Genomic DNA, 57,053 nt, shown 5'->3' with positions numbered 1-57,053 from the left:
GGACCGTCGTAGCCATGACGGTGCGGAAAGCTGTGACAACGCGGGCGGTGACCGAGGTCGACGAGTTCGACATCGACACCGATGTGCTGGTGGTCGGATACGGTGCCGCCGGTGCCGCGGCGGCGTTCGAGGCGGCACGGGCCGGGGCGCGTGTGCTGGTGGTGGACCGGGCGGGCGGAGCGGGTGGCGCGTCCGCGCTGTCGGGCGGCGAGATCTACCTCGGCGGCGGCACCCCCGTACAGCGGGCGTGCGGATTCGACGACACCCCGGAGGAGATGGCGGCGTTCCTGACCGTGGCACTGGGGCCGAGCGCGGACCCGGCCAAGATCGCCGAGTACTGCGCGGGCAGCGTCGAGCACTTCCACTGGCTGGTCGACCGCGGCGTCCCGTTCACCCCGAGTCTGTGGGACGCCCCGACCTGGGTGCCGCCGACCGACGACGGGCTGATGTGGCTGGGCGAGAACAGTTGGCCGTTCACGGAATCGGCGCGGCCGGCACCGCGCGGACACCGGCCCGCCGCGCACGACTTCGGCGGCAGGCTGCTCATGGAATGCCTCACCGAGGCCGCCGAAACAGCCGGGGCCGGAACTCTTTTCGATACCTACGTCACCAATCTCGTTATCGCCGAGGATCGGACGGTGATCGGGGTGGTCGCCCGGCGATACGGCAGGGAGATCGCCATCCGCGCCCGACGCGGCGTCATCCTCACCACCGGCGGATTCGTCGACAACGACGCCATGCTGGCCGCGCACGCGCCACATCTGCTGGGCCACACCAAGGTCAGCGCCGGAACCGATGACGGCAGCGGCATTCTCATGGCGCAGGCGCTCGGGGCGGGCGTGCGGCACATGGGTGCGGGGCAGGTCGGCATATCGCTGATACCGGGACTCGCGGCGCGTGGCATGGTGGTCAACGCCCGTGGGCAGCGGTTTGTGAACGAGGACACCTATCCCGGGCGCATCGGGCAGGCGGCGCTGTTCCGGCAGAACATGGGCGGCGCCTGGGCCGGTGGTGACACGGCCGTCTGGGTGATCGTGGACGAGGAAGGATTCGAGGCGGTGCCCGAACCGCAGCGGTGGGGGGTGCGGCCGACCCACGTCGGCGAGACACCCGAGGAACTGGAGCGGCTGACCGGGCTCCCGGACGGCGCGCTGGTCGACACGGTGCGCCGGTACAACGAATTCGCCGCGCGGGGAGCGGATCTCGATTTCCACAAGGCATCCCGCTGGCTGCGCCCGCTCACTCCGCCCCTGGCCGCCATCGACGTGCAGGCCGGGGTGCGCCCACCCGCCGAATCCGGCGACCGGCGCGGCACCGGAGCCTCCGTCTTCACTCTGGGCGGGCTGCACACCGACCTCGACGGGCACGTCCTGGATCTGGGCGGCACGCGGCTCGGCGGACTCTTCGCCGCCGGGCGGGTAGCCAACGGGCTGCACGGCTTCGGCTACATCAGCGGCACCTCCCTGGGCGACGGCACCTTCTTCGGCCGCCGCGCGGGCACCGCCGCCGCCCGCAACGAATAGCCCCGGGACCGCCGCCCGGCCGAGGGCCGCCGCGTCGGCTGAGCGGGCCGGGGGTTCCGATCACCGGGACTTTTCCCGATCGCCGCGTGACGGCGGCCATAGCGTCGACAATCGGAATCACTGGACCAGGAGGGAACAGCTCAATGACGAACAAGGTGCTCGATCGGGTCCGGGATCTGCTGCCCGCGATCCGGGAACGAGCCGTGCAGGCCGAGGAGCAGCGGCGGATTCCCGACGCCACCATCGCCGAGCTGACCGCGGCCGGGGTGTTCCGCATGTTGCAGCCCGCGCGGTTCGGGGGCGCCGAGGCGTCGCCGGTGGCCTTCTACGAGGTGATCCGCGCCATCGCCACCGCCTGCCCGTCGAGTGCCTGGGTGGCATCGGTGCTGGGCGCGCATCCCTGGCAGCTGGCCCTGTTCGACGATCGCGCCCAACAGGAGGTGTGGGCCGAGAACCCCGATACCCTGGTCTCCTCCTCGTACGCGCCGACCGGCAAGCTGACCGCGGTCGAGGGCGGCTACGAGATCTCCGGCCGCTGGAGCTTCTCCTCCGGCTGCGACCACGCGCAGTGGGTGTTCCTGGGCGCGCTGGTGCCCTCGGACCAGGGCATGGACTACTTCACCGTGCTGGTGCCGCGCAGCGACTACGTCATCGAGGACGTCTGGGACGTGTCGGGGCTGGCGGGCACCGGCTCCAACGACATCGTCATCGACAAGGCGTTCGTACCCGCCTACCGGGCCTACAGCGCCGAAGACCAGGCGAATCTGGTCGGCCCCGGACAAGAGCTGAATACCGCCGCGCTGTACAAGATCTCGTTCGGCAGCGTGTTCTCCAACACCATCACCGCGCCCATCATCGGCGCCGCGCAGGGCGCGTACGAGGCGCATATCGCGCGGCAGCGCGAGCGGGTGCGGCTGTCCTACGGCGGCCAGAAGGTGGCCGAGGATCCGTTCGCGCACGTGCGCATCGCGCGCGCCGCGTCGGAGATCGACGCCGCGATCCTGCAGATGGAGCGCAATATCGGCGAGCAGCTGCGCTATGCCGAAGCGGGCGAGGAGATTCCGTTCGAATCGCGGTTGCGGGCGCGGCGCGACCAGGTGCGCGGCACCGAACGGGCGCTGGAGGCAATCGATCTGCTGTTCAAGAACTCCGGGGGCCACTCCATCCGCCGCCCCAACCCCATCGAACGGCATTGGCGCGACGCACACGCCGGGAGCGTGCACGCCATCAACGACGTGGAGCGTGCCCTGGCCATGTTCGGCAAGGGCGCCATGGGGCTCGAGGTCACGGATCGGATGCTGTAGATGACGTGCACCGCCGAGAACACCTCGCGCCGGTTCAGCGTGGACGGTGTCGAACTCCGGTACCACGAGGCGGGATCCGGTGCGCCGCTGGTACTGCTGCACGGCTCCGGGCCGGGAGTGTCGGGGTGGGCCAACTTCGGGGCCAACCTCGAGGTGCTGTCCCGGCACTTCCGCTGTCTGGTCCTGGATCAGCCGGGCTTCGGGGCGAGCGGGCGGCCGGAGGTGTATGAGCGCAACTATCTGCGCATCGCCTCGGACGCCGTCATCGCCCTGCTGGACGAGTTGGGCATCGAGAAGGCGAGCCTGCTGGGCAACTCCATGGGCGGCGGGGTCGCGACGCTGACCGCGCTGGAACATCCGGGGCGAGTGGACAAGCTGGTGTTGCTGGCCCCCGGCGGCGTGGGCGTGAACATCCTCGGACCGGAGCCGTCGGAGGGCATCAACCGGCTGCTGGCCTTCAACGCCGATCCGACGGCCGAACGCGCCATCGACTGGTTGCGGACCATGGTGTTCGATCCGGCGGTGCTGACCGAGGACTTGATCGCCACCCGCACGGCGGCGGCCACCGATCCCGCGCAGACCAAGGCGCTGGCCGATGCCTACGCCACCTTCTACAACCCGAGAATGGCCGAAACGCTGCCGCTGTGGGCGCGTCTGAAAGGCGTTCAGCACCAGGTCCTCATGCTGTGGGGACGTGACGACCGTGTCACGCCGGTCGAGGGCGCGCTGTTCCCGGCCCGCCAGCTCCCCAATGCCGACCTGCGGATCTTCTCGCGCTGCGGGCACTGGGTGCAGGTCGAGCGCAAGGACGCCTTCGAACGCGCGGTGATCGACTTCCTCACCCGGGGAATGTGATCACGTCGGGGCGGTGGTCGCATTAGATTGCGAGAATGACATGGACCGCACCGGAAGTCGATCGCCGATCGTTCGCACTCGTTGGTGACGAACGCACCATGCTCCAGTCCTTCCTGGACCGCTCCCGCGACACGCTGCTGTGGAAATGCCAGGGGCTCAGCGCAGTTCAGCTCACCTCCCGCAGCGTGGAACCCTCCTCGATGTCGCTGCTCGGCCTCGTGCGGCATATGACCGAGGTCGAGCGGGGGTGGTTCCGGCAGACCGCAGCGGGGGAGCGGGTGGATTACATCTATTGCGACGAAACCAACCGCGACGGCGACTTCGACGACATCTCGGCATCGGACGCGGAGGCGGACATCGCGCGCTATCGCGAGGAAATCGCGTTGTGCGACAAGGCGGTTGCGGGGCTGCCGGTGGAGTACACCGTGAAGCATCCTCGAAGTGGCCGCGATCTTTCGCTGCGGTGGATTTATCTGCACATGATTGAGGAATACTCGCGGCATTTGGGGCATGCTGACTTGTTGCGGGAGCGGTTGGACCGGGTCGTGGGGTATTGAGTGGGTGAGGGTTTCGGCCTTGTCCATGTGTTGTTGTCGTGCGGTCGCTCTTGGGCGGGGGTGTTGCCGCAGAGACGAAGAGAAATAGTGTGGTGGCGTTGGGTGCCTTTCCTGGCTTTCGCTGACGCCGGGTGGGGTGCCGTGGGCTGCGATTCCGGCGGGCGGACTGGCTGTGGGGGCGTTCTAGAGAATTTGTTGAGCCTGAGGGGTTTTGGGGAATGGGGGGTGCGTGGCTGGTCGGGGTGCCCGGGGTAGATGGTGCAGTCGTGGGGTGCCGCGTGGAGATAGCTGGGTGAGTTCGAGGGGCGGGCTGGCAGAGCTGATCGCGGGCCCGAACGTAAGGGCAGGCACGGGTGAGCACGCATCAGAGGATCGGGACGAGTTCGAGGGTGCACTGGGTGGTTCGGGGGCGAGTTCGAACATGTACGGGGGTGGTCGAACGAAATCGAGCGCCCTGGGGCGGCACAGGGTGTGGCTGTGCGCCCGAGGGGTGCTCGGATGTTCTCGATACTCGCCGGTGACTGTGGGCGTGCGGGTGTTAATTGCGGAGGCGGGTGAGTTTGGCGCGGTAGCGTTTCAGGCTTTCGGCCAGGATGTATTCGGGGTGGTGGAGGTGGTTGACCTGCGGAGTGCGGTGTGGGTCGATCTCGACTGGTGGCCGCCATTGGGTGCGTCCGGCCAACGCGGATCCGGCCGGGACTGTTTCGGTGGCCCACCCGTGGGGATTGTCGGGGTCGGCGGTGATTTGGGCGTGGCAGCTGTCGCAGACCAGGGTCAGATTGTCGATGTCGGTGGGGCCGCCTGTGGCCCAGGGGATGATGTGGTGCATGGCGCACATGGTGGCGGGGGCGGTGCAGCCGGGGCGGGTGCAGCCGCGTTCGATGGCGGTTTTGGCGCGGCGCTGCCAATTGTTGGCGAGGCGGGGGCCCTCGCCGAGGTAGAGCGGTTTGCCGTGGTGTTTGTCGAAGATCATCAGCAGCGGGATGGCGCCTTCGGCCATGCGCCAGGCGTCGCGGATCGGGATGGTGGTGCCGGTCGCGGTTACCGCGTGGCCGGTGCCGTGCAGCAGGTCGGTGACGTCCATGGTCAGGGTGACCGCGACCGGCAGTCCGCGGTGGGTACCGAGGTCGGTGCGGCCGGGGCCGCCGCCGGAGGACAGGAAGGCTTTGAGTGCGTCGTGGTTGCGTTGGGTGGTGGTGCGGGTGTCGCGGGCGATGGCCGCGTGCAGGCGGGCGGGATCGAACCCGGCGGCACCGACACCAGCGGCACCGACACCGGCGACAGTGACACCGCCAGCACCGACACTGTCAGCGGCCGTGGCACCGGCAGCACGGACACCGGTGGGGATGACTCCGGAGACAGCGACACTGTCGGCGCGGATATCGCCAGCAGCGACACCGTCCACACAGACGACACCGGCATCGACGCCGCCACCGGCAGTCGCGCTGTCAGCACCGACACCGCCGATACCGACCCCGTCGGCGCGGACGGTGTCGACACTCATGCCGTGGGCGTTGACTCCGTCGGAGTCCTCGGGGTCGTGGGTGCCGGGGCGGGGGCTGTCGGGGTCGTCGGGCATGCACATGCCCGGTCGCGCCCATTTCGCCAGGACGGTGTCGAGCAACGCCCGTAACTCGGGGTCGATGCATCCGGTGAGGTCGGACATGCCGTCGAGGCGTTGCGGGGAGAGGGTGAGTCCGCGCTGGCGGGCGCGGTCATGGTCGGTGGTGAGGGTTCCGTCGGGGTCGAGGAATCCGAGCAGGCGGTCTCCGACGTGGGTGAGTTGTTCGGGGGCGAGGGTGCGGGCGGCGTCGGCGAGGTGTTCTTCGGCGAGGGTGCGGGTGGCGGTGTCGATGGCGTCGGGTAACCGGTGCATCACGCGCATGACCGCGCGGGCGTGGGTGGGCGAGATCGCGCCCTCGGCTTGCGCGGCCGCGGTGGCGGGCAGCGACGGTTCGCGCACCGCGCCGCTGGGTTCGCGGAACGCTCCCAGGGCGTGGGCGGCGTCGATGCGGGAGGCGGCTTCGAAGCGGGACAGGCGCAGGGTTTCCACCAGGTAGCGGTGCAGGCCGCGGCGGCCGATCATGCGGGGCAGGTGCCGGTCGCTGGTTTCGATGAGCAGGCGATGCGAGACCGACTCCGCGATCCGACGGCAGGTCTCGAAAGCAGCGAGCAGGCCCTCGAATTCGTCATCGGTGAGGGCGGCCAGGTCCACGGTCTGCAACGCGGTCAAGCCCGCGCGCACAGCGGCGATACCGCCGTCGCTGTCGTGGATTCCCTCCCCCGGATTCATACGTTCATTCTATCGCGAAATGCATTGCGGTAGAACGGAAAACAGTATCTGAACTGCGGATATTCAGATACGAAATGTCCGTTCTGAACCTATTTCACAGCCCATGCTCGTGAACCCACGCCGCAACCTGTGTTCGCGATGTGAATCCGAGCTTGGTGAGAATGTGCTCCACATGCGTTTCCGCCGTGCGAGTGGAAATCACCAATTCGGTGGCAATGCGCTTATTGCTGTACCCAGCGGCTATCAGGCGCGCGACGTCCTTTTCTCGTCGGGTGAGGACATCGGTTTCGGCGGTGGTCGTGGCGGAGACGCGTGGCGGACGGCGGGGGGCCGAGGGTTCGGGGTCCGTGATCGGGGCGGGGGTGCGGCCCAGGGCGTAGTCGATGGCGTCTTCCAGCGGGACGTTGGCTCCGGCGTTGAACTGATCGCGGAATATCTTGTCCCCCAGTGCCTGACGAACGCGGTGGCGTTCCTCGTCGGCGATGACGCTGGTGATGTGGTGGGCCAGGCGGACCGTGCTGCGTTGCAGGGTTTCGGCCGCGCCCATCAGACGGGCGGCACGGTGCGGTTCGCCGCGTGCGGCCTCGGTCCAGGCCAGGCCCTCGAAGGCCGAGGCCAGCCAGACGCAGCGTTCGAACAGGGCCAGTTGTTCGATGGAGCGGACGTGGTAGTGGGCGGCGGTGTCGTAGTCGCCGCGTCGCCAGTGCACGATGCCGACGGTCCACAGGGCCAGGCCGCCGAGCAGGTGGGAGCCGGAATCCTCGGTGAGCTTCAGGAAGCGTTCGGCCAGTTCCGCGCCGCCGGTGGCGTGCGTGACCTCCGCGCACATGAAGGCGAAGGCGTGGCTGTCCATTTCGATGGCGGGTTGGCCGGTGTCCACGGCCAGGTCGATGGCGGTGCGGGCCAGTTCCAGGGCTCGGCTGCCGTCGCCCTCGGTGAAGGCCAGCAGGGAGCGGTCCAGGTTGATTTCGGGTAGCAGGTCGGTATTGCCGAGATGCGTTGCCAGCACCAGGCATTCGTGGACCAGCCGGGCCGCGGACGCCCGATCGGACAGTAGCGCCGCCAGGGAGGCCGCGGAGGACAGGGCGCGGGCGCGAGCCCGGGTGGGTTCGGGGTTGAGTTCCAGGGCTTCGGTGAGCCAGCGGTAGCCCTCGGAGAGGAAGCGGTGGTGCTCCCAGAACGGGCGCAGCACGCTCACCGTCTCCATGGTGGCCAGCGGCTCGTCCTGGAGTCCGGAGCGCAGTGCCGCACGGAGATTCGCGTGTTCCCGGGTCAGGTCGCGGAACCAGGCCACGTCCTCGCCCGTCCAATAGGCGGTCTGGCCGCGCAGGGCCAGCTGCCGGTAGTGCTCACGATGGCGGGTGCGCACGGCCTGCACATCGCCGCGCGCGGCCAGTCGGTCGGCGGCGAACTGGCGGATGGGCTCCAGCATCGAATATCGGCCCACCGTGCCGTCATAGCGTGGCGTCAGCACCGATTTGTCCACCAGGCCGGTGAGCGCCTCCATGAGCGACGCGCCGCCCAGATCGCACACCGCCTCGGCGGCATCGATGTCGAAGCCGCCGGCGAAGACCGAAAGCTGTTCCCACAGCAGCTGTTCCGCGGGTGTGCACAGGTCGTAGCTCCAGCGGATCGCGCCCTCGATGGTCTGTTGGCGCTGCGGGGCCGTGCGCGGGCCGGCGCTGAGCAGATCCATGGTGTCGTCGAGGCGGGCCAGGATCTGTTCGGGGGTGAACATGCGCAGGCGCAGGGCCGCCAGTTCCAGGGCCAGCGGCATACCCTCCAGGCGGCTGACGATCTCGGCGAGGACGGGACGGTTCGCCGCCGTCACCCTGAAACCGGGGTTCGCCGCGCTGGCTCGTTCGACGAACAGGCGCATGGCGTCGCCGTCTTCGCCCGACCCGTCCTCCCGCACCGGCAGCGGCGGGACCGGCATCACCTGCTCGCCGGGAATCCCCAGCACCTCGCGGCTGGTCGCCAGCACCCGCACATCCGGCGTGGTGGCGATGATCCGCCCCACCAGTGCGGCGCACGCGTCGATCAGATGCTCACAGTTGTCGAGAATCAGCAGCAGGCGTTTGTCGGCCAGGAATTCGGTGAGCCGCGGCAGCGGGGCCGTGGTCTCGTCGCGCAGCTCCAGTGTCTCGGCCACGCTGAGCGTCACCAGATTCGGGTCCTGCACGTCGGCCAGCTCCACCAGCCAGACGCCGTCCGGGAACGCTCGGGCCACCAGCTTCCCGACCTGTCTGGACAGCCGCGTCTTACCCATTCCGCCCGGTCCCAGCAGGGTCAGCACCCGGGTGGAGGGCAGCAAGCGCTTCGCGGTAGCCAGCTCGTCGCGGCGGCCGACGAAACTTGTGACCTCTTCAGCGAGGTTTCCGATGACACGCCGCGCCATGGGATCAACCTAAGGTATCGCGCACTGTCTCGGCCAGCACACGCGAATAAAAGCCGGAATAATCGGACAGGGCCGCGTGGCGGAATCGTGCCGGGACGTCGGGGTCAGTGCGCGGCGGCTCCTGTCAGGAAGGATGTCATGGCGGCGGCCACCGCGTCGGGGCGGTCGAGCATGGACAGCACGTAGGCGTCCTCGATCTCGACCAGCTGTCCGTGGGGTAGCAACTCGGCCAGGCGGCGGCCGTGCTCGCGCGGCATCACCCTGCCCGCCGCGGACCACAGCACCAGGGCGTCGCCCGAGAAGTTCCGCAGCGCTTCGGTATCGGCGATCAGGTCTGCTGTGCGGAAACCGGATCGAGTGTAGGACAGCAGATCCCGGCGAATGCGCCGGTCTCGCAGTCCCGGTTCGGTCCAGCCGCGAACCATATCGTCCGGCAGCGGCTCGCGCGCCATCCAGCCGAACATGAGCGGGGAGCGGCGCAGCCACGGTATCCGCATCTCGCGCAGCGCCAGCCACACTCCGCCCGGTGTGTAGGAGGCCAGCATGGACGTCTTGCCCGGCAGTCCGGGCGGGAAGTTGTCGAATGCCTCGCACGGCGTGATGATCAGCCGCCCGACCCGCTCATCCAGTCCGTACGCGGTGAGGAAGAGCCCACCGCCCCAATCGTTGTGCACGAGGGTCACCTCGCGCAGGTCGAGAGCGGCGAGGAAGTCGGCGATAATCCGGTTCTGGCCGCGCAGGCTCAGGTCCGTGCCCGGCCGCATCGGCTCCGGATGCGCGCCCAGCGGCAGATCCGGCAGCACGTACCGGAACCCCGCGGGCAGCCGGTCGAGCACTCGGTCCCAGATGGTGTGGTTCATGAGCAGGCCGTGTAGCAGTACCACGGGCGGCCCCTCGCCGCGCTCGACATAGTGGATCCGACCTGCGGCGATATCGACAGTGGGCATCTCTCACCTCCGGTAGAGCAGACGCTCTAGTGTGTTTGCTCTAGTCTGGTGGGGTGAGCGAGAAGATGTCAACCGGTACCAGGGACCGCCTCGTCACGGCGGTCGCCGAGCTCATGCGGGTGCACGGCTACAGCGCGGTCACGGTCAAACAGATCACCGTCGCTTCCGGTGCGCCCATGGGCTCGCTCTACCACCACTTCCCGGGCGGCAAGCCGCAGCTCGCGGCGGAGGCGCTGCGCACCTCCGGTGCGGCCTACATCCAACTGCTGCCCCTGCTCATGGACCCGCACGACGACCTGCGCGCGGCCGTCCCCGCCGCCTTCGCCGCGGCCGCCGACGCCATCGAGCAGAGCGGCTGGATGAACATGTGCCCGGTCGGCACGGTCGCGGGCGAGATCGCGGACAGCGAACCCGATCTGCGCGCGGTCGCCGCCGAGGTCGTCACCGACTGGATCGACCGGGGCACAAGCTATTTCGTGCGTCGTGGCCTCACTCCGACCGACGCCCGCGAGATCATCCTCGCCATCCTGTCCGCGCTCGAGGGCGCGTTCATCCTGAGCCGAACCCTCCGCTCGGCCGAACCCCTGCACGCCGCCGGCGCGGCCATGGCGGCGCGTCTGGAAAACCTGCTGAGAGCACCGAAAGCGGCTGCGGCACCACAGGGCGCGAACCGCGATCTCGATGCCACCCGGGCGGCCGCGGATCAGGGGTAGCCGACGGCCGGGTCCACGTCGGTGAGTTGATGTCGCATGCGGTCGCGCTTGGTCCGTAGGTAGCGCACGTTGTGTTCGGTCGGGCGGGTTTGCAGGGGGATGCGGTCGGTGACCGCGATGCCGTGCGCCTCGAGCCCGGACTGTTTGGCGGGGTTGTTGCTGAGCAGCCGTGCGGAACGCACGTCGAGGTCGGCGAGGATGCGGGCGGCGGCAGCGTAATCGCGGGCGTCGACGGGTAGGCCGAGGGCGAGATTGGCGTCCACGGTGTCGGCGCCGTCGTCCTGTAATTCATAGGCGCGCAGCTTGTTCAGCAGGCCGATTCCCCGGCCCTCCTGGCCGCGCAGGTACACCACCACCCCGCGGCCCGCGTGGGCGACGGACCGCAGGGCGGCGTCGAGCTGTGCGCCGCAATCGCAGCGCAGGGAACCGAGGGCGTCGCCGGTGAGGCATTCCGAATGCACGCGGACGAGGGTGTCCGTGCCCGCCGGATCCCCGTACACCAGTGCCAGATGCTCGGCATCGGAACACTCGTCGGCGTAGCCGATGACCCGGAACTCACCCGCCGGAGTGGGCAGGCGTGTCTCGGCCACCCGAGATACACCGGGCTCCCGCCGCTTTCGGTAGGCGATGAGGTCGGCGATGGAGATGACGGGCAGGTCGTGGGCGCGCGCCAGGGCGAGCAGCTCGGGCAGCCGCGCCACGGAACCGTCGTCGGTGACCACCTCCGCGATCACCCCGGCGGGCCGCATTCCGGCCAGTCGCAGCAGGTCGACGGCGGCTTCGGCATGGCCCGGACGGCCCAGTACGCCACGGGGATTCGCGCGCAGCGGCAGCACGTGCCCGGGGCGCGTCAACTGCTCCGGGGTTGTGCGCGGATCGGCCAGCAGGCGCATGGTGTGCGCCCGGTCGGCGGCGGAGATCCCGGTGCTCACCCCCGACGCGGCATCCACCGCCACCGCGTAGGCGGTTCCCCTGGGGTCCTGGTTCACCGCGGTCATGGGCGGCAGCCGGAGTCGGTCGAGATCGGCTCCCGGCATGGGGACGCACAGCAGACCGCTGGTGTGCCGCACCAGGAACGCGATGCGTTCGGCCGTCGCGTGCTCGGCGGCGAGCACGAGAGCACCCTCGCTCTCGCGGTTCTCGTCGTCCGCCACGAGCACCATCTCGCCGCGTGCGAGCGCCGCCACCGCGTTCGCGATCGGGTCGAGTTGACCGGTCATCGTCGACCACCTCCTCCGGTATGTCACATCGAAATATGCCGGGCCGAGAACAGCGAGGTAGCGTCCCGCTGACCGGATCCGGCCCGGAGGCACAACGCCTCCGGGCCGCAGGTCGGTCGGGTTCGGTCCACTCAGTAGGCGGTGCCGCCGGTGGCCGGGGTGCGGCCGTGTTTCATCCAGATCGCGCCCAGCAGCGCGATCAGCGAGGTCGCCGCGATCACCCAGAAGGTGATTTCGTATCCGCGGTCGGAGAACAGCAGCGGAATCTCGTTGGTGACCGTCGGCTGCCCGGTCACCGTCACATCCGCGGCGACCGGATTGGCGTGCAGGAAGGCGGTCGCCACCGCGAGTCCGATGGCCACGCCCATGGCCTGCATGACGCCGAGCATGCCCGCGCTGACGCCCTGCTGCTGGGCGGGCACCGCCTCCACGATGAGATTGGGCGTGGCCGCGTAGTAGATGCCGAACGCGATGCCGAAGACCGCGCTGATCAGGGCGAGGGTCACCCAGCCGTGCCCGAGTGCGGCATAGGCGACGGCCGCGCCGACGAAGATGCACAGCGCCACGATCAGCGGAATGCGCGCACCCGACCGGCGAATCCACAGCCCGGCCACGAAACCGAAGATCATGGAGATCACCGCCTGCGCCAACGCGAGGTGGGTGGCGAACTCCAGCAGACTGAAGCCCTCGCCGTAGGAATACCCCGGATTCATCTCCACCCGCACCATATCCGGCGGCAGCTGCGCGAGCACCGCCTCCTCGGGCACCTGAACCGCGCCCGGCGGCAGCTCCACCCCGGGCGGCAGCTGTGCGCGGGCCTGCTCCTCGGCGGCGGCCTGCGCCTGCTGCATCGCACCGGCTTTCACCTGTTCCCAGGTGGCGGCGGTGACCTCGCCGGCCACCGCGGACTCGGGCGGCGACTGGGTCATGTAGCCGATGGCGTAGGACTGATATCCGATCATGAACGAGGCCAGCAGGGCGATGAACAGCACCACGCTCACCCGCGGCGTGAACAGCAGCTTCATATCCATGATCGGCTGTTTCACCCGCAGCTCCACCACCGGGAACAGCGCCAGCAGCACCAGGCCGCCGATCAGGTAGGCCAGCGAGGTGGGTTCGGTCCATCCCCACGCCTGGCCGTTGTCCAGGTAGATCAGGGTGAGCACCGCGCCCGCGCCCAGCAGGGCCGCGCCGACGACGTCGAGCCGCTGCGGCACTCGCAGTTTCGATTCCGGCACCACCAGGATCACCAGCGGGATCATGACGGCGGTGAAGATGAACAGGAACCAGAAGATGGCTCGCCAGCTGTTGTGCTCCACGATCCAGCCGCCGATGAGCGGACCGGCCAGCGCCGAGACGCCCAGGCCGGTGGCGGCGATGCCGATGCCCACCGGAACCAGCCTGCGCGGCATGAGATCTCGAATGAGTCCGTAGGAGATCACCGCGGTGGCGATGGCCGTCGCCTGCAGGCCCCGGCCGAACAGGAACAGCAGCCAGTTGCTGGTGACCGCGCAGATGACACAGCCGATCATGAACAGCACGCCGCAGGTGAGGAACATCTTCTTCTTGCCCCAGATATCGCTCAGCTTGCCGATGAGCGGTGAGGTGGCGGCGCCGATGACGCCGAAGATGATGATGGCCCAGTTCAGATTGGCGCCCACGGTCGGGAAGCTGGGCGCGATCTGGCGCAGTGCCGCCGACACCATGACGTATTGCATGGGTGCGACCTCGGTGAACAGCACGATCACCGCGAGGACGCCGAAGATCCTCAGCTTCGACGCGCCGTCGAGACGGCCGGTGTCCTCATCGCCGACGCCCGGCGGCGTCGTGGTTTCGACGGAGGTGTACATATTCGTCCTCCAGGTGGGTAGGTAACACGATGGCGTGAACCGTGTCACACCCGGAGATCGCCGAGTACAACCGAGTTCGGTCAGTGGGAATTATCGGAGTTCCGGTTCCCGGCGGCCTTGCGCCGGTTACGCTTCCTCGCCAGTTTGTCGAGGTCGTCCAGGAGATCCCGGGCGAATTCCCGCTCCGCCTCGTAATGGCGTACGCACCAGCGCAATACCGCGCTCGGATAGGCCCATTCCGGATTGGCGTCCGCCCCGTCGGCGTCGGCCTGGGCGCGCCGTCGCATGGTTTCGGCGTAGTCGATGTGCTGGCTCAGTATTTCGCGCATCCGCTCCGGTTCGGCCAGGTGGCCGAGCCAGGCCCGCAGCATCACGCTGTGTTTCAGCACCGGGGCCTCGACGGGGGAGTGGTTCACCCAGTGCGCGGCGGCCTCGCGACCCGATTCGGTAATGGCGTACATGCGTTTTCCGCGCATGCCGTCCTCGGACACCACGGTGCGCGAGGTCGCGTAACCGTGTTTCTCCAACCGTTTGAGTTCGGCGTAGATCTGACTGAACGACGGACTCCAATAGAAGAACTGGAGACTCCAGTCGGCCCATTTCTTCAGGTCGTAGCCGGACAGTTCGTCGGCGTGCGAGAGCATTCCGAGTACGGCCCATGCGGTCGTCGGAAGGTCCGGGCGCTGCCCGTCGGAATGCCCGGACCGCGCTGCTGCGCCTTCGGTCATCACTGCAATCTACCCCCGGCCGTCCGGGCTCAGCGCCAGTGGGCACGACGCGGGAACAGGGTGCGGCCGGCCTCGTGCGCCACCTCGAGCACCACCCGGGCCAGCCGGTCGAAGCTCATGGCGTCGGCGCGCCCCGACAGCGAGATGGCCGCGGGCGCGGTGCCGCGTCCCCGCAGCGGCGCTGCCACGCAGGCGATTCCGACCACCGCCTCCTCGCGGTCGATGGCGACGCCCTGACGCAGGCGGATCTGCTGGAGTTCGCGGCCGAGCGCGTCGGCGTCGCAGATGGTGCGCGGCGTCAGCCGGGGCAGCCGGGCGCGCACCGCGGCCTCGGCGATATTCGGTTCCAGGCAGGCCAGCATGGCCTTGCCGAGACCCGTTGCGTGCGCGGGCATCCGGCCGCCGAGCCGGGTGGGCAGGCTGGCGGCGAAACGACCACCGGCCTTGTCCAGGTACACCACGTCGCGCCCGTCGAGCACCGCGAGATGGCCGACCATGCCGGTGCGCTGGGACAGTTCGTGCAGCAGCGGGCTGACGGCGTCGCGGATCTCGTTGTGGTCGGCGGTGAGTCCGCCCAGTTCGAGGGCGCGCATACCCAGCCGATATCCGCCGGATGTGTGTGCCAGCCAGCGAAGTTTGATCATTTGGTCCAGAATGCGATGGACCGTCGAACGCGGCAGTCCGGTGCGCTCGACCAGGCCGAGCAGGGTGAGCGTCGGAGTGGAGGCATCGAACGCGTCCAGGATGAGCGTCATGCGCTCGATCATCGACACCGGGACCTCCGCGGCGGTGTTGCGAGCGTCTTTGGCGTGAGAGTCTCTGCCGCGCATGGGGGTTCGGTTCTCCGCCGAAGAGAGCAGGGCGACGGACATGAGTACCTCCGTTGGTTCGTGTCCAGTCTAGGACTATGCCGATTAGGCATGTACCTGTTTCGGACGTTGTGCTACCCATCACAGTGCCCTGCGGCGCATACGGAGGAATCGGGAGAACTACGTATGTTCCACGGATCCGTGTCCCGGTGACCGAACCCCGATATTGACGCTTCCTCGGCCCGACCTGCTGTTATGACTGCCAGCGATATTTCGGATCGAAATAAGGAGTTGCCGTGGAACCGGCTCTCGACGAGGTTCCGGCGATCGACGCGGCGGCGTTCAAGGCCGTGCTGGGGCGGTTCTGCTCCGGCGTCACCGTGATCACCGCGCTGGACGACGGGCATCCCGTCGGCTTCGCCTGCCAGTCCTTCGCCGCCCTGTCCCTGGACCCGCCGCTGGTGAGCTTCTTTCCGGCGCGCACCTCCACCACGTGGCCGCGCATCCGGCGGGTGGGCCGCTGCTGTGTGAACATCCTGGCCGACCATCAGGACGAGCTCTGCCGACGGCTGGGCCGCCGGGGACCGGACAAGTTCGCGGGCGTGGACTGGACGCCCTCGGCCAATGGCGCACCCCGGCTGGGCGGTGCGCTGGCCAGCATCGACTGCGAAGTCCACGACGAGGTCGACGGCGGTGACCACACCGTTGTCATCGCCCGCGTCACCGGCCTGACCGAACATTCCGACGCGTCGCCGCTGCTGTTCTACCGGGCGGCCTTCGAGCGTCTCGCCCAGCGGTAGTCCGGCGTCTCGATTACCGGTAGCCACCTCCCGGCCAGTGGGACTTCGCCTGCGACGCCCAGCACCGCGGCCGCAACCTCGAACCAACGGATTCTCGAAAGGACCTCACATGACCACCACGGACAGTGACGTGCGCGTGATCGACGCGGGCGCACCGCCCACGCGGTTCGCCCGCGGCTGGCACTGCCTGGGTCTGGCGGACTCCTTCCGCGACGGAAAGCCGCACCCCATCACGGCTTTCGGCACCGAACTGGTGGTGTTCGCCAGCGCCGACGGTGCGCTCAACGTGCTCAACGCCTACTGCCCGCACATGGGCGGCAACCTGGCCGACGGCACCGTCAAGGGCGATTCCCTGGCCTGCCCCTTCCACGACTGGCGCTGGAACGGCAAGGGCAAATGCACCGGCATCCCCTATGCGCGCCGGGTGCCGCCGCTGGCCCGCACCAGGGCCTGGCCAACCATGGAGCAGAACAAACAGCTCTTCGTGTGGAACGACCCGGAGCACCGGCAGCCGCCCGCCGAACTGGCCATTCCGCGGATCGACGGCGCGTTCGACGACGGCTGGACCGACTGGACCTGGAACAGCATGGTCGTCGACGCCAACGCCCGCGAGGTCATCGACAACGTGGTCGACATGGCGCACTTCTTCTACGTGCACTACGGCTTCCCGACCTTCTTCAAGAACGTCTTCGAGGGCCACGTCGCCAGCCAGTACATGACCTCCATCTCGCGCGAGGACATGATGGGCGAGACCGCGAAAGCCCTGGGCGGCAAGAACGTCCTGCATTCCGAGGCGTCCTACTACGGCCCCTCCTACATGATCGACTACCTGCGCAGCGAGAGCGCCGGGCTGACCGTCGAGGGTTACCTGATCAACTGCCACTACCCGGTCTCGGAGAACCGGTTCGTGCTCCAGTACGGGGCCATCGTCAAGAAGCCCGAGGGTATGGACGAGGAGCGGGCCCTCGAGATCGCGAACAAGTTCGCGGCCGGACTGGGCAAGGGGTTCGAACAGGACGCCGCCATCTGGAAGCGCAAGAGCCGCATCAACAATCCGCTGCTGTGCGAGGAGGACGGCCCGGTGTACCAGCTGCGCCGCTGGTACGAGCAGTTCTACACCGACGTCGCGGATGTCACCGAGGAGATGACCACCCGCTTCGAATTCGAGGTGGACACCACCCGCGCGGTCACCGCGTGGGAGGCGGAGGTCGCCGCGAACCTGGCCAAGGGCGCGACCGCGCCGTTCTGAGAGCCACTGTCATGGAACAGGTTTCGTGCCGGTCCTGCGGGACGTGCGTCGCGGTGGAGAAGTTCAGCCCGCAGCACACCAGCGTGCAGTGGAATAGCGCGGCCGTGGCCGCGTGTACCGGTCTGGCCCGCGACGGACTGCGCTCGCACACCTGCCCGGCGTTGCGGGCCAGCATCGAGAACGCGGTGGCGGCCGGGGAATTGGGTGTGAGCACGCGCGACGCGGACGTGCGCACCCGCGGCCGGACGCTGCGCTGAGCGTCGCGCCCGCCACCCGCCGGGCCGATGACATGCGGCCGCCGCGGGAACGAGTACTGGAGGAATGGATGACGGTGACAGAGCTGGAACCGGAAACGGCCCGGCGCGGCGGTGATATCGCCAGCGTGCGGGTGGTGCGGGTGGTGCGCGAAACCCCTGACGCGGTGTCGCTGGAACTCGTGCCCGAACCGGCGCACGCCGCACGCTTCGGCTACCGGCCCGGCCAGTTCCTGACGCTACGCGTCCCCAGTGCGCTGACCGGTTCGGTGAGCCGCTGCTACTCGCTGTCGAGCGCACCGCACGAGGGCGGCCCGCTCAAGGTCACCGTGAAACGCACCCCCGGCGGCTACGGCTCGAACTGGTTGTGCGACAACGCCGTCGCGGGCACCACCCTGGCGGCGCTGCCGCCGGCGGGCCTGTTCACCCCCGCTTCGCTGGACACCGACCTGCTGCTGTTCGGCGCGGGCAGCGGTATCACCCCGGTCCTGTCGATACTCAAGGCCGCACTCGCCGAGGGCACCGGCCACATCACGCTGTTCTACGCCAATCGCGACGCCGAATCGGTGATCTTCGCGGGCGAACTCGCCGCACTCGCCGCGGCGCATCCGGAACGGCTGCTGGTCTGGCAGTGGCTGGAGAGCGTGCAGGGCCTGCCGACCGTGGCGCAGCTGGCGGCGGCGGCGCGACCCTGGGCGGGGCGGGAGGTTTTCGTCTGCGGCCCCGGCCCGTTCATGGACGCTGTCACGTCGGCCTTGGCCCAACTCGGCGCGGACCGCGAACGGGTGCACCTGGAGAAGTTCGTCTCGCTCACCGGAAACCCCTTCGAGGACAACGGCACCGACACCGCACTCGACGACGGACCCGACTCCGGCGCACCGGCGACGGCGCACGTGCGGCTCGACGGCGAGCAGCACGAGGTGGACTGGCCGCGCCGCCGGACCCTGCTGGACGCCCTGCTGGCGCAGGGCATCGAAGCGCCCTATTCCTGCCGGGAGGGGGCGTGCAGCGCCTGTGTGTGCCGGGTGGTCTCGGGTGCGGTCGCCATGCGCCGCAACGAGGTGCTCACGGACGAGGACCTGGCCGAGGGCTATGTGCTCGCCTGTCAGGCCGTCCCGGAGACCGACGACGTCTCGGTCACCTATTCCTGATTCCCCGAGCTGATTTCCCCCGAGCTGATTTCCCCCGAACTGATTCCCCGAACCGATTCTCTCCGAACCCAGAGGAGTTCCCATGGCTGCCCTCAGCTCCCTCGGCTATGTGCGGGCGCGTATCGCCGACGTGCGGGCCTGGCGTGAATTCGCCTTCGACACCATCGGTTTCGCGGAGGGGTCGGGGCCGAATCCGGAATCGGTCTACCTGCGCACCGATGAGCACACCTACCGCTTCGAACTGGTGCCCGGCGACCGCGACGAGGTGATCGCCGTGGGCTGGCAGGTGGCCGACGGCCGGTCGCTGACCCTGGTGCGGGAAACCCTGGAGCAGGTGGGCGTCGCGGTCACCGCGCTGTCACCGGCCGAGGCCGCGGCCCGGCACGTGGAGGAGGCCATCGCGTTCACCGATCCGTCGGGCTTCACCATCGAGGTGTTCCACGGCCCGCTGCTCGACCACGGCCCGGTGCTCACCCGGCACGGCGCCCGCTTCGTCACCGGCGAACTGGGCCTCGGGCACGTGGTGCTGCCGGTGCGCGATATCGAGGCCGCGCGCAGGTTCTACACGGAGGTACTGGATTTCACCGCGCGCGGCTCCTTCCGGGTGGGTCCGCCGCAGCAGCCGATCTGGATCCGGTTCCTGGGCGTCAACGCCCGCCACCACAGCCTGGCGCTCATTCCGGGCAGCCGACCCGACGGTCCGGGCATCGTGCACGTGATGGTGGAGGTCGACACGCTCGACGACGTCGGCCGCGCCCTGGACCGCGTCACCGCGGCGGGCTACCACCTCTCGTCCACCCTGGGCCGTCACACCAACGACAAGATGATCTCGTTCTACGTGCGCACGCCGGGCGGCTGGGATCTCGAATTCGGCTGTGCCGGAATGCTCGTCGGCGAGGACTACGTCGCCGAAGAGATGACCGCCGACAGCTACTGGGGTCACGAATGGTCCAGGGGCTGAACCGGTCCGGGAACTGAATCAGGCCCATCGCGATCGTCCCACAACTGCATATCCGCAAAGGAGCGTCCACACGTGCATCAGCCCACCGCACCCGGACCCACCCGGTTCGGCTTCTTCATCGCGCCGTACCACCCGCTGAACGGCAATCCCACCCTGCAACTCCAGCGCGACCTGGAACTGGTGGAGCTGGCCGACCGGCTCGGTTTCGCCGAAGCCTGGGTGGGCGAGCACCATTCGGCCGGAATGGAGATCATCGCCGCGCCCGAGGTGTTCCTGGCCGCCGCCGCGCAGCGCACCACCCACATCCGGCTCGGCACCGGCGTGAACTCACTGCCCTATCACCAGCCGATGATGCTGGCGGACCGGCTGTGCCTGGTCGACCATCTCACCAAGGGGCGGCTCATGATGGGCATCGGCCCGGGGCAGCTTGCCTCCGACGCGGCCATGATGGGCATACCCCAGTCCCGCCAGCGCGACATGATGCACGAGTCGATGGACGTACTCGTCCGGCTGTTGCGTGGTGAGGTGGTCACGGCCGAGACGGACTGGTTCGAGCTCGACGAGGCCCGCCTGCAACTGCTGCCCTATCAGCAGCACGGCCTGGAAATGGCGGTGGCGTCCACGATCTCGCCGTCCGGTGCGGTGCTGGCCGGACGCCACGGCGCGGGGCTGCTCTCCCTCGCGGCCTCCGATCCCAGCGGCTACGAGGCGCTGCTGCCCAACTTCCGGGTCTACGAGCAGACCATGGCCGAGTACGGTCACACCGTGCGCCGCGCCGACTGGCGGCTGGTCGCACCCATGCACCTGGCCGAGACCCGCGACCGGGCGCGGCGCGAAGTCGAATGGGGCATCGGGCATCTGGTGGACTACATCCGCAAGCTCAGCGGCATGGACGTGCCCTGGGGCGATACCGCCGCCGAGGCGGTGGCGCAGTGGGTCGGCCCCGGATTCCCCGCCTTCGGCCGGGCCACCATCGGCACCCCGGACGACGCCATCGCCGCCATCACCGATCTGGCCGAGCAGTCCGGCGGATTCGGCACCTTCCTGGTGCTGGCGCTCGACGTGGCCGACCGGGACGCCACCCGGCGTTCGGCGCGGCTGTTCGCCGAACACGTCATTCCGCACTTCACCCGCGCCAACCGCAATCGGGTGGCCTCGCTGGACTGGGCCAACGCCAACAGTGAGCGACTCATGTCCGGTATGCGGGCCGGAGTGGAGGCCGCCTTCGAACGGCACGGGCAGGCGCTGGCCGCCGCGCTCCGGCCCCGTCGGGAAGGACGCTGAGATGCGCGCGGTAGTCATGCGTGATCGGCGGCTCGTGGTCGACGAGGTGCCCGAACCGGTGCCCGGACCCGGTCAGGTGCTGGTGGAGACGATCGCCTGCGGAATCTGCGGTTCCGACAAACAGGCCCTCGACCACACCGACGCATTCCTGCAGGCGTCCCGCGACAGCGGCGTGCCCACCTTCCTGTTCGACCCGCATCGCGACCTGGTCATGGGCCATGAACTGGCGGCCCGGGTGATCGGGGCCGGACCGGATACGCCCTACACCGAGGGCCAGGCCGTGGTCGCGCTGCCGTGGGCGCTGGACGCGGCGGGCGTCATCCACGGCGTCGGGTACTCCAACGACTTCCCGGGCGGCTACGGGGAGCGCATGGTGTTGCAGGCCATGGCGCTGGAGCCCATTCCCGACCATGTGCCGCCGCGGGTGGCGGCCCTGACCGAACCGCTGGCCGTCGGCTTCGGCAATGTCGCCCGTACGGGTATCGGCCCGGAGGGCACCGGCATCGTGATCGGCTGCGGACCCGTGGGTCTGGGTGCGGTGGCGGCGCTCGCGGAGCGCGGCGCGGCACCGATCGTTGCCTCGGATCCGTCCCCGCTGCGCCGGGCGGCGGCGCTCCGGTTGGGGGCGCACCGGGTGATCGATCCGGCCGCCGAGGACCCCGTGGACGTCTGGCGGGAGCAGGCCGCGCCCGGGCAGCAGTTGCACGTCTGGGTGTGCGCCGCGGTGCCCGGACTGCTCAACGACCTGCTGTACCGGTGTCCGCGCGAAACCCGGATTCTCCAGGTGGGCGCGGTCATGACCGATGACGTGATTCGGCCCATCGTGGGCATCTACAAGGACATCTCGGTGCAGATGTGCATGGTGTACCCGCACGAGGAGTACGCGCGCACCCTGCGCCGCATCGCCGAGGGCACCGTCGACGCGGCCTCGCTCATCACCGACGAGGTCGGTTTCGACGGCGTCGTGGGAGCGATCGAGGCGCTGCGCCGCCCCGACGACCACATCCAGATCCTGGTCCGCCCGGATCTGTGAGTCCCGGGCAGGGCCGACGGCGGTCGTTCGAGCACTGGATTCGAACGACCGCCGTCGGGTATTCACCGGGATTCAGGATCGGACGGGAGAATCCTGATCGGTGAAGGTGACGCGCACGGTAACGGGAGTCGTCTCCAGCGCGGCGAACATGGTTCGGGCCAGTGGCGCCAGCAGCGGATGCGGTGCGAAGGTGCGCGCCCGCGCCACCACGTCGTCCTCCGGCAGCAGGGTGGCGGCGCCGGTGCGCCACCGATCGCCCCGGCGCACCCGGATGGTCGGATTCTCGGCGATATTGCGACCCCACCCCGACCGCATGCCGTGCTGGCAGATCATCCACGCGCCCTCGTCGTCGAACAGCACCGAGACCGGAACCCGGCGCGGGGCGCCGGATTTGCGGCCGATGGTCTCGATCTCGGTGGCCAGCGTGGTGCGCACGCCCACCCGATCCAGCGCCCGCACCGTCGGATTCATGAGGTAGCGGCCGAGCGCGCGTTCCCGCCGGAACTTGCGGGCCGCCCGGTCGTCGGCGGAGCGCGAGGCGGAGGAGCGCTTGCTGCGGAAGGCGTCGACACCGTGGTGGCGCACCATGTTCACGGCCGTGAGCCAGGGGGAGCGGGCCGGATCCGGATCCGCCCCGGAGCCCATGCGGTGCAGTTGGTCGGTGTGCCACTGCAGATCCAGCGCGCCGTCGAATGCTTTCAGAGTGCCGTTGGCCGCCAACCGCGGCGGCAGGCCCAGGGTGATATGCGGCGGGCGCAGCACCTCGGTGCGCCCGGTGAGCAGATCGGCCGCGGCGGTGGGGAACACGGCGGTCGGGCGGCCCAGCCCGACCACATCGCAGCGCCCGGAGGCGACCGCCGCGGCCATCGCCGCGGCGGAGCGGAACCCACCCGTCACCGCGACCGGCGTGGAGCCGGCCATGCTGCGCACGGTGTCGGCGTAGTCCAGGAAGTACGCCTCCCGGGCGCGGGTGCTCGCCGCGACCGTGCGCGGTCGGCCCATCATGGCGGGGGATTCGTAACTGCCGCCGCTGATCTCGACGAGGTCGACGGCTTCGGCCGCCAGCCGGGCCACCACCTCCCGCGATTCCGCTTCGGTGAAGCCACCGCGCTGGAAATCGGCCGAGTTCAACTTGATTCCGAGGGCGAAACCGGGGCTCACCTGAGCCCGAATGGATTTCACCACCTCGAGTACGAATCGCGACCGCCGCTCGGGATCACCGCCCCAGGCGTCGGTGCGGCGATTCGACAGCGGCGACAGGAACTGCGACACCAGATAGCCGTGTGCCCCGTGGATCTGCACGCCGTCGAATCCGGCCGCCTCCGCCACCCGGGCGGCGGTGCCGAAGCGGCCGACGATGTCCAGGATCTCGTCCTCGGTGAGTTCGCGCGGGGCGGGCAGACCCGGAATGGTCAGCGCGACGGCCGACGGCGCGACCGGGCGGTGCCGGGTGACGAGCGGGTTGGCCTGCCGACCCGGGTGATTGAGCTGGACCCACACCGGCGTGCCGCCGTCCTTGCCCGCCTTGGCCCAGCGGGTCAGGGCCCCGAGGTGGCGCTCGTCCTCCATGGCCACATTGCCGGGTTCGCCGAGGTGGCGGCCGTCCACCATGACATTGCCGGTGACGAGCAGTCCGTAGCCGCCCGCGCCCCAGCGGCGGTACAGCCGTTCGAGGCGTTCGTCGGGTGCGAGGTCGGCGTTGCCCAGGCCCTCGCTGAGGGCGGACTTCATGATCCGGTTGGGTAGGGTCCGGCCGCAGGCGAGCGGTAGCGGATCGTGCAGGGTCGGCATCGTCGGCCCCCGTTCGTGTGGAGTGGTTGCCCGGTTTGGTAGACCAATCGGTATACTCGGACGGTAGTACACCAACCGGTCTAGGACAAGGCCGTAGACTGACCATCGCGGGCCGACGCGGAAAGGGGTGCGCGGATGGGAGCCAGGGACAAACTGGTCGACAGTGCGATCGACCTCATGCGCCGCTACGGCATCGCGGGCACCGGCGTGGCGCAACTGCTCGAGCACAGCGGCATCTCGCGTCGCTCGATCTATCTGAACTTCCCGGGCGGCAAGGCTGAACTGGTCGCCGAGGCCACCCGGGCGGCCGGTGCGGCGTCAAGTGCCCTTATCCGAACTTTCGCGGCGGGCGCCGATGTGGTCTCCGGTATCGCCGCCGTACCGGGGATCTGGCGGGAAGCCCTCATAGCCAGCGATTTCTCCGCGGGCTGCCCGATCGTGGCCGCCGCGCTGGGGCGCGCGGAATCGGCGGCCGCCGCCGACGCCGCGGGGGACGTCTTCGCCGAATGGGAGGACATCCTCACCGAGCGCCTGCGGGCCGAGCGGGTCGACCCCGAGACCGCGCGCACGCTGGCGACCACCATCATCGCCGCAGTAGAGGGCGCGATTGTCATGTCATTGGCACAGCGGTCCGCCGAACCGTTGGAGCGCACCGGGAAACAGTTGACCGCCCTGGTCGCCCAGTACACCCGCGCCGCCGCCACCGCGAACCGACACCTCGCGTAATACCGTGCAGTGCACGGTTTTCCGATCTTGCGGAGTCGGTCGAGGATTCGCTGTGATGCTGCTACTGTGTTCGAGTCGTCGGGATCGCAGTCCGCGCGCAATGAAAGCCGCTGCCGCGCGCGCGATCTCCGAACACTCGACATGAGCTGCGAGGAAGGGCGAGACCGAACGCTGTGAATCTATCCATCGCCATGGTGATTTCCTGGGTCGTCGCTCTGTTGCTCCTCGGAGCGCTCGGTGCCTATGCGGTACGGGAGCGCACGCGCGCCCGGGCGCTGGAGCGCGAGCTTCGGATGCGCACCGAAGCCTGGGAGCAGAGCCGACTCGAATTCGAAGAGGAAGCGCGCCAAGCCGTCGCCCGTGCCGAGGCATCGGTGCGCGCCGAACTGGAATCCGGTGCGCGCACGGCCACCGGCGCGGCGGTGCGCTCCTTCGGCACCTCCGTGGTGAGCCTCGGCGCGGACGTGGGTCAGGTGGTGAGCAACGCGCTGCGCGAACATCGCGGCGACGAGGTCTACGAAACCCTCACCCGCATCGACCACAGCGTGCAGCAGATGCTGCGCCAGGCCCAGTCGTACGTGATCGTCTCCGGCGGCCTGCCCGGCCGCCGCTGGCCGCAGCAGCCGCTCACCGACATCGTCGGCGGTGCGATCGGCCGCGTGCGTGACTTCACCCGGGTGCGGTTCAACCAGCTCGACCGGGTGGTCATCAGCCGCGCCGTGGAACCGCTGGTGCACACCATCGCGACGCTGCTGGACAACGCCCTGCGCTATTCGCCGCCCACCTCGTACGTGGACGTCGGATTCCAGGAGGGGCACCACGGCGTCACCATCATCATCGACGACGCCGGCGTGCGCATGAACAACGAGCAGATGGAGGAGGCCCGCCAGGTGCTCGCGGGCGAGCGCTCGGTCGACATCCACCAGCTCGGACCCACCCCCCGCGTCGGCTTCCCCAGCGTCTCCGCGCTGGCCCGCCGCTACGGCTTCACCGTCTACGTGGACGGCCCCAACGCCTACGGCGGCACCAGGGCCATGGTGTTCGTGCCCGAGGCGCTGTTCGTTCCCCGCCGCGCCGGAGTCGACGGCCCGGCCACCGAGGTGGTACCGGTGCCGCAGGTCGACGCCCCCGCACCCGACCCCGCGCCGGCCCCGGCGCCGACCGAGGAGCCCGCATCGGTGCGCGATATCACCGAAGGTGGTCTGCCCAAACGCCGTCGCCGGTCGCCCGCGCTCGCGGCCGTGGGCACCGCTCGGGAGCCGCGCCCTGAGGCGGAAACGCAGCAGGACACCAGCACCATTGCTCGACCCGATATCGCCGCCGCCTGGCACAGCGGTTCGCAGAGCGGCCGCGCCGCCGCGCGTTGACAGCGCACGTTGACACCGAAGGGATGACGTTTCCGATGGGAACACCCGGCACCGCCGTAACCGAACGCGCCAACAAATTGGCGTGGATGCTCAGCGAATTGGAGATTCCGGGCGTGCGTTTCGCCGTCCTACTCTCCGACGACGGGCTCCGGATCGCGCACACCGGTGGTATCGGCGTGGACGACGCCGAGCGCTTCGCCGCCGCGGCGTCGGGCCTGCGTTCACTGGGCAAGGCGCTCGGCGAGTTCTGCGGCAATTCGAACTCGGTGCGCCAGAACATGACCGAGTACGACGGCGGGATGATCTTCATCACCGCCGCCGGCGTGGGTGCGCTGCTAGGGGTGGCCACCACCACCGAGGTGGACGTCAGCCTGGTCGCGCACCGCATGAACGCGCTCGCGGTCCGCGTCGGGCACGAACTGGGTTCGATGTCGAACCAGAGGGTTGGCGGCGACCTGCAATGACCGGGCAGCGGCGGGATCCGGACCTGGTCCGGGCGTACGTGCGCACGGGCGGCCGGAGCCGGCCGACCCGGAATCTGGGCTTGGTCACCCTGGTGATCGCGGCGCGGGAACCCGACCCCGGGGCCACCCCCGACGCGATCCGGGTGCTGAGTATCTGCCGTCGTGGCGTCCTGTCGCTCGCCGAGGTCGCGGCATATCTCGACCTGCCGCCGTCCGTCGTGAAGATCGTCGCAGCCGACCTGCTCGACAGCGGACACCTGACCACTCCTACCCCGGCCGAGGAACTGCCGGATGCTGCGTTGCTGGAGGAGGTACTGAATGGGCTCCGCGCTCTCTCGGCCTGAGCTCGTCGTCGATCACGTTCCCGATACCGTCACCCGGTCGGTGAAGCTGTTGGTGGCGGGCAATTTCGGCGTCGGCAAGACCACCTTCGTCGCGAGCGTTTCCGAGATCCGGCCGCTGCACACGGAGGAGACCATTACCGAAGCCAGTGTGGGCGTGGACGATATGGCCGGATTGCCCGGTAAGACGACCACCACCGTGGCCATGGACTTCGGTCGCATCACCCTGAATCCGCGGTTGGCCCTGTACCTGTTCGGCACTCCGGGACAGCATCGCTTCGTCCCGCTGTGGGAGGAGTTGGCCCGCGGCGCGCTGGGCGCGCTGGTCCTGGTCGACACCCGGCGGATCGAACAGTCCGACGAGGTGCTGGCGCTGCTGGAGGAGCGTGAGGTGCCCTACGCCGTCGGCATCAACGAGTTCGACGACGCGGTCCGGTACCCGCTCGAGGAGGTGCGCGACGCACTCGACCTCACCCCCGACACCCCGCTGATGGCGCTCGACGCCCGCGATCGCGGCACCTGTGTGCGTTCCCTGATCACGCTGGTGGAATACCTGTCCCGCCGTGCGGGGTCCATGCGGTGACCCGCAATTTCATCGAGCCGATCACCGCCCCGGTGCCCTACGGCTCGCCCATCGGCTCCGATGGACCCCGGATCGCCATGTACACCGCCGAATTCGCGGCCGACCCGCACGGCGCCTACGCCGAGATGCGCCGGCGCTTCGGCCCGATGGCCCCGGTCGACCTCGCCCCGGGCGTACCCGCCACCCTGGTCATCGGATACCGCACCGCCGTGCGAATCCTCAACGACCCCGAGCACTTTCCCGCCGATCCCCGGTACTGGCAGCGCACCGCACCCGCCGACAGTCCGATCATGCCGATGCTGGAATGGCGGCCGAACGCCTTGCGCAGTGCGGGCAATGAGCACATTCGGTACCGGCAGGCCAATGTGGCGGCCATCCGCGCCGTGGACCTCTACGCGCTGCACGACACCGTGGAGCGCATCGCGATACCGTTGATCAACGCCTTCTGCGCGTCCGGAAGCGCGGATCTGATGGCCCAGTACGCGTTTCCGCTCGCCTTCGGGGCGGTCAATGCCCTGCTGGGCTGCCCGGCGGAAATCGGCCAGCGCATCGCCGCCGGTATGGCCGCCATCTTCGACGGCGTCGACGCCGAACAGGGCAACCGCGTCCTCACCGAGGCCATTCTGGAACTGGTGCTCGGCAAGCGATCCCGGCCCGGTGACGACATCGTCTCCCGACTGGCCGCCGATCCGGCCGAACTGTCCGACGAGGAGATGATCCACCAGATCGTCACCCTCTACGGCGCGGGCATCGAACCGGCGCAGAACCTCATCGTGAACGCGCTGCGGCACATGCTCGTCGACAGCACCCTGGCCGACGGCCTGCACGCGGGCAGCCTCACCACCCGCGATGCCCTGGACCGGGTGCTCTACACCGATCCGCCCATGGCCAACTACTGCGTGAGCTATCCGCGCCAGCCCATGCTCATCGACGGAGTGTGGCTGCCCGCGCATCAGCCGGTGGTGATCAGCATGGCCGCCTGCAACAACGATCCGGACATCGGTGCGGGGCGGGCGCTGCACAATCGCGCGCATCTGTCCTGGGGCGTAGGCCCGCACGCCTGTCCGGCCCGCCCGACGGCGTACCTGATCGCCGAGGACGCCATCGACCAACTGCTCGACGCACTGCCCGACCTGCGGCTCGGCGTCGCCGTGGACGAATTGGCCTGGCGGCCGGGGCCTTTCCACCGGTCCCTCACCGCGCTGCCGGTCGTCTTCCCCCCGACTGCTCCGTTGACCGTGCCGTAAGGAGAAAGCGTGACCACCGACCCCATCGTCCTGGATCCCACAGGGGCCGACATCCAGGGCGAGATCAATCGACTACGCGAGCGTGGACCGGCGAGCCTGGTGGAACTGCCCGGCGGCGTGACCGCGTGGTCGGTCACCGATACCGCGCTGCTGGAAAGCCTGCTCACCGATTCGCGCGTCTCCAAGGATCCGCGCCAGCACTGGCCCGCCTTCATCAACGGTGAGATCCCGCAGGACTGGCCGCTGTTCCTGTGGGTGGCGGTCAACAATATGTTCACCGCCTACGGGGCCGATCATCGGCGGCTGCGCCGACTCGTCGCGCCCGCCTTCACCGCGCGCCGCACCGCGGCCCTGCAACCGCGCATCGAGGCCATCACCGCGGAACTGCTCGACGCCATCGCCGCCACTCCGGCCGGGGAGCCGGTCGACCTGCGGGAGGCGTTCTGCTACCCGCTGCCGATCCGGGTGATCTCCGAACTCATGGGCGTGCCCGACGAATTGGTGCCCGGCCTGCGCAAGTGCGCGGACGGCGTCTTCGACACCACCCTCGGTCCCGAGGAGTCACAGGCGAACTACCTGGAGCTCTACCGGATTCTGGGTGAGCTGATCGCCTACAAGCGCGCGACGCCGGGCGACGATATGACCAGCGTGCTCATCACCGCCCGCGACGAGGACGGGTCGACGCTGGAGGAGCAGGAACTCGTCGACACCCTGCTGCTGGTCATCACCGCCGGGCACGAGACCACCATCAACCTGTTGGACCAGGCCATCTTCGCCACCCTCACCCATCCGGAGGCGCGCGCCGACCTGATGGCGGGCCGGGCGGCCTGGTCGGACCTGGTGGAGGAATCGCTCCGGCTGGAGGGTGCGGTCGTACATGTGCCGCTGCGCTACGCGGTGGACGACATCGAACTCGACGGCGTGCGCATCGCCAAGGGCGAACCGATCCTGGCCTGCTACGCCGGACCCGGCCGCGACCCGAAGGTGCACGGGGACACCGCCGGTCAACTCGACCTGGCGCGCGCGGACAAGAGCCATATGGCCTTCGGCTACGGCGCGCACCACTGCCTGGGTGCCCCGCTGGCCCGGCTGGAGGCCAATTCCGCGCTGCCCGCGCTGTTCCGGCGCTTCCCGGACATGCGGCTCGCGGTCGCGCCGGACCAGCTGACACCCCTGGCCAGCTTCATCTCCAACGGGCACACCGCCGTGCCGGTGTATCTGGAGGCGTAGCCGGGAGACCTGGCGCGGCGGCCGCGCTAGTCGGCCGTGGCCGCCGCCTTGGCCTCCGGGGTCACCGGATCCAGGAGATCGTCGAAGTCGTGGTGCTTCTCCACGAAGTGCGCGACAAAGGGGCAGACGGGGACGACGCGTTTACCCTGTTTCCGGGTCTCGGTGAGCGCCGCGTGGATCAGGACGCTGCCCAGGCCCCGGCCGGAGAACCGATCATCGAGTTCGGTGTGGTAGAAGATGCGCTGGTCACCGGTATCCACATAAGCGGCCAGTCCGGCGCGTTCACCATCCACCTCGATATCGAACTGTTCCGGGGTGGCGTCGTCCCGCTGGATGACGGTCGGGTCGCTCATATTTCCTCGCTTTCGATCGGTTCGCCGCGCGGCGAAGTGGTTCAGCCCTGCTGGACGACCTCGATGCCGAGGGTGAGGGTGATCTTGTCGCCGATCACCGCGCCACCGTCGGCCAGAGGCATATCGATAGTGATTCCCCAATCTCGGCGATTGATGACCGTCTTGGCCTCGAAACCGGCTACCGGGCCCTGACCCATGCCCGGATTCACGCCCAGGAACTCCACCTCGAGGGTGACCGGCTTGGTGACTCCGGCGATGCTGAACTCGCCGTCGACCTCGAAGTCCTCGCCGTTGACCCGGAAACCGGTGGACTTGAAGGTGGCCAGCGGGAAGTTCTCGGCATTGAAGAAGTCGGCGGTGCGCAGGTGGGCGTCGCGCTGCGGATTGTCGGTGGTCACCGAGTCCACGCGGATCTCGGCCTCGGCGCTGGCGGTGCCGTCCTCGCCGATGACGAGTTGGCCGGAGAAGTCGGTGAAGCGGCCGCGGACCTTGGACACCATCAGGTGGCGTACCGCGAAGCCGAGCGTGGAATGCGCGGCGTCGATGGTCCAGGTTCCGGCGGTCAGGGCGGTGGTGCTGGCGGTCATGATTACTCCTCGTTGTGGTTGTGCGGGTGTCGCGGTTGTGCGGTGTCGTGGTCGTGCGATGGGGGTCGAATCGGTTACTTGGCGGCGGCGGTGCGCTGCGCCAGTAGCGAGGCGTGGGTGGGCGCGTCCGGGACGTGTGCCGGGCGCGCGGCGGCGAATTCCCGGCGCAGTACCGGAATCACCTCCTCGCCCAGCAGATCCAGCTGCTCCAGCACGGTCCGCAGGGGCAGTCCGGCGTGGTCGATCAGGAACAGCTGCCGCTGGTAGTCGCCGAAGGATTCGCGGAAGGTCAGCGTCTTGTCGATGACCTGCTGCGGGCTGCCCACGGTGAGCGGTGTCTGATCCATGAAGTCCTCGAGCGAGGGTCCGTGGCCGTAGACGGGCGCGTTGTCGAAGTAGGGGCGGAACTCGCGGATGGCGTCCTGGGAGTTCTTGCGCATGAACACCTGTCCGCCCAGACCGACGATGGCCTGATCGGCCGAACCGTGCCCGTAGTGTTCGTAGCGCTGACGGTACAGCCCGATCAGCCGTTGGAAATGCTCCTTGGGCCAGAAGATGTTGTTGGCGAAGAAGCCGTCGCCGTAGTAGGCGGCCTGCTCGGCGATCTCGGGACTGCGGATGGAACCGTGCCACACGAACGGCGCGACGCCGTCGAGCGGGCGCGGGGTGGCGGTGAAGCCCTGGAGGGGAGTGCGGAAGCGGCCCTGCCAGTCCACCACGTCCTCGCGCCAGAGCCGGTGCAGCAGTTGGTAGTTCTCGATGGCCAGCGGAATGCCCTCGCGAATGTCCTGTCCGAACCAGGGGTAGACCGGTGCGGTGTTGCCGCGTCCGAGCATGAGGTCGACGCGACCGTCGGCCAGGTGCTGCAGCATGGCGAAGTCCTCGGCGATCTTCACCGGGTCGTTGGTGGTGATGAGCGTGGTCGCGGTGGACAGGATGAGCTTCTCGGTGCGCGCCGCGATATAGCCGAGCATGGTGGTCGGCGACGACGGCACGAACGGGGGATTGTGGTGCTCGCCGGTCGCGAATACGTCCAGGCCCACCTCTTCGGCCTTGTGCGCGATGGCGACCATCGCCTTGATGCGCTCGGCCTCGCTGGGGGTGCGGCCGGTGGTCGGGTCGGCGGTGACGTCACCGACCGTGAAGATTCCGAACTGCACGCGTCCTCCTCGTCGTGGCATCCACTTGGTGGATGTGGCAACCATATCGGCAATTTGTGGACATGGCAACCAAGTGAACGGCGAGCGGGTGCGCGGTTATTCCGACCGGCGCACGGTGATGCCGGCTACAGCTGGGACGGGCTCAGTCGCGCGGGTGCGGACGCGCGCCGTGCTCGGTCGGCTCGAGCGGCGGCCCGGTCACGGCGCAGTGCACCTTGCACTCCGGTTCGGCGTCCGGCGCGGCGGTGCTCAATGTGTCGTCACGGACGGTGGTGAAGGTGAGGACGGCGGCGCCGAGCATGAGCGCCACGCAGATGAGCAGCGCCACGCGGAAGCCGCTCGCGAAGACCGACGGATCGGTGTAGGCGTCGCCGGTGAGCCCCGCCAGTGGCGGAATGGCGGCCACCGCGAGCAGACCGGCCGCGCGGGCCACCGCATTGTTCACCCCGCTGGCGATGCCCGCGTGGCGTTCGGAGGCCGCGGCCAGCACGGTCGCGGTGAGCGGAGCCACCGCCAGGGACAACCCGAGGCCGAAGACCAGGGCGGCGGGCACCACATCCCACAGATACGAGGTGTCCGGTCCGATCCGGGTCATGAGCAGCATGCCGACCGCCGCGAGCAGCACGCCGACCGTGATCGGAAGGCGCGGCCCGATCCGCTGGGCGAGGGCCCCGGCCCGGGCCGACAGCAGCAGCATGAGCACGGTGACCGGCAGCATGGCCGTGCCCGCCGCGATCGGATCGAAGCCCGCCACCACCTGCAAGGTCAGCACCAGTAGAAAGAACACCACGCCCATGGCCCCGTACATGACGAAGGTGACCAGGTTGATGGAGGTGAACTGCCGGGACTTGAAGATGTCCACCGGGAGCATGGCGCGGGGGTGCGTGCCGCGTCCGGTGCGGCGGCGCTCCACCACGATGAAGGCGGCGGCGGCGACACCGGCCACGCCACCGGCGATCACCAGCGCCGTGTTCCCGGCCGCGTCGGGAGCCTCGGTGAGCGCGTAGGTGATTCCGGCCAGGCTCAGCGCCGCCAGCACCGCGCCGAGAATGTCGAACCTGCCGGTGGCCTCCTCGTCGAAGGTCTCGGGAACGTGCCGCAGCGTCACCGCGATCACCACGGCGGCCAGCGGCAGATTCAGCAGGAACACCCACCGCCACCCCGCGACGTCCACCAGCCAGCCGCCCAGGAACGGTCCGATGGCGCCGGCCACGCCGCCCAGTCCGGACCACGCGCCGACCGCCTTGGCGCGATCCTCCCGTGCGAACGACGCCTGGATGATGGCGAGTGATCCCGGCGTCAGCAGCGCCCCGCCCACGCCCTGCAGTGCCCGCGCCGCGATGAGCATCGAAATATCCTGCGCCGCACCGCACAGCGCCGACGCGATGGCGAACCACACCACGCCGATGAGGAACACCCTCTTTCGCCCGAACCGGTCCCCGAGCGATCCGCCCAGCAGGATCAGGCCCGCCAGCGTCAGCGTGTAGGCGTTGACCGTCCACTGCAATCCCGCCATGGACGAGCCGAACTCCGCGGCGATCCTGGGCAGCGCCACGTTCACGACCGTGGCGTCGAGCATGGCCATTCCCGACCCGAGCACCGTCGCCAGCAGTGTCCAGCGTCCCGCTCCCGACGACATCTGAATGCTCGCGGCCATGAGCACACCGTAACGGCGACCACCGACGAATGCCGAGTGGTCGCGTCCACTGCCCGGCGTCGCTCGGCGCGACGGCCTCGTCCGAGAGGCGGGGGACGGCGTCGTCGCGATCGACGCCGGGTGGTGCGGCCCCGGAAACTCCGTGGGCCGGTGCGCCTAGGCTGTACCCATGACAGCAGGAACTGCCGCCGACCTGGACAACGTCCGCGAGGTGGTGCACGAGGCGGCGCGCCGGGCCCGGGTGGCCTCGCGCACGCTCGCCCAGCTCACCACCGCGCGCAAGAACGAGGCGCTGCATGCCGCCGCCGACGCGCTGCTCGCCGCGAAGGATCGGCTGCTCGCCGCCAATGCCGAGGATATCGAGATCGCCGCGGCGGGCGGCACCGCCGAGGCGCAGCTGGACCGGCTGCGGCTGACCGCGGCCCGCATCGACGGCATCGCCTCCGGGCTGCGGCAGGTCGCGGGCCTGCCGGATCCGATCGGCGACGTGGTGCGGGGGTCCACCCTGCCCAACGGCCTGGAGCTGCGGCAGGTGCGGGTGCCGCTCGGCGTGGTCGGCATGGTGTACGAGGCGCGGCCCAATGTCACGGTGGACGCCTTCGGGCTCACCCTCAAGTCGGGCAACGCCGCCCTGCTGCGCGGTTCCTCGTCCGCCGTGCGGTCTAATACCGCGCTGGTCGAGGTGTTGCGCGAAGCCCTTGCCGCACAGGGTCTCCCGTCGGATGCCGTGCAGCTGCTGCCCGCCGAGGACCGCTCCAGCGTCACGCACCTGATCCAGGCGCGCGGGCTGGTGGACGTGGTGATCCCGCGCGGCGGTGCCGGACTCATCAGCGCCGTGGTGCGCGACGCGCTGGTGCCGACCATCGAGACGGGCACCGGCAACTGCCACGTCTACGTGCACCGGGACGCGGATCTCGCGATGGCGGAATCGATTCTGCTCAATGCCAAGACCCGTCGCCCGAGCGTGTGCAACACCGCCGAGACGGTGCTCATCGACGCCGCCATCGCCGATGCCGCGGTGCCGCGGCTGATCGCCGCGCTGGAGGGCGCGGGCGTCACCATCCACGGCGAGCTGCCCGGGCTGGTGCCCGCCACCGATACCGACTGGGCCGACGAATACCTCTCCCTGGATATCGCCCTGAAGGTGGTCGACGATCTCGACGCGGCCGTCGAGCACATCAACCACTGGGGTACCGGGCACACCGAGGCCATCGTGACCGGTGATCTGCGGGCCGCCCGCGAATTCACCCACCGGGTGGACGCCGCCGCCGTCATGGTGAACGCCTCCACCGCCTTCACCGACGGTGAGCAGTTCGGCTTCGGCGCGGAGATCGGCATCTCCACCCAGAAGTTGCACGCTCGCGGCCCCATGGGCCTGCCGGAACTGACCTCCACCAAGTGGATCGTGTGGGGTGACGGGCAGATTCGGCCCGTGTAGTACAACTGGTGCGGATGGGTTTGTACACCGTACGGTGTACCCATCCGCCCCTCCAGGAAGGACAGCACCCTTGGCTCCGACATCCACTCCCATCCAGGAGCCGATCTTCTCGTCGGTCGACGATGTGATCGAGCGTCTCGCCCGCACCGGCTACCTGGCCGACAAGGGCACCGCCACGTCGGTATTCCTCGCCGACCGGCTCGGCAAGCCGCTGCTCATCGAGGGACCGGCCGGTGTCGGCAAGACCGAACTGTCCAAGGCCGTGGCCGAGGTCGCCGGGGCCGAGCTGGTGCGGTTGCAGTGCTATGAGGGCGTCGACGAATCGCGGGCGCTGTACGAGTGGAACCACGCCAAGCAGATCCTGCGCATCCAGGCGTCGTCGGAGAACGATTGGGCCGAGACCAAAGCCGACGTCTTCACCGAGGAGTTCCTGCTCTCCCGGCCGCTGCTGACCGCCATCCGGCGCGCCGATCCGACGGTGCTGCTCATCGACGAGACCGACAAGGCCGATGTCGAGATCGAGGGTCTGCTGCTCGAGGTGCTGAGCGACTTCTCGGTCACCGTCCCGGAACTGGGCACCATCACCGCCTCGCGCCGCCCGTTCGTGGTGCTCACCTCCAACGCCACCCGCGAACTGTCCGAGGCGCTGAAACGGCGCTGCCTGTACCTGCACATCGACTTCCCGGACGAGGAATTGGAGCGGCGCATCCTGGCCAGCCGGGTGCCCGAGCTGAAGCCCGCGGTGGCGGCGCAGTTGGTGCGGATCGTGCACGTGCTGCGCGGCATGCAGTTGAAGAAGCTGCCGTCGGTGGCCGAATCCATCGACTGGGCGCGCACCCTGCTCGCCCTCGGAGCCAAGGATCTGGACGACAAGACGGTGCGCGCCACCCTCGGCGTGGTGCTCAAACACCAGGCCGACCACCTCCGCGCGCTCAATGAGCTGAAGTTGGCGTGACGTCATGGTCGGCGGCGTACCCAACACTCCGCGGGCGCTGGTCTCGGCCGCCAAGCGCGCGGTGAGCGGCGGTTCGGCCCCCGGCGCGCGCGGGCAGGGCGAACTCGGGCCGACCGCGCCGCACGGTCTGTCCGGCCATCTGGTCGGCTTTGTGGAAGCCTTGCGCGCCAGGGGGATTCCGGTCGGACCGTCCGAGACCGTGGATGCCGGACGGGTGGTCACCGTCCTGGATCTCATGGATCGCGAGGTGCTGCGCGAGGGGTTGGCGTGCGCGCTGCTGCGGCGCACCAGCCAGCGCACCACCTTCGACGGGCTGTTCGATCTGTGGTTCCCGGCGGCGCTGGGGGAGCGGGTCGGAGCCGAGGACATCGAGATTCCGCACCGGCCCGATGGTTCGGTGGACATCATCGCGCTGCGGAAGATGTTGGGCGAGTTGCTGGCTCAGGACCCGTCCGGGGAGCGGGCGCAGCAGTTGCAGCTGCTGGCCGCGCAGCTGGTCGAGGAGATGGGGCAGTACCAATCCGCTTCCGGGCCATCCTTCTCCGCCTATCAGGCCCTCAAGGACCTGCAGCCGGAACTGCTGGTGAGCAAGCTGCTGGCGGGACTGGCCACGGGCATGGACACCGATGCCGCACCGTCGGAGTTCGACAACGAGGTCGCGCGCCGGGCGGCCCGCCAGCGGGTCAAGGCGTTTCGCGGCACCGTGGAGGCCGAGACCCGCCGCCGTGTCGCCGAACGGCTGGGCCGGGAGCGGGTCGCCACCTACGGTGTGCAGCGTCAAGCCGAGGACGCCGACTTCCTGCGTCTGTCCGAGAACGAACTGGCCGAGCTGCGCCGCAGTTCGCAGCGGTTGGCGCGAGTGCTGGCCTCCCGCTTGGCTTCCCGCCGTCGTCGGGCGCGGCGCGGGGAGATCGACCTGCGCAAGACGCTGCGCAAATCCATGTCCACCGGCGGGGTGCCGGTCAACCTGGTCACTCGCAAACCGCGTCCCGGCCGCCCCGATCTCGTACTGCTGTGCGATATCTCGGGTTCGGTGGCCGGATTCTCCAGTTTCACCATGGTGCTGGTGAACGCGCTGCGCGAACAGTTCTCGCGGGTGCGGATTTTCGCCTTCGTCGACCGCGTGGACGAGGTCACCGGACTGTTCGACCAGGTCACCCCGCTCGACCAGGTGACCAAACGCATCTTCACCGAAACCCGGGTGGTCGGCATCGAGGGCCACTCCGACTACGGTTCGGCTCTGCGCGGTTTCGCCGACGACTTCCCCGACGCCGTCACCAGCCGCACCTCCCTGCTCATCCTCGGCGACGCCCGCACCAACTACCGCGATCCGGAACTGGCGGTGCTGAGCGGTCTCGCCGCCACCGCCAAACACTCCTACTGGCTCAACCCCGAGGCCGAGAAGATGTGGGGCACCGGCGATTCCGCCGCCCGCAAGTACGCCGAGATCGTCGAGATGCACGAATGCCGCAACGCCCGCCAGCTGACCGCCGTGGTCGGCCGCCTACTGCCGATCTGAGGAGACGCGATGGACGAATGGCTCGCCTACTGCCTCGCCAAACCCGGTGCCTGGCAGGACGAACCGTGGGAGGGCGATGTGGTCGCCAAGGTCGGCGACAAGATCTTCGCCTTCTTCGGCGACACCTCGCTCACCCTCAAATGCGGCCGCACCCGCGAGGAAGCCGACGAGCTGGTCCGGGTGTACCCCGACGACGTCTCGGCGTCGGCCTACATCGGCCGCTACGGCTGGAACAGCGTGCGCGTCGTCGGCAAGGTGCCCGAGGACGAGGTGCGCGAGCTCATCGACGGCTCCTACGCCGCCATCGTCAGCAAACTGCCCAAATCCAAACGCCCGGTTACCTGATCGGAACAGCGGACCACCATGATCGACTTCGGCCCGACCACCCCCGCCTTCCGCGCGGAAGTGGCCGCCTTCTACGCCGGTTTCGGCAACCCGACCGCCCTGCGCCACACCTTCCACGACGCCCTCCTCCTGATCCCCCTGACCCCCGACCACCGCATCACCACCTCGACCTACGGCGACATCGACTGGATCTGCGCCTTCACCGACGCCGAAGAATACGCACGCTGGCTGGCAGCGCGAGACGCCCTGACCCCCGAACACCCGTACCCCTACCAAACCGTCACCGGCCAGCGCCTGACCGATTTCGCCGCCACCCGCCCCAACCCGACCGGCATCGCGGTGGATATACAGGGCACCTCGCCCATGGCTTTCCCGCCGGACCTGCGCGAAACGGACGCCTGAGCGGTGTCGGCACCATCGCTGTTCGACAATCCGATACTGCATCGGCTGCGCGACTGTGAACGCGTCCTGATCGCTGGCGCCGGCGGCGGCTTCGATGTGCTGTGCGGGCTCCCGCTCGCATTCGCGTTGAACGAGCGGGGGAAGACGGTTCACTTGGCGAATATGACGTTCACGCCGGTTACTCGGACCACCGCACAGGAGGTAACGTCCGGCCTGTTCGAAGTGAGTCCCGATACCACCGGCTCCGCTCGATATTTCCCGGAGAAGCACCTCGCAGTCTGGATGCGTGAGCACGGGTATCGTGATCGCGTCTTCCTGGTTCGGAAGGGCGGTCCGGCCGCTGTCACGCGTGCCTATACATGGCTGGCCCGAGAGTTGGATATCGACGCGCTCGTACTGGTCGACGGTGGTACGGATCTGCTCATGACCGGGGACGAGGCTGGGCTGGGGACACCGGTGGAGGACATCACGAGTCTGCTGGCAGCGCACGCGCTGGATGTTCCGGTCAAGCTCGCCGCCTGTGTGGGTTTCGGTGTCGACACCTATCACGGGGTCTGCCACGCGCACTTCCTGGAGAATGTCGCCGCACTCGCGAAAAGCAATGCCTACCACGGAGTATTCGCACTCCTACCCGGAATACCAGCGGTCGACGCGTGGTTGGACGCGGTGGCGTGGGTACAGCGGCACACACCCGGCCGGGAGAGCATCGTGTCCGCTTCGGTCACCGATGCGGCGCGCGGGGAGTTCGGTGACCACCAGTCGCTGGCGCGCACCGGAGCGGAGGGCTCCGAGCTGTTCATCAACCCGCTGATGTCGATGATGTGGGGCTTCGCTCTCGACGCCGTGGCGGAGCGTGTGCTGTACCGCGAGCATCTCGCGGGCGCTGAGACGCCGTTCCACGTGGCCGCCACGATCGAGGCATTCCGCGCGCGGATCCCAGTGCGACCTCGGCGAACCATTCCGGCGTGACCGAGCCGCGTCTCCGCCGACCGGCTCGGCCTCGGTCATTCCGTTCCATCGTGGAGAGCGAGTCTGTCGATATCGATCCGCCGATACACGTCACCAGCGCCGTGGATACGAAGGCCCACCGGGTCGGCATACCTTTCGGAGGAGATGTTCATGGAGTTCGAGGCTCGCGTGCTGGGAACGCAGGGTGATTATTCGCTGATCGGATGGGAGGGGCGCCGCTGGCCGGGGCTGACCATTCAAGGGGATACGCTGCGGACGCTGGTGGAGGCGCTGACGGAAGCCGAATCCGAACTCGCTGGGGGCAATATCGAGGATGCGGTGTACGCGATTCGCGAGAGTCTGGAGAAGGTCTCGGGCATGTCGGCCGCATACGAGGAGATGATGTCGGCAGCCGGGTGGCGGCTGCCATACACCAAGTAGGTGCCGGGCTGAGGGCTATCTGGTCAGGCGTGGTCGCGGAGGTCGAGGATGCGGGCGAGGGCGTGTTCGAGGGCGTAGTTGGTGTCGGCGGCGCCGCCCTTGACGTCGGCGTTGAGGGTGGCGACCACCTGGAGGGCGTCGCCGATGGTGGCGGGGGTCCAGCCGCGGGCCTGGGCTTGGGCCTTTTTGACCTTCCAGGGGGGCATGCCGAGTTCGGGGGCGATTTTGAACGGGTCGGCGCGTAGGCCGGCGGAGCCGACCCGGGCGATGGTGTGGACCGAGTCCGCGAGGGCGTCGGCGAGCAGGACCGCGGGGACGCCGCGGTCGGTGGCCCAGCGCAGCGCTTCCATGGCGGCCGGGCGGTCACCGGAGACCGCGAGTTCGGCGACGTCGAAGCCGGAGACCTCCGCCTTGCCGGAGTAGTAGCGGCGCACCGCCGCGATGTCGATCTTGCCGCCGGTGTCGGCGGCCAGCTGTGAGCAGGCGGCGGAGAGTTCGCGCAGATCCGATCCCACGGCCTCCAGCAGCGTCTGCACCACGTCCGCGGACGCCCGCACCCCGGCAGCGCGGAATTCGTTGCGCACGAACTCGGCTCGTTCATTGGCCTTGGTGAGCTTGGCGCAGTTGTGCACCACCGCGCCCGCCTTCTGCAGCGCGGGCGCGAGCGCCTTGGCCCGCCCGCCGCCGGTGTGCAGCACCACCAGCACCACGCCGTCCGGCGGCGCGGCGGCGGCCGACTGGATCACCCCGACCGCGTCCTTACCCGCCTCGGCCGCGGACTCCAGAATGATCACCCGGTCCTCGGCGAACAGCGACGGACTCAGCATTTCCGCCAGTTCGGCCGTACTGGCGTCCCCCGCCCGCATCCGATCCACCGGCATGGCATCCGGATCCTCCGTCACCGCCCGCGCCTGCGCGGTGATCGCGGCTACGGCCCGCTCGATGAGCAGCTCTTCTTCACCGAGCACGAGATGCAGAGGCGCGGGGCGTTCGGTCACGCAGCCGATCCTACGAGGCCACACCGACAGGCCGTGCCGCCGGGCGGTAGCGCGATGCGCCCGTCCGAGTCGGCGTAGGGTGACCAGATGACCACGGGACCGCAACCCGAGCGGATCTACGTCGAAGGGTGGGGCTACTACTCGCAGCCTCAGCCCGTGCCGCCTCCACCTCCTGCGCCCCCGCCATCGAACAGGGCTCGCGTGCTGGTCATGGTCGGGTCCGCCGTGGTCGTATTTCTCACCATGGCCGTGATCGCGGTCAATGTCACCGGGGCGGGGACGCGCGACGTGGCGGCGTCGGAGCAGGACGCGGCACGGATAGAGTCGACCGTCCGCCGCTTCCTGCAGATCACCAGCAGCAGCGATCCCGCCTACGCGGCGGTGACCTGCACCGCGTTCCGCGAGCGGTATCGCGGCCTCGAAAAGACCGACATTCTGGTCTACCGACCCGAAGTACTGGGTGTCGATCGAATACGCATCAACGGCGACGCGGCCACCGCCCGGGTTCGCGCGATCGTCAGGGGGGCGGAGGAGGAGCGGACCCTGGACCTCGTGCGCGAAGATGGCGAGTGGAAGGCGTGCCCGCTGCCGGATCGGTAGGGCGCGGGTTATCGGGTTCGTCGTGGGCGAATCCGCGCGCAGACCAGTGTGCACAGCCCGGCGACGACCAGTCCGGACCAGACGCCGGAGGGCACCGAAATCGAGGTGCCCAGCGCAGCCGCGTGTGCGGAGGCCGTGAGCAGCCACCACAGCGGCGGTGCGGCACACCACAGCACCGCGTGCGCGAGCGGATTCCACAGCGATGCGAAGACCGCGCCCAGCGCGCCGAGGACGGTGATCGGGGCGACCACCGGGGCCACCAGCACATTGACCGCGATGGCCAGGGGGTTGAGGTGGCCGGTGAGGGCGATGATGACGGGGGTGGTGACGACGAAGGCGGCGGCGGATACCGCGAGTGCGTCGGCGGGGGCGCGCCAGCAGCGATGGGCCTGAAGCCATTCCGACCAACCCGGGGCGAGCAGGACTAGGCCCGCCGTGGCGAGTACCGAGAGGGTGAAGCCCGCGTCGACGGCCAGTTCGGGGGACCACGCGAGCAGGGCGATGGCGGCCGTGCACAGGGCGGGTAGCGCCTGTTTGCGTCGGCCGGTGCACAGGGCCAGCAGTGCGACCGCACCCATGACGGCCGCGCGCAGCACACTCGGCGTCGGGCGGGCCAGGATCACGAACATGACGAGGACGGCACCGGCCACGACGGCGGCCACCCGGGGATCGACGGTGAGCGCGCGCAGGGACAGCAGCACCGCGCCGAGCAGGATCGTGACATTCGCTCCGCTGACGGCGGTCAGGTGGGTGAGATGGGTTTCGCGGAAATTCGCCCGGACGTGGTCGGGTAGGCGCGAGGTGTCGCCGATGACCAAACCCGGCAGCAGGCCCGCCGCATCGGGTGACAGTGCGCGAGCGGCGGATTCGGCGAAGTCCGCGCGCACCGCGCCCGCGATCCGCTGCCATTCGGGCGGCGGGCCGATGCCCGCCGGCGGTCCCTGCGCCCGCAGCACCGCCACCGTGAGATCCGACCGCCACGGCGGGTACACCTTGGCGCGGAACGTCACCCGCTGACCGGGCAGCAGGCGGGTCCAGGAGTCCCCGTGCGCCAGGACCAGCACCCGCCCACCCACGCGGACGGTGTCCGCACCGTACCGGTATTCGACGAGCCGCGCCCGCACCAGCCACTGCTTGCCGCGCACCGCCTTGGCGGACAACGCCTTCGGATCGTCCACCGGGATCGCCGTCGCCCACACGTGCGCTCCCCGATCCAGGTCGCGCAATGGATGCGCCGCCGTCCGGCTGTCGTGCCAGGCCGCGGCCGCCGCGAACCCCGCACCGATCAGCACGGTGGCCAGAGCCGCCGACAATCCCTGCCGACCAGATCGCGCGTCACGCGCCACTCGAACCCACAGCACGACTGCCACCCCCAGCAGCACCGCCGCGAGCACCACCCCGACCAGCCACCCCGCCACCACCCCGACAATGGTTGCCGCCCAACAACACAGCGCAGGACCGACCAGCCGCGCATCCACCACCTGCACGGGTTCCACCGCCCACCGGTCCGATGCCGCCGCCGTCGCACCTCGACCCCCACCCCGCCGAGCCGCTGTTCCCGCTGCTTCCGCAATTCCCGCAGCTTCCGGCGCCCCCGCAGCCCCCGCAGCCGCAGCAGCCCCCGCAGCCGTGGCAGGCCCCGCAGCCGTGGCAGGCCCCGCAGCCGTGGCAGGCCCCGCAGCCGTGGCAGGCCCCGCAGCCGTGGCAGGCCCCGCAGCCGTGGCAGCCGGAGCCGGAGTCCCGGGTGTCGCAGCCGTAGCAGTCGGCGCCGGGGACGTCATAGCTTCAGCCGCTGGAGTCGGAAGCGTTGTAGGTCTATCCGTCTGGGTCGCACCCGTCGGAGTCGTGGTAACCAGAGCTACGTCGGTTGCCGCCTGGGCCGCAGTTGCCGGAACCGTGGCCTCCGGCGGCACCACAGTCGAAGTCGTGGTTGTCGAAGCCGTTGCTGTCGGGGTCGTGGCCGCTGTGGACGCGGTCGACGGGGTCGTGGCTGCCTCTGGCGGTCTCGCCTCGTCGTCGGGCGGGCCGCTCATACCGTCACCAGCCCGCGCAGCCGTTCGAGCCGGGACGGTCCGATGCCCTGGACGTCGGCGAGCTGGTCGACGGAGCCGAAGCGGCCGTGTTCGGTGCGCCAGGCGATGATCGCCTTGGCCGTCACCGGTCCGATGCCGGGGAGGGCGTCGAGTTCGGCCTCGGTGGCGGTGTTGAGGTTCACGATGGTGGCCTTGCCGGTGGGGCGGGGTGCGCCGGAGGGAGTGCGGGGCGTGTCGGGGTGCTGCGCCTGCGCGCCGACGATGCTGCTGCCCGCTTGCGGGGCAGTGGGATTCGGTCCGGCGCGGCCGATGACGATCTGGTCGCCGTCGGACAGATACTGGGCGAGGTTCAGGCCGGACAGGTCCGCGTCCCGGCGGGGTGCGGCCGCGGCCAAGGCGTCGGCCACGCGCGCACCGGTCGGAAAGCGCAGCAGCCCACCGCGTTCGACGAGGCCGACGACGCTCACGACGACTACCCCGCTGGCCGAGTGGCCGTTGCTGCCGGTCGGGCCGTCCGTGCCGGGTGGTGCGGCCAGTCCGGGATCGACGGGTCCGTGCGCACCACTGCCCATCGGACCGGCACCCGCCGCTCCGGACGCAACCCCCATCGCTCCTGGTGTGGCACCGGCTGCATTCGGCCCGGCCCCCGCTGTGCCCGGCCCTGTATTCGAGGCACCGGGACCGGTCCCCGTTGCACCTGGCTCAGCCCCGAGCGCTCCGGTCCCGCCGTTCGAGGCGCCCGGTCCAGTATTCTGCGCCCCGCTCCCAGCGCCCGTCGCACCGTGCGGCGTGCCCGGTACCCCACTCGCCACCACCTCGGTCCGCACCGCCGCGACAGGCGGCACCGCCTGCGTCACCGGCCCGTCGCGCAGCGCCATCGCCCCCGCGATCAATACCGCGAGCAACCCCACCCCGGCCAGCGCCAGCACCCCGCGCTGTCCCGGGTCCCACCGCGTTCCCCGCAGGCGTTCGGGCACCAGCCGCTCGTGCCAGACCCCCGCGCGCCCGTCGGGTTCCAGGTCGTTCTCGTCCCAGCGCCCGGAGCGGGGTGGTTCGGGTCCGCTCAGCGTATCGAGTCGTCTGCGGACCTGCGTACTTTCATCGATGTGCGACATGCGGCCACGGTATGGCCGCCGCGTCTCGGCCCAACCGCTCCGACCTGGGCTTGCGGAAAGTCTGTGGATAGCTCAGGGGTTGTGGAGAACCGCGGTTCAGCCGCACCCGCCGGGGACGACCAGGGCACCCACGGCCCCCATGCCGAGATGTACCCCGAGCGTCGGCCCGAATTCGGTCACGATCATTTCCCGAATCCCGGGAATGAGTTCGCGCAGCTGCTCGACCACCGTGGTGGCGGCCTCCTCGGCTCCCAGATGCTGCACGGCCACCGCGGCTCCGTCCTCGCCCGCCGCGTCCACCGCCGCCGCCACCAGTTTGGTGATCGCCTTGGACCGGGTCCGGGCCTTCTCCCGCAGTTCGATCCGGCCGTCGACGATCTGCAGGATCGGCTTGGTCACCAGTTCGGTCCCGAAAAATGCCGCCGCACTGGACAATCGGCCGCCTCGCCGCAGCTGTTCGGTGCGATTGACCACGATGAACGCCCGTCCCCGCACCGAGGTCGCCACCGCCGCGTCGTACACCACGTCCAGCGATCCACCGTCGCGGGCCCGCCGCGCCGCCGCCAGCACCGTCAGCCCGGTGCCCAGTCCGGCGCTGAGCGAATCCACCAACCGCACCCGGTTTGCGGCGTCCATATCCCGGATCGCCTGCCGACCGGCCTCCCAGGTCCCCGACAGCTGCCGCGAAAGGTGCACGGCCACAACGCCGTCACCCGCGCTGAGTTCGAGCGCCCGCTCGTACGCCTCGCGCAGTTCCCCCGGCGACGCCGCCGAGGTGGTCACCGCCGACGAACCGTAGTCGATATCGAATTCGTCCACCCCGTCCCGGAACTGGCGATCATCCACCAGTACGTGCAGTGGGACGGTGAGCACGCCGAGGTCGGCGACGAGGTCGGCGGGCAGACTGGCCGACGAGTCGGTCACAACCACCACGGTCATGCAGTGCGAACCTCGCTGGACCGCAGCTCCGACAGCACCTTCACCATGGCCCGCGCTACGGCGTCGTGCCCCGCCCAACCCCAGTGGATGCCATCGGGATTGGCGTCGCCGGAGAAGATGTTGTCGCGCACCGCCTCCCCGAGATCGACCAGCGGCACATCGTGTTTCGCGGCCCAGGCCCGGGTGGCGCGCACCTGCGGATCGCGCCCGCGGTGCACTCGTCCGTACGCCTCGCAATCGTGCACCGACGGCAGCGTTCCCACCACCGGTAGATCGGGCCGCAACTGCGCCAACGCGTTTCGCGCCTGCTCCAGGTAGTCCACGCTCACCGACGGCGGCAGTGCCACCGGGTAGCCGAGGTGCGACAGCTTGGGCTGCAACCAGTTGTATCCGGTGCGCACCTGTCGTCGCAGGAACGGCGGCCGGATGTAGCGGATCAGCTCGCGTGCCGCGGTCGGCAGCGGGGAGGGCAGCGAATCCATGCCGCCGGTGGCGAACACCACTGCCGCGGCCCGTGGCACGGCGGCCCACACCCGCGGATCGCCGATCAGCGCCCAGTAGGCGTCGCGGCAGGTCCAGCCGATGCGCGCCACCAGCTCCACATCCCAATCCAGTTCGGCTCCAACCAGGTTGGGCCAGATCCGGGGATGGTCGGCGGGCAGTCCGCCCTGCGGGCCGAAGTAGGCCAGCGAGTCGGCGATGACGAGCAGCACCGGCCGCTCGCCGCCGGTATCGGGCTCCGGCGCGGGCGCGGGTGCGCCGAGCAGCGCGTCCGGCAGATGCCGGACCTGCTGCACCTCCGACGCCCGCCGCAGCAGTTCGTCGGATACCTGCCGTTCGCCGGAAACACCGTCCAACTCAGAGGACATCAGGAGCTACCTTCGCCGCCGCGTTCCACACATCGAGTCGCCACCCGGGCTGCTCGAGGCTCGGACCGTGGCTGCTCAGCTGCACCCAACTGGTATTGGCGAGCCCGCCGAGGGCAGGCCAGTTCTGGGGCGGCAGGTCGAGCACAGCCGCGGTCAGCGCCGCGATGAGCCCGCCGTGCGCGACCAGGATGATGGTACGACCCGGCCAATCCGCCCGCTCGGTGAACAGTTCGTGCACCACGGGCAGGGCGCGGCGGCCGACCTCGAGTTTGGATTCGCCGCCGGGCGGGGTCCACGTGGCGTCCATGCGCCAGGCGACGCGCGCACCCGGAGCCATGGCGTCGACCTCGATATGGGTCAGGCCCTCCCATTCGCCGAGGCTGGTCTCGCGCAGCCGCGGGTCGGTGGTCACCGGCAGGCCGATGCTGTCACCGACCGCGAGGGCGGTGTCGTGGGCGCGTTTGAGGTCCGAGGAGACGATGCGGATGGCGCCGCAGTCGGATAGGTCGCGGGCGATGTCCTTGGCCTGGCGGCGGCCGAGCTCACTGAGTTCGGTGTCGATCTGGCCCTGCATGCGATCGGAGGCGTTCCATTCGGTCTGCCCGTGCCGCAACATGATCAACCGGCGTACCCCGGCAAGTTTGCTCACTCGTCGTCCCCGGCCTCGTTCTCATCGGCCGAGCGCTCGGACCGGGCCGCGCCGTCGCCGATACCCTCCACCGGCACCTGCGGGCAGTCCTTCCACAGCCGGTCGAGGCCGTAGAAGTCGCGTTCGTCATTGTGCTGGATGTGGATCACCACATCGGAGTAGTCGAGCAGCGCCCAACGCCCCTCGCGGGTGCCTTCGCGGCGCACCGGCTTGCGCCCGGCCTCCCGCAGCTTCTCCTCGACATTGTCGACGATCGCGTTGACCTGCCGCTCGTTCGGCGCGGACGCGATCACGAAGCAGTCGGTGATCACCAGCTGCTCGGAAACATCCAGCACCAACACATCGGACGCCAGCTTCTCGTCCGCCGCCCGCGCGGCGACCTGCGCCATCTCCAGTGCCTCGACCGATGCGCTCACCCTGCAACCTTCCCGTTCTCCGGCACGTACAGATGCCGTTTGGATATGTACTGCACAACACCGTCCGGCACCAGGTACCACACCGGACGCCCCTCCCCGGCCCGCTTCCGGCACTCACTCGACGAGATCGCCAGGGCCGGGATCTCGATCATGGTGACCGCGTCGGCGGGGTAGTCGCGAAGGTGTTCGGCCAGATGATCGACATTCAATTCGTACCCCGGCCGGCTCACGCCCACGAATCGCGCCAACTCGAACAACTCCGCCCAATCCTGCCATGTCAGGATGTTCGCCAGCGCGTCAGCACCGGTGATGAAGTAGATATCCGCGTCCGGGTGTTGTTCCCGCAGGTCGCGCAGGGTATCCACGGTATACGTCATCTTGCCGCGATCGATATCGGCCCGACTCACGGAGAACCGCGGATTGGACGCCGTGGCGATCACCGTCATCAGATACCGGTCCTCGGCCGGGCTGACCTTCTTGCCCGCCTTCTGCCACGGCTGCCCGGTCGGCACGAAGACGACCTCGTCCAGCTCGAACCGATGCGCGACCTCACTCGCGGCAACCAGATGCCCATGGTGGATGGGGTCGAAGGTGCCGCCCATCACCCCCAACTTGCGGCGACCCGTCGTATGCACGAATGCCGAGCTTACCGATGGGCGTTTCGAGGCCGGCACACCGGCGGCGAATCCGCGTCGACGGCCGGCGGCGGCGCGGGCACGACAAAAGCCGCCGTGGTCGTCGTGGCCACGGCGGCTATGCGTAAGCGTTTCCGGCGGTACGCCGGGGTGTATCAGTCGGCGGTACGCCGGGGTGAATCAGCCGAGCTTGTTGAACGCCAGCGACAGCGCCGACTTCTTGTTGGCGGCCTGGTTGGCGTGGATGACGCCCTTCGAGGCGGCCTTGTCGAGGCTCTTGCTGGCCGAGCGCAGCAGGGTCAGGGCCTGGTCCTTGTCGCCCTGCGCGGCGGCCTCGCGGAACTTGCGGATCGAAGTGCGCAGCGCGGACTTGACCGACTGGTTGCGCTGCCGCGCCAACTCGTTGGTGCGGATCCGCTTCATCTGGGACTTGATGTTGGCCACGCCTGTTTCCTCGTGTTCCTTCGCTTGGTGGTTTACGCGGGATGCAAAAGTCTGCGGGGCGCGCACTACTACCTGTAGCGCAGCACCGACGATCGAGGTTACCAGGCGGCGTACCGCCGGACGAAATCGGCCCGCTCGCCGATCACGGTTCGAAACCGACCGGATCGCGGAAGATGCAAGAAATTTACCCGCGTCCACCTGCGTGTTGCTCCCGCGTGATGGACTATTTTTGCATGACTCCCGCCGCTGCCGCGCGTTCGGCCGCGGCCGCTCCACCGATCGGCCGCGCCGAAGTCGGCCGCGCCGTGGGAGTCGACGCCGTGGGGGTGTTCGAGGGCTACCGGCCGGGCAAATACGACCGCGCCTACGACGAGATGTTCGACGGCGACCGCGCCCGCGCCGCCTACCGGGGGATCTTCGCGGCACTCTCGGAGATCGACGTGGCCGATCTGGCCGGGCGGGCCGAGGCGCTGGCCCGCGCCTTCGTCGACCAGGGCATCACCTTCTCGCTGTCCGGACAGGAGCGGCCGTTCCCGCTCGACCTGGGGCCGAGGGTGATAGCCGCCACCGAGTGGACCAAACTCGAGCGCGGCATCAAACAGCGGGTGCGGGCCCTGGAGGCATTCCTGGCCGACGTCTACGGCGAGCAGACGGTGCTGCGCGACCGGGTGGTGCCCAAACGCCTCGTCACCTCCTGTCGGCACTTCCATCGCGAGGCGGCCGGGCTGGTGCCGCCCAACGGCGTGCGCATCCACGTCGCCGGCATCGATCTGGTCCGCGACGAACGCGGTGACTTCCGGGTACTCGAGGACAATCTGCGCTCCCCGTCCGGGGTCTCGTACGTGATGGAGAACCGCCGCACCATGGCGCGAGTCTTCCCGGACCTGTTCGCCTCGCACCGGGTGCGCGCGGTCGGCGACTATCCGACGCATCTGCTGCGCGCCCTGCGCGCCGCCGCCGCGCCGAACGAGGCCGATCCGACCGTGGTGGTGCTCACCCCCGGTGTCTACAACTCCGCCTACTTCGAGCATTCGCTGCTGGCCCGGCAGATGGGGGTGGAACTGGTCGAGGGCCGCGACCTGTTCTGCCGCGACAATGTGGTGTACATGCGCACCACGGCGGGGGAGCGGCAGGTGGACGTCGTCTACCGCCGCATCGACGACCCCTTCCTCGACCCCATGCAGTTCCGGCCCGACTCCATGCTCGGGGTGGCGGGCATTCTCAACGCCGCCCGCGCCGGAACCGTGGTGCTGGCCAATGCGGTCGGCAACGGCGTCGGCGACGACAAACTCATCTACACCTACGTGCCCGACCTCATCGAGTACTACCTGGGCGAGCGGCCGGTGCTGCCGAACGTGGACTCCTACCGCTGCTGGGAGGAGTCCGAATGCGACGAGGTGCTGGACCGCATCGCGGAACTGGTGGTGAAACCGGTCGAGGGTTCCGGCGGCTACGGCATCGTCATCGGACCCGACGCCACCGCCAAGGAACTGGAGGGGGCGCGCCGCAAGATCCGCGCCGATCCGCGCGGCTGGATCGCGCAGCCGGTGGTGCAGCTGTCCACGGTGCCCGCCAAGATCGGCGACCAGCTGCTGCCGCGGCACGTGGACCTGCGCCCCTTCGCGGTCAACGACGGTGACGACATCTGGGTGCTGCCGGGCGGATTGACGCGGGTGGCGCTGCCGGACGGCTCCCTGGTGGTGAACTCCAGCCAGGGCGGCGGCAGCAAGGACACCTGGGTGCTGGCCCCGCGCACCTCCGGGGAGCAACGCGAGCTCGCGGGCACCGAGCTGGTGGGTGAGCTGGCCATCGACCGAGAGCGTGACCAGTCCCCCGAGACCGCGCCGGTCCGCAATCAGCAACAGCAGCAACAACAGCAGGCACAGCGGATGCGCCCGTCCCCAGCGCCGCGGGCGGCGCACCGAATCGAAGGGCGACTACCGAATACGTGAGGTGATTCGGAACATGTTGGCGCGCAATGCCGAATCCCTGTACTGGATCGGCCGCTACGTCGAGCGCGCGGATTACACCGCGCGCATACTCGACGTCACGGTCCACCAACTCCTCGAGGACGCGACCGTGGACCCGGACCGCACCTCGCGAGTTCTCCTGCGGGTCTTGGGCATCGAGTCGCCCGCGACCGACCTCGACGTGTGGTCGGTGACCGAGTTGGTCGCGTTCGACCGCGACAACGACGGGTCGATCGTCGACTCCATCGCACGGGCTCGCGCGAATGCCCGTGGGGCGCGGGAGGTCACCTCCACCGAGATGTGGGAGTGCCTCAACGCCACCTACAACGGCCTGGCGACGGCCGAACGCGCCGCCCGGTCGCTGGGGCCGCACGAGTTCTGCCGCTACATCACCGACCGCGCCGCCATGTTCGGCGGGCTGTCGGATTCCACCCTCAGCCGCGACGACGGCTACCGGTTCCTGCTGCTCGGTCGTTCCATCGAGCGCGTGGATATGACGGTGCGGCTGTTGCTATCCCGCGCCGGCGACCGCACCTCCTCCCCGGCATGGGTGACGGTGCTGCGTTCGGTCGGCGCGCACGACCCGTATCTGCGCACCCACCGCGGCGTCATCGACGCCACCCTCATCGCCGAATTCATCCTGCTGGACCGGCTCTTCCCGCGCTCGGTGTTCCATTCGCTGCGGGTGGCCGAAACCTGTCTGAAGGAACTGGATCAGCGCCCGGGCAGCCGTTTCGCCGCCCGCTACGAGGCACACCGGCTGCTCGGTAGGGCGCGCAGCGAACTGGAATTCCTGCCCTCGGGCGTGCTGCTGGAGGACCTGCACCACCGACTGCTGTGGTTGCAGCAGTGCTGCCGGGACGTGGGGGAGGCGGTGGCGTTGCAGTACTTCCACGCCGAGTCGTGGGTGGCGTGGACGGGGCTGCACGGGCATCGCGACGGGATGATCGAGGACCCGGTATGAGCGGTCAGGCGCGGAGGAGGCAGCGGATGTTCGAAGCGAGCCAGCCGACTGGCTGCCCGTTGAGGGCGGCGGTGGGAGACGGGTGGGCCACGCAGCGCCCCGGTCATGCCGGAGAGGAAACAGCGTGAGCTGGCGGATGCGGGTGGTGCACACCACCGGATACGTGTACGACGCCCCGGTCATGCGGTCGTTCAACGAGGCGCGGCTGACCCCGCGCGCCGACAGCCGGCAGAACGTCATTCTCAATCGCGTGGAGACCGTGCCCTCCACCCGCTCCTACCGCTATGTCGACTACTGGGGCACCACCGTCACCGCCTTCGATCTGCATGCCCCGCATACGGAATTGGAGGTCACCGGTTCCTCGGTGGTGGAGACCGAACCGTTCGTGAGCCCGGAGGAGGAACTGCCCTGGGAGCGGTTGCGGTCCGAACCCGTCGTCGACCGCTACGACGAACTACTCACCGCCACCGGCTATGTGCCGTGCGACCGGCGGCTCGGCACGGTGGCGCGGCAGCTCACCCGCGGCGTCGCGCCCGCCAAAGCCGTTGTGCGCGCGGCCGAATGGGTGCACGGCGAGATGTCCTACGTGGCCGGGACCACCTCCGTGCACACCAGTGCGGTGGAGGCGTTCGCCGAACGCCGCGGCGTCTGCCAGGACTACGCGCATCTGACCCTGCTGCTGTTGCGCGGCATGGGCATTCCCAGCCGCTATGTCTCGGGATACCTGCATCCCGATCCGGCCGGTGCGGTGGGGCGGACGGTCGCCGGGCAGATGCACGCCTGGGTGGAGGCGTGGACCGGGCAGTGGTGGGGCTACGACCCGACCAACAACATCCCGGTCACCGAGCAACACGTCGCGATCGGGGTGGGCCGTGATTACGCGGATGTGCCGCCGCTGAAAGGTACCTTCTCCGGTAGTGGTTCGACCGATCTCGAGGTCGTGGTGGAGATCACCCGCCTCGCCTGATGCCTGATGCCTGATGTAGCGGAACGCAGGAGTTCTCCGCGACCGGCGGGGACGATCCGGGAAGGTGGCTGATGTCTCCCACAGCGCAGGAAGTCGTCGAGGATCTCACGGAATTCGAGGAAGTGTCGCTCGGGCGCAAGCTGTTCGCCGAGGCCTTCGGCACCTTCGTCCTGGTATTGGGCGGCGTCGGTACCGCGGTCTTCGCGGGCAGCCGGGTCGGCGCGCTCGGGGTGGCGCTGGCGTTCGGATTCACCCTGCTGTTCCTGGTCTACGCCATCGGACCCATCTCCGGGTGCCATGTGAATCCGGCGGTCACCGTCGGGCAGTTCCTGCTCGGCCGGGTCACCGCCCTGGTCGCGGGCGCGTACATGCTGGTGCAGGTCATCGGCGGTCTCATCGCCGGTGCGGTCATCTACGCCATCGCTCAGAACCTACCCTCCTACGACCGCGCCGAGGATGGTCTCGGGGCGAACGGCTGGGGCGCGCACAGCCCCTCGGCCACGGAGCTGGCGGGCATCACCCTCAACGGCTACGGCCTGGCGGCCGCCATCACCGTCGAGGTCATCCTGACCGCCCTGCTGGTCTTCGTCGTGCTGGCCTCCACCGACCAGATCTCCGATGTCCCGCTGGCGGGCCTGTCGATCGGCATCACCCTCGCGGTCATCCACCTCATCTCGATCCCCATCGACAACACCTCGGTCAACCCGGCCCGCAGCCTCGCGGTGGCGTTCTATCAGGACGGCGCGGCCGCCCAGGTGTGGGTGTTCATCGTGTTCCCGCTGGTGGGCGGGGTGCTCGGCGCGCTGGTCTACGGCCTGATCTTCGGCCGCTCCCGCAATCCGCTGAGCTGACCCGATCGCGGCCGTGCCCCCGTTTCCGTCTCGGAAGCGGGGGCACCGGCGTTCAGTGCCAGTGGAGATCGGCCTTTCAGTGCCAGTGGAATTCGGCGCAGAGGCGGTGTGCCACCCGGTCGAAGGTCTTGCGGGGCAGGATCGCGCCCTCGCGGCGGATGCCCGCCTCGGGGACGTCGAGGACGCGGTCGAGGCGGACCCAGCTGTCGCGGCCGGCGTGGTCCCAGGGGCCGGAGCCGATGCCCACCCAGTTGTGGTGGCGGTCGTGGTCGGCGTTGGAGGAGAGCATGAGGCCCAGCAGGGTGTCGCGTTCGCGGCCGACCACCAGGACGGGGCGGTCCTTGCCGTTGTCGGGGTCTTCCTCGTAGGGGACCCAGGTCCAGACGATCTCGCCGGGGTCGGCGCGGCCGTCCAGCTGGGGGCTGTAGACGATGCGCCGCGCGCGTTCGGTGCTCGGCACCCCCACCGAGGCCGTCGGCCGCACCGCCACGCCCGGGGCCTTGCGGGTACCGCCGAGGGACTGGATCGTCCGCGACAGCACCGACGACCGCTGTACCCGTCCGATGAGCTTCGGCCCCTGCCGCTTGACGATCTGAGAGCCCTGCTCTTTCGCGATCAGACCCAGCTGCTTTCCGAGAGCGTTCCACGTGCCCGCCATGTCGGCAGCTTAACGGGGGCGGGCCGGGTTCTCATCCGGGCAGGATACGGCGGTGGACCGGCCGGACCGGACCGGGGCACGGTCACATCGGCCGACCATGGGACGATGGACGGCAGTTCACCGATCACCTGAGGAGTGGAGTGCCAAGCTTCGCGGACACGACGTTCACCGATCCCGCGCGGATCCGGAACTTCTGCATCATCGCGCATATCGACCACGGCAAGTCCACGCTGGCCGACCGCATGCTGCAACTCACCGGGGTGGTCGAGGAGCGGCAGATGCGCGCCCAGTACCTGGACCGGATGGATATCGAGCGCGAGCGCGGTATCACCATCAAGGCCCAGAACGTGCGCCTGCCCTGGCAGGTCGACGGGGAGGACTACGTCCTGCACCTCATCGACACGCCGGGGCACGTGGACTTCACCTACGAGGTGTCGCGGGCGCTGGAAGCCTGTGAGGGCGCGATCCTGCTCGTCGACGCCGCGCAGGGCATCGAGGCGCAGACCCTCGCCAATCTCTATCTGGCGCTGGACAAGGACCTGACCATCATCCCGGTCCTGAACAAGATCGACCTCCCGGCCGCCGATCCGGACCGCTACGCCGCCGAGCTCGCCCATATCGTGGGCTGCGAGCCGGACGAGGTGCTGCGCGTCTCCGGCAAGACCGGCGTGGGCGTCACCGAGCTGTTGAACAATGTCATCCAGGAGGTGCCGCCGCCGGTCGGCCAGGCCGACGCGCCCGCGCGGGCCCTGATCTTCGACTCCGTGTACGACACCTATCGCGGCGTCGTCACCTACGTGCGTGTCGTGGACGGCAAGCTCACCCCGCGCACCAAGATCAAAATGATGTCCACCGGCGCGACCCACGAATTGCTGGAGATCGGCATCGTGTCGCCCGAACCCAAACCGACCCAGGGACTGGGTGTCGGCGAGGTGGGCTACCTCATCACCGGCGTGAAGGACGTCCGCCAGTCGAAGGTCGGCGATACCGTCACCACCGCGCGCGACGGGGCCGCCGAGGCGCTCACCGGCTATCGCGAACCGCGGCCGATGGTGTACTCCGGCCTCTACCCGCTCGACGGCTCCGACTATCCGGATCTGCGTGACGCACTGGACAAATTGCAGCTCAATGATGCCGCGCTGACCTACGTCCCGGAGACCTCGGTGGCGCTGGGCTTCGGTTTCCGCTGCGGCTTCCTGGGCCTGCTGCACATGGAGATCACCCGCGAGCGGTTGCAGCGCGAGTTCGGCCTCGACCTCATCTCCACCGCGCCCAACGTGATCTACCGCGTGATCATGGAGGACGGCACCGAGCACGTCGTCACCAACCCGTCCTTCTGGCCGGAGGGCAAGGTGCGCGAGATCTACGAGCCGGTCACCAAGGTCACCATCATCGCGCCCAGCGAGTTCATCGGCACCATCATGGAGCTGTGCCAGAGCCGGCGCGGTGAACTGCTCGGCATGGACTACCTGTCCGAGACCCGTGTGGAGATGCGGTACACGCTGCCCATGGCCGAGATCATCTTCGACTTCTTCGATTCGCTGAAGTCGCGCACCCGCGGCTACGCCTCGCTCGACTACGAGGAGGCCGGTGAGCAGCAGGCCGCGCTGGTGAAGGTCGACATCCTGCTCCAGGGCGAGCCGGTGGACGCCTTCTCCGCCATCGTGCACAAGGACGCCGCCCAGGCGTACGGGCACAAGATGACCACCAAACTGCGCGAACTCATTCCGCGCCAGCAGTTCGAGGTGCCCATCCAGGCCGCCATCGGCTCCAAGGTCATCGCCCGCGAGAACATCCGCGCCATCCGCAAGGACGTGCTGGCCAAGTGCTACGGCGGCGACATCTCGCGCAAGCGCAAACTGCTCGAGAAGCAGAAGGAGGGCAAGAAGCGCATGAAGACCATCGGCCGGGTCGACGTGCCGCAGGAAGCCTTCGTGGCGGCGCTGTCCACCGAGTCGACCTCGGACAAGCCGAAGAAGTAGCGCGTCCGACGCGGTAGTGCGAACTCGCGGTGCCCCGCTGCCCATGGGCGGCGGGGCACCCGCGTTTCCGGCGGTTGCGTGTTCCGCCGCCGGGGTACAGGGTGTGGGCAGCCCGCGCCCCTGTCTTAAACCTTCGTAAGGTTCGAAAGCAGGCGAAAACTGGGGCTTGGCGTCCGTATAGGGCGGATGACAAGCTATCCGGTGCATCGGTGTGCACACCTCACATGACCTGGAGGATGTGACAGGCCGGTTTGCGAGAAATAAGGTGTGAAACGATCCGATTTTCGGCGGGCGCTCCGGAGCCGCCGGAACACCCGAGAGCGGAGCCTGTATGACGCGTGACCAGTCCTTCGACGACGAGGCCGGTCCGGGCGAGGACGCGGACACCGCGTATCGCTTGGCCACCGGGATCTCGCGCGTGGCTAGGGCCGGAGCGTACGTCACCGGCGGCGCGCTCATCGCCGCCAACGGCAGCCCCGACCGCACCGGCGATTCCCACGACAGCCGCAATGTCGGCTGGGCCCAACCCGACGATCCGGAACCCGACGCACCCAGTCCCGTGATCACCTTCCCCGAACTGGACCCGGAGTCGGTGCCCCCGCTGCTCGGCGGGATCGAGCCGGTCGCCGAACAGCTCGGCACCGACGCGGGCCTGTTCCCGACCGATTTCGGCCAGCACGGCGTGCCGGGATACGGGCACAACCCCACCACCGACTGGGATCCCTCGGCGACACTGCGGCAGCCGACCGGATTCGATCCGTCCGCCGGGCTCGGGCAATCGGCCTACGACCCGTCCGCGGGGATCGGGCAGCCGCCGAGCGCCCTCGACCCCGGCACGGGACCGGGCCGGCCGGCCGAGGCCTTCGACCCGTCCGCGGGTCTCCAGCGTCCCGCCGGATTCGATCCGTCGGCCGGACTCGGAACGCCGGACGCCGACCACGGCTTCGGGATGCCCGGTCTCGACGAACCGCAGCAGCTGTGGAACCAGTTCGGGCAAGGGCTGAAGCTGCCCGGCACCGAGGGACTCAACCTGCCCGGGATGAACGGCAGCGGCTTCGGCCCCGTGAATTCCGGAAACGGTGTGGACAGCGGCGTTTTCGATGGCATCGGAGAGAACTTCGGTGTGGTCGTCACGACCGATACCGGCTTCTCGATGCACGTCGGCCTCGACGGGGTGTGGGTCGACTCGCATATGAACATCGAGATCGGTGTCGGTGATGTCGGCGATCAGCTCGACCGGTTCAACCAATCGGTCGAGGATGCGCTGTCCGATCCGTCCAAGATCAACCCGTCGGCCACGCAGGGCTCCGGGGCGGTCGACCAGTCCGTCGGCGGGTTGTCCGGGCTGCGTGGACAGGGCGCGAATTCGCCTGGCACGAGCGCCAATCCGGTACCCGGCACCGCGCCGAGCGCGACCGGACCGACCCCGGTCAGCACTCCGGCCGCCCCCGCACCCGTGGCTCCGGCGGTCGCGCCCGCC

56 protein-coding genes are annotated in these 57,053 nt (G+C 69.1%); 34 read left to right on the top strand and 22 right to left on the bottom strand.

Translation table 11 applies throughout. The features are described from left to right. Positions 1-14: 14 nt before the first annotated feature. The 4 genes from QJS31_RS27065 to QJS31_RS27050 all read left to right on the top strand — a co-directional run bounded on the left by QJS31_RS27065 (position 15) and on the right by QJS31_RS27050 (position 4,239). Entirely contained in the window at positions 15-1,523 is a 1,509-nt protein-coding gene (locus tag QJS31_RS27065; protein WP_306358041.1) for an FAD-dependent oxidoreductase, read from the top strand. 143 nt (positions 1,524-1,666) lie between these two features. Next, positions 1,667-2,827 (top strand): 3-hydroxy-9,10-secoandrosta-1,3,5(10)-triene-9,17-dione monooxygenase oxygenase subunit, encoded by a 1,161-nt coding sequence (gene hsaA / locus QJS31_RS27060; protein ID WP_282782050.1) that lies wholly within the window; start codon positions 1,667-1,669, stop codon positions 2,825-2,827. Next, positions 2,828-3,682 carry an alpha/beta fold hydrolase gene (locus tag QJS31_RS27055; RefSeq protein WP_282782052.1) on the top strand — a complete coding sequence of 285 codons (855 nt, stop codon included), beginning with the start codon at positions 2,828-2,830 and terminating at the stop codon, positions 3,680-3,682. Positions 3,683-3,717: 35 nt separating this feature from the next. Next, on the top strand, positions 3,718-4,239 hold the full coding sequence (locus QJS31_RS27050) for a DinB family protein (protein WP_282782054.1): 522 nt from the start codon (positions 3,718-3,720) through the stop codon (positions 4,237-4,239). Positions 4,240-4,777: 538 nt separating this feature from the next. Here QJS31_RS27050 and QJS31_RS27045 read toward each other — a convergent pair. From QJS31_RS27045 to QJS31_RS27035, 3 genes are all read right to left on the bottom strand, one after another. Then, positions 4,778-6,532 carry an HNH endonuclease signature motif containing protein gene (locus QJS31_RS27045; RefSeq protein WP_282780841.1) on the bottom strand — a complete coding sequence of 585 codons (1,755 nt, stop codon included), beginning with the start codon at positions 6,530-6,532 and terminating at the stop codon, positions 4,778-4,780. Between the two features lie 94 nt (positions 6,533-6,626). After that, a complete protein-coding gene (locus QJS31_RS27040) occupies positions 6,627-8,930 on the bottom strand; it encodes a LuxR C-terminal-related transcriptional regulator (RefSeq protein WP_282780843.1) in 2,304 nt (767 codons plus the stop codon). Positions 8,931-9,034: 104 nt separating this feature from the next. Then, the gene (locus tag QJS31_RS27035) at positions 9,035-9,877 is read right to left on the bottom strand and encodes an alpha/beta fold hydrolase (protein WP_282780845.1); all 843 of its coding nucleotides are present in this window, start codon (positions 9,875-9,877) and stop codon (positions 9,035-9,037) included. 53 nt (positions 9,878-9,930) lie between these two features. Between QJS31_RS27035 and QJS31_RS27030 the strand changes: the two genes are divergently transcribed. Then, a complete protein-coding gene (locus QJS31_RS27030) occupies positions 9,931-10,590 on the top strand; it encodes a TetR/AcrR family transcriptional regulator (protein ID WP_282780847.1) in 660 nt (219 codons plus the stop codon). On the opposite strand, the gene QJS31_RS27025 is transcribed toward QJS31_RS27030, so the two are convergent. From QJS31_RS27025 to QJS31_RS27010, 4 genes are all read right to left on the bottom strand, one after another. Then, complete coding sequence (locus tag QJS31_RS27025; protein WP_282780848.1) at positions 10,581-11,810, bottom strand: bifunctional 3,4-dihydroxy-2-butanone-4-phosphate synthase/GTP cyclohydrolase II; 1,230 nt, start codon at positions 11,808-11,810, stop codon at positions 10,581-10,583. The genes QJS31_RS27030 and QJS31_RS27025 overlap by 10 nt on opposite strands. A gap of 131 nt (positions 11,811-11,941) precedes the next feature. Further along, complete coding sequence (locus QJS31_RS27020; RefSeq protein WP_282780850.1) at positions 11,942-13,660, bottom strand: MFS transporter; 1,719 nt, start codon at positions 13,658-13,660, stop codon at positions 11,942-11,944. Positions 13,661-13,740: 80 nt separating this feature from the next. Further along, positions 13,741-14,388, bottom strand: a complete 648-nt coding sequence (locus tag QJS31_RS27015) for a PadR family transcriptional regulator (RefSeq protein ID WP_282780852.1) — start codon at positions 14,386-14,388, stop codon at positions 13,741-13,743. A gap of 29 nt (positions 14,389-14,417) precedes the next feature. Beyond that, complete coding sequence (locus QJS31_RS27010; RefSeq protein ID WP_282780865.1) at positions 14,418-15,155, bottom strand: IclR family transcriptional regulator; 738 nt, start codon at positions 15,153-15,155, stop codon at positions 14,418-14,420. 338 nt (positions 15,156-15,493) lie between these two features. On the opposite strand from QJS31_RS27010, the gene QJS31_RS27005 reads away from it, so the two are divergent. The 7 genes from QJS31_RS27005 (at position 15,494) to QJS31_RS26975 (ending at position 21,929) form a co-directional block, all read left to right on the top strand. Beyond that, entirely contained in the window at positions 15,494-15,997 is a 504-nt protein-coding gene (locus tag QJS31_RS27005) for a flavin reductase family protein (RefSeq protein ID WP_282780853.1), read from the top strand. 109 nt (positions 15,998-16,106) lie between these two features. After that, positions 16,107-17,246, top strand: a complete 1,140-nt coding sequence (locus QJS31_RS27000; protein ID WP_282780854.1) for a Rieske 2Fe-2S domain-containing protein — start codon at positions 16,107-16,109, stop codon at positions 17,244-17,246. A gap of 11 nt (positions 17,247-17,257) precedes the next feature. Then, entirely contained in the window at positions 17,258-17,503 is a 246-nt protein-coding gene (locus QJS31_RS26995) for a hypothetical protein (protein ID WP_143982225.1), read from the top strand. Between the two features lie 68 nt (positions 17,504-17,571). Beyond that, complete coding sequence (locus QJS31_RS26990; RefSeq protein WP_282780858.1) at positions 17,572-18,651, top strand: ferredoxin--NADP reductase; 1,080 nt, start codon at positions 17,572-17,574, stop codon at positions 18,649-18,651. 82 nt (positions 18,652-18,733) lie between these two features. Then, positions 18,734-19,612, top strand: coding sequence for a VOC family protein (locus QJS31_RS26985; protein WP_282780860.1), 879 nt, complete (start codon positions 18,734-18,736; stop codon positions 19,610-19,612). A 72-nt stretch (positions 19,613-19,684) separates the two neighbouring features. Continuing rightward, a complete protein-coding gene (locus QJS31_RS26980) occupies positions 19,685-20,896 on the top strand; it encodes an LLM class flavin-dependent oxidoreductase (protein WP_282780862.1) in 1,212 nt (403 codons plus the stop codon). Position 20,897: 1 nt separating this feature from the next. Further along, positions 20,898-21,929: a zinc-binding dehydrogenase gene (locus QJS31_RS26975; RefSeq protein ID WP_306358040.1), complete on the top strand. Its 1,032-nt coding sequence runs from the start codon at positions 20,898-20,900 to the stop codon at positions 21,927-21,929. 72 nt (positions 21,930-22,001) lie between these two features. Here QJS31_RS26975 and QJS31_RS26970 read toward each other — a convergent pair whose 3' ends face one another. After that, the gene (locus QJS31_RS26970) at positions 22,002-23,720 is read right to left on the bottom strand and encodes a nitroreductase family deazaflavin-dependent oxidoreductase (protein ID WP_306358039.1); all 1,719 of its coding nucleotides are present in this window, start codon (positions 23,718-23,720) and stop codon (positions 22,002-22,004) included. A gap of 135 nt (positions 23,721-23,855) precedes the next feature. Between QJS31_RS26970 and QJS31_RS26965 the strand changes: the two genes are divergently transcribed. From QJS31_RS26965 to QJS31_RS26935, 7 genes are all read left to right on the top strand, one after another. Beyond that, entirely contained in the window at positions 23,856-24,446 is a 591-nt protein-coding gene (locus QJS31_RS26965) for a TetR/AcrR family transcriptional regulator (RefSeq protein ID WP_282777196.1), read from the top strand. A gap of 173 nt (positions 24,447-24,619) precedes the next feature. After that, on the top strand, positions 24,620-25,813 hold the full coding sequence (locus tag QJS31_RS26960) for an ATP-binding protein (RefSeq protein ID WP_282777194.1): 1,194 nt from the start codon (positions 24,620-24,622) through the stop codon (positions 25,811-25,813). Between the two features lie 35 nt (positions 25,814-25,848). Beyond that, positions 25,849-26,277, top strand: coding sequence for a roadblock/LC7 domain-containing protein (locus QJS31_RS26955; protein ID WP_029927209.1), 429 nt, complete (start codon positions 25,849-25,851; stop codon positions 26,275-26,277). Further along, entirely contained in the window at positions 26,274-26,621 is a 348-nt protein-coding gene (locus tag QJS31_RS26950) for a DUF742 domain-containing protein (RefSeq protein ID WP_029927211.1), read from the top strand. The genes QJS31_RS26955 and QJS31_RS26950 overlap by 4 nt, the downstream gene beginning before the upstream one ends. Next, positions 26,596-27,201: an ATP/GTP-binding protein gene (locus QJS31_RS26945; RefSeq protein ID WP_282777190.1), complete on the top strand. Its 606-nt coding sequence runs from the start codon at positions 26,596-26,598 to the stop codon at positions 27,199-27,201. The genes QJS31_RS26950 and QJS31_RS26945 overlap by 26 nt, the downstream gene beginning before the upstream one ends. 77 nt (positions 27,202-27,278) lie before the next feature. Further along, the gene (locus QJS31_RS26940; protein ID WP_306358087.1) at positions 27,279-28,448 is read left to right on the top strand and encodes a cytochrome P450; all 1,170 of its coding nucleotides are present in this window, start codon (positions 27,279-27,281) and stop codon (positions 28,446-28,448) included. 9 nt (positions 28,449-28,457) lie between these two features. Beyond that, positions 28,458-29,678, top strand: coding sequence for a cytochrome P450 (locus tag QJS31_RS26935; protein WP_282777189.1), 1,221 nt, complete (start codon positions 28,458-28,460; stop codon positions 29,676-29,678). A gap of 26 nt (positions 29,679-29,704) precedes the next feature. On the opposite strand, the gene QJS31_RS26930 is transcribed toward QJS31_RS26935, so the two are convergent. The 4 genes from QJS31_RS26930 to QJS31_RS26915 all read right to left on the bottom strand — a co-directional run bounded on the left by QJS31_RS26930 (position 29,705) and on the right by QJS31_RS26915 (position 33,435). Continuing rightward, the gene (locus QJS31_RS26930; protein ID WP_039811302.1) at positions 29,705-30,031 is read right to left on the bottom strand and encodes a GNAT family N-acetyltransferase; all 327 of its coding nucleotides are present in this window, start codon (positions 30,029-30,031) and stop codon (positions 29,705-29,707) included. A gap of 41 nt (positions 30,032-30,072) precedes the next feature. Beyond that, positions 30,073-30,618 carry a YceI family protein gene (locus QJS31_RS26925; RefSeq protein ID WP_306358038.1) on the bottom strand — a complete coding sequence of 182 codons (546 nt, stop codon included), beginning with the start codon at positions 30,616-30,618 and terminating at the stop codon, positions 30,073-30,075. A gap of 74 nt (positions 30,619-30,692) precedes the next feature. Further along, on the bottom strand, positions 30,693-31,778 hold the full coding sequence (locus QJS31_RS26920) for an LLM class flavin-dependent oxidoreductase (RefSeq protein ID WP_306358037.1): 1,086 nt from the start codon (positions 31,776-31,778) through the stop codon (positions 30,693-30,695). Between the two features lie 142 nt (positions 31,779-31,920). After that, entirely contained in the window at positions 31,921-33,435 is a 1,515-nt protein-coding gene (locus QJS31_RS26915) for an MFS transporter (RefSeq protein ID WP_306358036.1), read from the bottom strand. Between the two features lie 169 nt (positions 33,436-33,604). On the opposite strand from QJS31_RS26915, the gene QJS31_RS26910 reads away from it, so the two are divergent. The 7 genes from QJS31_RS26910 to QJS31_RS26880 all read left to right on the top strand — a co-directional run bounded on the left by QJS31_RS26910 (position 33,605) and on the right by QJS31_RS26880 (position 39,483). Continuing rightward, on the top strand, positions 33,605-34,873 hold the full coding sequence (locus tag QJS31_RS26910) for a glutamate-5-semialdehyde dehydrogenase (protein WP_306358035.1): 1,269 nt from the start codon (positions 33,605-33,607) through the stop codon (positions 34,871-34,873). A gap of 70 nt (positions 34,874-34,943) precedes the next feature. Continuing rightward, positions 34,944-35,828 (top strand): MoxR family ATPase, encoded by an 885-nt coding sequence (locus QJS31_RS26905; RefSeq protein ID WP_282777178.1) that lies wholly within the window; start codon positions 34,944-34,946, stop codon positions 35,826-35,828. Between the two features lie 4 nt (positions 35,829-35,832). Then, a complete protein-coding gene (locus QJS31_RS26900) occupies positions 35,833-37,347 on the top strand; it encodes a VWA domain-containing protein (RefSeq protein ID WP_282777176.1) in 1,515 nt (504 codons plus the stop codon). 9 nt (positions 37,348-37,356) lie between these two features. Beyond that, entirely contained in the window at positions 37,357-37,692 is a 336-nt protein-coding gene (locus QJS31_RS26895) for an MmcQ/YjbR family DNA-binding protein (protein ID WP_282777174.1), read from the top strand. An 18-nt stretch (positions 37,693-37,710) separates the two neighbouring features. Then, positions 37,711-38,094: a hypothetical protein gene (locus tag QJS31_RS26890; RefSeq protein WP_282777172.1), complete on the top strand. Its 384-nt coding sequence runs from the start codon at positions 37,711-37,713 to the stop codon at positions 38,092-38,094. A 3-nt stretch (positions 38,095-38,097) separates the two neighbouring features. After that, complete coding sequence (locus tag QJS31_RS26885) at positions 38,098-39,063, top strand: DUF1152 domain-containing protein (protein WP_282777170.1); 966 nt, start codon at positions 38,098-38,100, stop codon at positions 39,061-39,063. Positions 39,064-39,213: 150 nt separating this feature from the next. After that, positions 39,214-39,483 (top strand): hypothetical protein, encoded by a 270-nt coding sequence (locus QJS31_RS26880; protein ID WP_282777168.1) that lies wholly within the window; start codon positions 39,214-39,216, stop codon positions 39,481-39,483. Positions 39,484-39,506: 23 nt separating this feature from the next. Here the strand turns inward: QJS31_RS26880 and holA are convergent, their stop codons facing one another. Beyond that, the gene (holA, locus tag QJS31_RS26875) at positions 39,507-40,481 is read right to left on the bottom strand and encodes a DNA polymerase III subunit delta (protein ID WP_282777167.1); all 975 of its coding nucleotides are present in this window, start codon (positions 40,479-40,481) and stop codon (positions 39,507-39,509) included. A gap of 243 nt (positions 40,482-40,724) precedes the next feature. Between holA and QJS31_RS26870 the strand changes: the two genes are divergently transcribed. Then, a complete protein-coding gene (locus QJS31_RS26870) occupies positions 40,725-41,081 on the top strand; it encodes a hypothetical protein (RefSeq protein ID WP_306358034.1) in 357 nt (118 codons plus the stop codon). A gap of 8 nt (positions 41,082-41,089) precedes the next feature. On the opposite strand, the gene QJS31_RS26865 is transcribed toward QJS31_RS26870, so the two are convergent. Then, complete coding sequence (locus QJS31_RS26865; RefSeq protein ID WP_306358033.1) at positions 41,090-42,568, bottom strand: ComEC/Rec2 family competence protein; 1,479 nt, start codon at positions 42,566-42,568, stop codon at positions 41,090-41,092. Between the two features lie 23 nt (positions 42,569-42,591). Between QJS31_RS26865 and QJS31_RS26860 the strand changes: the two genes are divergently transcribed. Then, positions 42,592-42,840, top strand: coding sequence for a hypothetical protein (locus tag QJS31_RS26860; RefSeq protein WP_306358032.1), 249 nt, complete (start codon positions 42,592-42,594; stop codon positions 42,838-42,840). A 270-nt stretch (positions 42,841-43,110) separates the two neighbouring features. Here QJS31_RS26860 and QJS31_RS26855 read toward each other — a convergent pair whose 3' ends face one another. The 7 genes from QJS31_RS26855 to rpsT form a co-directional block, all read right to left on the bottom strand. Further along, the gene (locus tag QJS31_RS26855) at positions 43,111-44,229 is read right to left on the bottom strand and encodes a ComEA family DNA-binding protein (protein WP_306358031.1); all 1,119 of its coding nucleotides are present in this window, start codon (positions 44,227-44,229) and stop codon (positions 43,111-43,113) included. Between the two features lie 96 nt (positions 44,230-44,325). Further along, positions 44,326-45,168 carry a DegV family protein gene (locus QJS31_RS26850; RefSeq protein ID WP_306358030.1) on the bottom strand — a complete coding sequence of 281 codons (843 nt, stop codon included), beginning with the start codon at positions 45,166-45,168 and terminating at the stop codon, positions 44,326-44,328. Beyond that, the gene (octT, locus tag QJS31_RS26845; protein WP_282777158.1) at positions 45,165-46,037 is read right to left on the bottom strand and encodes a diglucosylglycerate octanoyltransferase; all 873 of its coding nucleotides are present in this window, start codon (positions 46,035-46,037) and stop codon (positions 45,165-45,167) included. The genes QJS31_RS26850 and octT overlap by 4 nt, the downstream gene beginning before the upstream one ends. Then, positions 46,027-46,653 (bottom strand): histidine phosphatase family protein, encoded by a 627-nt coding sequence (locus QJS31_RS26840; protein WP_039811415.1) that lies wholly within the window; start codon positions 46,651-46,653, stop codon positions 46,027-46,029. The genes octT and QJS31_RS26840 overlap by 11 nt, the downstream gene beginning before the upstream one ends. Before the next feature lie 29 nt (positions 46,654-46,682). Further along, on the bottom strand, positions 46,683-47,102 hold the full coding sequence (rsfS, locus tag QJS31_RS26835) for a ribosome silencing factor (RefSeq protein WP_195121900.1): 420 nt from the start codon (positions 47,100-47,102) through the stop codon (positions 46,683-46,685). After that, positions 47,099-47,737, bottom strand: a complete 639-nt coding sequence (gene nadD, locus QJS31_RS26830; RefSeq protein WP_085996362.1) for a nicotinate-nucleotide adenylyltransferase — start codon at positions 47,735-47,737, stop codon at positions 47,099-47,101. The genes rsfS and nadD overlap by 4 nt, the downstream gene beginning before the upstream one ends. A gap of 180 nt (positions 47,738-47,917) precedes the next feature. Next, positions 47,918-48,181 (bottom strand): 30S ribosomal protein S20, encoded by a 264-nt coding sequence (gene rpsT, locus QJS31_RS26825; RefSeq protein WP_029927256.1) that lies wholly within the window; start codon positions 48,179-48,181, stop codon positions 47,918-47,920. 374 nt (positions 48,182-48,555) lie between these two features. On the opposite strand from rpsT, the gene QJS31_RS26820 reads away from it, so the two are divergent. The 4 genes from QJS31_RS26820 to QJS31_RS26805 all read left to right on the top strand — a co-directional run bounded on the left by QJS31_RS26820 (position 48,556) and on the right by QJS31_RS26805 (position 52,933). After that, positions 48,556-50,133, top strand: a complete 1,578-nt coding sequence (locus tag QJS31_RS26820; protein ID WP_306358086.1) for a circularly permuted type 2 ATP-grasp protein — start codon at positions 48,556-48,558, stop codon at positions 50,131-50,133. Between the two features lie 13 nt (positions 50,134-50,146). Continuing rightward, complete coding sequence (locus QJS31_RS26815; RefSeq protein WP_282777154.1) at positions 50,147-51,115, top strand: alpha-E domain-containing protein; 969 nt, start codon at positions 50,147-50,149, stop codon at positions 51,113-51,115. 136 nt (positions 51,116-51,251) lie between these two features. Next, positions 51,252-52,082, top strand: a complete 831-nt coding sequence (locus tag QJS31_RS26810) for a transglutaminase family protein (protein WP_306358085.1) — start codon at positions 51,252-51,254, stop codon at positions 52,080-52,082. A 71-nt stretch (positions 52,083-52,153) separates the two neighbouring features. Then, the gene (locus tag QJS31_RS26805) at positions 52,154-52,933 is read left to right on the top strand and encodes an aquaporin (protein ID WP_029927264.1); all 780 of its coding nucleotides are present in this window, start codon (positions 52,154-52,156) and stop codon (positions 52,931-52,933) included. A gap of 76 nt (positions 52,934-53,009) precedes the next feature. Here QJS31_RS26805 and QJS31_RS26800 read toward each other — a convergent pair whose 3' ends face one another. Further along, entirely contained in the window at positions 53,010-53,591 is a 582-nt protein-coding gene (locus QJS31_RS26800) for a type II toxin-antitoxin system PemK/MazF family toxin (RefSeq protein ID WP_029927266.1), read from the bottom strand. 140 nt (positions 53,592-53,731) lie between these two features. Here QJS31_RS26800 and lepA point away from each other — a divergent pair, with 140 nt between their 5' ends. Further along, the gene (gene lepA, locus QJS31_RS26795; protein WP_306358029.1) at positions 53,732-55,573 is read left to right on the top strand and encodes a translation elongation factor 4; all 1,842 of its coding nucleotides are present in this window, start codon (positions 53,732-53,734) and stop codon (positions 55,571-55,573) included. Positions 55,574-55,904: 331 nt separating this feature from the next. Beyond that, a partial coding sequence (locus tag QJS31_RS26790) for a hypothetical protein (RefSeq protein WP_372341818.1) occupies positions 55,905-57,053 on the top strand: 1,149 nt, incomplete at its 3' end.

Origin of the sequence: Nocardia sp. CC213A (assembly GCF_030766805.1) — a bacterium.
GTDB lineage: Bacteria > Actinomycetota > Actinomycetes > Mycobacteriales > Mycobacteriaceae > Nocardia > Nocardia otitidiscaviarum.
Note: the sequence above shows the minus strand (reverse complement) of the source record. Positions and strands in the feature narration are given on the sequence as shown.

Coding starts and splice junctions, on each gene's coding strand:
- QJS31_RS27065 (WP_306358041.1), top strand. CDS start 15: ATGACGGTGCGGAAAGCTGTGACAACGCGGGCGGTGACCGAGGTCGAC.
- QJS31_RS27010 (WP_282780865.1), bottom strand. CDS start 15,155: ATGATCGAGCGCATGACGCTCATCCTGGACGCGTTCGATGCCTCCACT.
- QJS31_RS26850 (WP_306358030.1), bottom strand. CDS start 45,168: ATGACCGTGGTGGTTGTGACCGACTCGTCGGCCAGTCTGCCCGCCGAC.
- QJS31_RS26915 (WP_306358036.1), bottom strand. CDS start 33,435: ATGGCCGCGAGCATTCAGATGTCGTCGGGAGCGGGACGCTGGACACTG.
- QJS31_RS26880 (WP_282777168.1), top strand. CDS start 39,214: ATGGAGTTCGAGGCTCGCGTGCTGGGAACGCAGGGTGATTATTCGCTG.
- QJS31_RS26940 (WP_306358087.1), top strand. CDS start 27,279: ATGTACACCGCCGAATTCGCGGCCGACCCGCACGGCGCCTACGCCGAG.
- QJS31_RS27040 (WP_282780843.1), bottom strand. CDS start 8,930: ATGGCGCGGCGTGTCATCGGAAACCTCGCTGAAGAGGTCACAAGTTTC.
- QJS31_RS26820 (WP_306358086.1), top strand. CDS start 48,556: ATGTTCGACGGCGACCGCGCCCGCGCCGCCTACCGGGGGATCTTCGCG.
- QJS31_RS26855 (WP_306358031.1), bottom strand. CDS start 44,229: ATGTCGCACATCGATGAAAGTACGCAGGTCCGCAGACGACTCGATACG.
- QJS31_RS26990 (WP_282780858.1), top strand. CDS start 17,572: ATGACGGTGACAGAGCTGGAACCGGAAACGGCCCGGCGCGGCGGTGAT.
- QJS31_RS27050 (WP_282782054.1), top strand. CDS start 3,718: ATGACATGGACCGCACCGGAAGTCGATCGCCGATCGTTCGCACTCGTT.
- QJS31_RS26945 (WP_282777190.1), top strand. CDS start 26,596: ATGGGCTCCGCGCTCTCTCGGCCTGAGCTCGTCGTCGATCACGTTCCC.
- QJS31_RS27045 (WP_282780841.1), bottom strand. CDS start 6,532: ATGAATCCGGGGGAGGGAATCCACGACAGCGACGGCGGTATCGCCGCT.
- QJS31_RS27000 (WP_282780854.1), top strand. CDS start 16,107: ATGACCACCACGGACAGTGACGTGCGCGTGATCGACGCGGGCGCACCG.
- QJS31_RS26870 (WP_306358034.1), top strand. CDS start 40,725: ATGGCCGTGATCGCGGTCAATGTCACCGGGGCGGGGACGCGCGACGTG.
- QJS31_RS27035 (WP_282780845.1), bottom strand. CDS start 9,877: ATGCCCACTGTCGATATCGCCGCAGGTCGGATCCACTATGTCGAGCGC.
- QJS31_RS26805 (WP_029927264.1), top strand. CDS start 52,154: ATGTCTCCCACAGCGCAGGAAGTCGTCGAGGATCTCACGGAATTCGAG.
- QJS31_RS26860 (WP_306358032.1), top strand. CDS start 42,592: ATGCCGCCGCCGTCGCACCTCGACCCCCACCCCGCCGAGCCGCTGTTC.
- QJS31_RS27020 (WP_282780850.1), bottom strand. CDS start 13,660: ATGTACACCTCCGTCGAAACCACGACGCCGCCGGGCGTCGGCGATGAG.
- QJS31_RS26810 (WP_306358085.1), top strand. CDS start 51,252: ATGCGGGTGGTGCACACCACCGGATACGTGTACGACGCCCCGGTCATG.
- QJS31_RS27025 (WP_282780848.1), bottom strand. CDS start 11,810: ATGACCGGTCAACTCGACCCGATCGCGAACGCGGTGGCGGCGCTCGCA.
- QJS31_RS26900 (WP_282777176.1), top strand. CDS start 35,833: ATGGTCGGCGGCGTACCCAACACTCCGCGGGCGCTGGTCTCGGCCGCC.
- QJS31_RS26955 (WP_029927209.1), top strand. CDS start 25,849: ATGGGAACACCCGGCACCGCCGTAACCGAACGCGCCAACAAATTGGCG.
- QJS31_RS26925 (WP_306358038.1), bottom strand. CDS start 30,618: ATGACCGCCAGCACCACCGCCCTGACCGCCGGAACCTGGACCATCGAC.
- hsaA (WP_282782050.1), top strand. CDS start 1,667: ATGACGAACAAGGTGCTCGATCGGGTCCGGGATCTGCTGCCCGCGATC.
- QJS31_RS26910 (WP_306358035.1), top strand. CDS start 33,605: ATGACAGCAGGAACTGCCGCCGACCTGGACAACGTCCGCGAGGTGGTG.
- QJS31_RS26890 (WP_282777172.1), top strand. CDS start 37,711: ATGATCGACTTCGGCCCGACCACCCCCGCCTTCCGCGCGGAAGTGGCC.
- QJS31_RS26895 (WP_282777174.1), top strand. CDS start 37,357: ATGGACGAATGGCTCGCCTACTGCCTCGCCAAACCCGGTGCCTGGCAG.
- QJS31_RS26975 (WP_306358040.1), top strand. CDS start 20,898: ATGCGCGCGGTAGTCATGCGTGATCGGCGGCTCGTGGTCGACGAGGTG.
- QJS31_RS26930 (WP_039811302.1), bottom strand. CDS start 30,031: ATGAGCGACCCGACCGTCATCCAGCGGGACGACGCCACCCCGGAACAG.
- QJS31_RS26800 (WP_029927266.1), bottom strand. CDS start 53,591: ATGGCGGGCACGTGGAACGCTCTCGGAAAGCAGCTGGGTCTGATCGCG.
- QJS31_RS27055 (WP_282782052.1), top strand. CDS start 2,828: ATGACGTGCACCGCCGAGAACACCTCGCGCCGGTTCAGCGTGGACGGT.
- octT (WP_282777158.1), bottom strand. CDS start 46,037: ATGTCCTCTGAGTTGGACGGTGTTTCCGGCGAACGGCAGGTATCCGAC.
- QJS31_RS26840 (WP_039811415.1), bottom strand. CDS start 46,653: ATGTTGCGGCACGGGCAGACCGAATGGAACGCCTCCGATCGCATGCAG.
- QJS31_RS26965 (WP_282777196.1), top strand. CDS start 23,856: ATGGGAGCCAGGGACAAACTGGTCGACAGTGCGATCGACCTCATGCGC.
- QJS31_RS27015 (WP_282780852.1), bottom strand. CDS start 14,388: ATGACCGAAGGCGCAGCAGCGCGGTCCGGGCATTCCGACGGGCAGCGC.
- QJS31_RS26995 (WP_143982225.1), top strand. CDS start 17,258: ATGGAACAGGTTTCGTGCCGGTCCTGCGGGACGTGCGTCGCGGTGGAG.
- QJS31_RS26970 (WP_306358039.1), bottom strand. CDS start 23,720: ATGCCGACCCTGCACGATCCGCTACCGCTCGCCTGCGGCCGGACCCTA.
- QJS31_RS26985 (WP_282780860.1), top strand. CDS start 18,734: ATGGCTGCCCTCAGCTCCCTCGGCTATGTGCGGGCGCGTATCGCCGAC.
- QJS31_RS26815 (WP_282777154.1), top strand. CDS start 50,147: ATGTTGGCGCGCAATGCCGAATCCCTGTACTGGATCGGCCGCTACGTC.
- QJS31_RS26950 (WP_029927211.1), top strand. CDS start 26,274: ATGACCGGGCAGCGGCGGGATCCGGACCTGGTCCGGGCGTACGTGCGC.